Genomic DNA, 57,671 nt, shown 5'->3' with positions numbered 1-57,671 from the left:
AATTGGACCCACTGCGCCGAAACACAACCTTCCGCTCATCACCAGAGAACGTGGGATCTAATTCGTTCTCGACTGTATTGGTCAATTGACGAACCGACCCTGACTTGACATCGAGCAGAAATAAGTCGCCCTGGCGGTCGAATAATCGCTGCGTGTAGGCGCGGTTGTACGTCGATACGGGTGGCGCTGGCAGAGAACGGCGTTCGCCGGGGCTAACTTTTACCGGTTCCGAGGCTGTCAGCGTTTTTTTGCGGGAATCCCGAAGAATGGTCACTTTGTAAAGTGAATCGCCTTTCGCCTGGCTGGGGTTCCAGTTAAAATAGAGCGTCTTGGAATCGTCGGACCAGAAAGGATTTGTGGGTGAGGTGCCGACCCAGATTTTGGGGTCCTGCATGATGGTTTCGACGGTGAGGGTAGGGGTGTTTTTGGGCGAAGACTGTGCCCACAGCGATGTCGCAGGCAACAGAAGTAACCCGTAGAGGAAGCGATTCATTGATGAATGACGTGAGAGATTGGTCAAAAGCCGGAAATTAGGAAGAAAACGGCGAAAGACTTACTTTTCGATATGAAAACGCACATCAATCCGGCTATTGAACCTATCGTTCGAGAGTTTAAAAAGGCCGTGCAGGAGCTTTACGGAGATCGATTGGTCGATGTAGTGCTCTATGGCTCTTACGCACGGGGCGATTACGACGATGAATCAGATATTGATCTCATGGTCGTTTTGACGGATGAAAGTGTCAATACGTACGCTGAGCTGTTTCGATTGAGTGATTTTACAATGGATTTTATTCTTCGGTACGGTAAGGCTATCTCTGTTTTACCAATACCTGCCAAAAGGTATTATAAATCGTTTGGCCCAGTCTATCAAAATGCCCGCCTTGAAGGACTTCGTATATGAATGAACAAATCAGTCGGTTTTTGGAACATGCCGCAGATGCCTTATACGATGCTAATTTTTTACATCAGAATGGACGCATAATGGCATTAGCAAATAGAGCTTATTATTCTATTTTCTACTGTGCTTCTGCTTTATTATTGACAGAAGGAATTACGACAAAAAAGCATGAAGGTGCACGGGTGAAGTTTCACGAATTATTTGTGAAAACGGGTCGGTTTTCCAGAGAAGCTGGTCAAATTCTGGAGCGCAATTTTGCCGCCCGCCAATCCGCAGACTATGATATGGAAGCCGAATTAGGTGAAGAAGAAGCGATTCAGTTACTAAGTGGAGCCAGAACATTCTATACCCTCACTACGGCTTATTTTGATCAAAATCCAGTCCGGTAGCATTGGCTGGCCATCGAAAGGTGGTATCTTGCTTACGGAAACAATCGTTTATTGGATGAAGTACATTGTACACGCTTACGATTATACGGATCTTAGTGCCCTGGACCGGCGTATGGCCGTTCGGCCGGCTCACCTGGCGTATGTCCGTCAACTAAAAGAGAAGGGACAGTTTGTGCTTGGGGGAGCGCTCCTTAATCCCGAACAAACCATGATCGGGTCCATGCTTATCCTTGACCTCGACACGGAAGCCGATCTTCAGAACTATCTGAAAACTGATCCGTATATTACGGAGGGTGTCTGGGAAAAAGTAGACGTGAAACCGTTTCGTCAGGCCGATGTATAACGGACGGTCCGATAAGATGCTACCAGCGATGCGCCCCCAGCGATCACGATTTACCTACGTAATGGGTATCTTCCTCTTCCTCATTTTAGGATCACTCTTGGCCTGTGGGCAGGAGAAAAAACCAAAAACAGCCACGGTTCCTGTCGATACAACCATTGTAGACGATGATACGCTTGAGGTTAATGACGTGCCTAAACCTGAACAAACGGAGCACGCCCGTTGATTAACTACGTATAAAACTAATACCTTACGAATTTTGATAGACGCAGCAATATTTGATATGGATGGGCTGCTGGTGGACTCTGAGCCCCACTGGCGTGCTATGGAGCGGATTGTGTTTGCTACCGTTGGCTTACAGCTAACCGACGATGAATGTAAGCAAACCACCGGAATGCCCATTCTGGAAGTGGTTCGGTACTGGTTTGCCAGGGCTCCCTGGTCGGCAGAAGATGCATCGGGCCAAAGCCTCGAAGATCTGGCCGACGCCATCACCCACGGTGTCCATGACCGCATTGCCAGGCTGGCCGAACCCATGCCGGGTGCCATCGAAACGTTACAGTTTTTTGTTAGTCGGGGTATTCCAACCGCCATTGCTTCGGCCTCGCCCATGAGCCTGATTGAAGTCGTAGTTGATCGACTGGGCATTCGGGATGCGCTGACGCTCTGGCATTCGGCCACGCTGGAAGCTCGCAACAAACCGGCCCCCGATGTGTATCTGGGCACGGCCCGCAAACTGCATGTATCACCCGCAAACTGCGTAACGTTTGAAGATTCGGGTAGTGGTCTGATGTCGGCTTATTCGGCTGGCATGCGTACCGTAGCCGTACCAGCAGCCTTCGAGTATGGTGACCCCAAATTCGATATTGCTGACCTGATTATACCATCGCTGACCGCGTTTACGGACGATGCCTTGAGTCTGTTGCAGACCAAAGATCAATATTCCTAATTTCCTAAACCGTGCCTTGCGCACCCTAGACCGTATGAGAATTTATCAACTGGATGCCTTTACCGACAAGCTGTTTGCTGGCAATCCGGCGGCTGTTGTGCCGCTGGCCGCGTGGCTACCCGATGAGCAGATGCAGCGGATAGCCGCCGAAAATAACCTGGCGGAAACGGCTTTTTATGTAAAGACCGACGAGGAAAATACGTACCATATTCGCTGGTTCACGCCCACGGTGGAAGTCGACCTATGCGGCCATGCAACCCTGGCAACGGGTTATGTCGTATTTTTTCTGGAAAACGATTTACCCACCAACGATCAGATATTTTTTAACTCCCGCAGCGGGTTGTTAAAAGTGTGCCGTGGCGAAAATGGCTGGCTTACACTCGACTTCCCGGCCGATCCGGTACACAAAGCGAACGTACAACCACCCGCCCTGATCGCCAGTATGGGCGAAAAACCAGTTGGCATTTTTAAAGGGAAAACCGATTACATGCTGGTCTACGAAACACAGGCCCAGATCGAAGCCCTGCAACCGGATTTTCGGGAAATGAGCAGCGTGCCGGCCCGGGGAGTGATTGTCACCGCACCGGGGCAAGAGAACCAGGGCGAAACGGTCGATTTTGTGTCGCGGTTTTTCGGTCCCCAGTCGGGTATCGATGAAGATCCTGTGACGGGTTCTGCCCATACGACGCTGGTTCCCTATTGGGCTGAAAGACTCGGCAAAACGGAACTGACGGCCCGTCAGCTCTCCAAACGGGGCGGCTACCTGCATTGCAAATTGAACTACGATGGCGAAAATCCCGCCCGAGTTGATATATCGGGGCAAGTACAACTATACCTGACGGGTGAAATTCATTTGTAATCTATAGCTCTACTCGTGTTGATGCTTCGCCCGGAACTGGGATGGCCTCCGGGTGAGGCATCAATAGCTGATCAATTTGCTAATTTTAATTTGTAATAAATCTAAACAAGATTACCTTTGCTGTCGTAAACGACTTACGTGAATGACTGCCGAGTTCACCTTTTCTGAAAACGCTGGTGCTTCGAGTGATGCCAAACCACTCCTACAGATTAACCCGTTCCTGAGTCAGGAATGTGTGCTGAAAAAATGTTGCAAGAAATATAAGAAAGGGAAACGCTGCAAAAAGTGTCCTGATTGATAGCGGGAATCGCTTTATACTTGGCTGGACTCCGGTCGGGTTCATTCTTTTCTCTCCTTTGTGAACCCATTCCCCGCCTTTGTTGTCATCAGGATAGATGCATCTCTATCTTCATATCCCGTTCTGCAAGCAAGCCTGCCACTACTGCGATTTCCATTTTAGCACCAGTCTGGGACAAAAATCAGCACTGGTTGATGCGCTCTGCGCCGAGATCGCACGACAAAAAAACTACCTGTCCAACCGAACGCTCGAAACCATCTATTTTGGCGGAGGAACGCCCTCGTTGCTTACGGAGAGCGAATTGCAACAGATCTTTACCGTCATACACACGCACTTCACGGTATCTCCCACCGCCGAAATAACACTCGAGGGCAACCCCGACGATCTGAATGGGGAGAAGCTCACGATGCTGCGAGCCTACGTTAATCGCTTAAGCATTGGCATACAGACGTTCGATGAAGCCACCCTCCGCTGGATGAACCGTGCCCACACGGCAACTGAGGCCGAGACCTGTGTTCGGCTGGCTCGGGAAGCGGGTTTTGAAAACATAAGCGTCGATCTGATTTACGGAATTCCAGATAGAGATCCGGCACGTTGGCAGCTCGATTTGCAAAAGGTCCTTGCGCTCGATGTGCCCCATCTTTCGGCCTATGCGCTGACCATTGAACCTGATACCGCTTTTGGTCGCTGGCAGAAAAAGGGCAAACTGCCTCCCGCCGATGAAGACAGTGCCGCCGAGCAATTTGAGGAGTTAACCAAGGCGCTGACTGAAGCAAATTACGATCATTACGAAATCTCCAATTTTGCCAAACCCGATCAGTACGCCCGGCACAACAGCGCCTACTGGCAACGTCGTTCTTACCTGGGTATTGGTCCAAGTGCGCACTCCTATAACGGTCATTCCCGGCAATATAATGTAGCGAATAATAGCCGCTACATAGCTGCTATCAGGCAGGGGGAACTCCCGGCTACGGTCGAAACGCTGACGATTGCCGACCAGGTAAACGAGTATTTATTAACCGGTCTCCGCACCCGATGGGGTTGTTCGCTACACGAACTTAATGCGTTGTTAGCGAGTGACTTTGCTGAAAAACAGGCCCGCGACCTTGCGGCTATGTATGCAACCGGCTGGCTTTCACGCACGGATGATCACTTATTGCTGACCCCAGCGGGCAAGCTTTTTGCCGATCGGGTGGCCGCTACCTTGTTTGTTGAGGAGTAGACGTGACGCTTTTTCATAATTTACCCGTTAATTCGTGAAAAGCTCGGGTTTACAGCCGCCAGCATACTATTTTCGCGGTAAGACCCATCATCTATGAACCCGCAACGTCCGGTAAACACTTTTCGCACGTCTCCTGCGCCAACACCCAGGCCGAAGGCGGCCAATTCGTCTGCCCAACGGACGCAGCCAGCCGGTCGGAAAGCCGCTCTGGAGAAGAGAGCGTCGTCAGGTAAGTGGCAGCAGGCACGTCGATTCATCCGCGAACGGCCACTGTTGGAGCGTGCTTACTGGTTGGCAATTAAAGCCTTCCTTTGGCTGTTTTTTGGTTCATTCGGCTATGTGATTGTCTTGAAATACGTGCCCGTCTGGGTAACACCGCTGATCGTTTCGCGCTGGATAGATACCTTCGGCACCGACGAAAGCAGTCAGGTGTACAAGAAATGGCGCCCCTACGATAAAATCAGTAAAGAGGCCGCACTGGCCGTTGTATCATCGGAGGATCAGGCTTTTCCCACCCATTGGGGGTTTGACTTCGACGAGATTCAGGATGCCATCAAGGAAAACCAGACCCGTAAACGACCGCGGGGGGCCAGCACAATTTCACAGCAGGTAGCCAAAAATGTATTTCTCTGGAATGGGCGCAGCTACCTCCGCAAAGGACTGGAAGTGTATTTTACGGCCCTGATCGAGTTGATCTGGGGTAAAAAACGTATTCTGGAAGTGTACCTGAACGTGGCCGAAACGGGACCGATGACGTTTGGCGTCGAAGCGGCTTCGCAACGTTATTATGGCCACTCGTCGGCCACTCTCTCCCGCGATGAAGCCGCCCGGATTGCGGCCGTTCTGCCCAATCCACGCTTGTTCTCCATCAAAAAGCCATCGGCCTATATTCAGCGCCGAACGCGTCAAATTGCCCGACAGATGCGCTACCTGGGTGGCCAGAAATACATCCGGAATCTGTAAGAAATTTAGCCGCGACAGTCTATAATTACCTGCTTAATAGGATTCATAATCAAACCGTAAGACGTCAATTAGGGCGCCATTGGTTGTCGTAGTGCGACTGTCTGGCAGATTAGCTGCGTTGTAGGTGTAGCTATATACCGTAGTTGTTCCATTGGCGTTGACGGCAGACAGGACATTATTCTGACTCAAATTAAGCGTGTTATCAATGCCGCCGTACAGCACAGAGAAGGGGCCAAAGGCTCCCGAGCCGGCGAATGGAAGAAACACCCCCGACGCAGGAATGATGAACACGCCATAAAACGGATTTGGTTTATCATCGAATGTATACGTGGTGCTGGTTACCCGGCTGTAAACGGGAGGAGCTGTTGGAGACCCACCCGAAGCGTATACGGTAAAGGTCTCGTAGGAAGATGTCAGGTTATGGCCAGTAAAGGTAAATGAACCTCCGCCGGTGGACCGAAGCCCTCCTACACTAATTCCTTTATTATAGCTCGATACCTGATTGGCGGAGTTGTATTGGAGTGATACGCTGAACGTGGACGGCATGTTGGCCAATTCCGATAATTGACCCGCTGCGTTGTACGAAAGGGTGTAAGTCTCCGAGTTTGACCCGCGCCGAACTTCCGCGTGCTGCACCTTAATCAGTCGGTTTTGGCCGTCGTACTCATATATTGTGTTTTCGACCGGTGCCACCGTGCTATCCGGCGACCGATACGCCAGAATGGAACGTAGCTTCCCCTGTCCATCATACGAAAATGTGTTAACCGTATTCATACTAGCCCTGCTGGTAACTTGTTGAGTTATGGTCTTCACGCGTAACCGATAGGCGCCGGGTGTTGCGATAAACAAGTGATCTTTGCAGCCCAGCAACTCAGCCACCATCAACAGACTGATCAATGCTACGTATAAACGGGTAGTAGTCATATAAGGTATGAGTAAACGCACAGGCTGATAACTCACTGTAAAGCATTGACAGTCAGAGAATGTTTGTATATGTAAAACGTTTGAGAAGCAGCGGCATGAAAACGAAAGTATTTGTAAATTTATATTTTTTATAAAAAAATATAGAGTTGCCGGGCGAGTTTAGGTAACGGTCGTATTAAGCCGAATGCCTGTTGTTGGGAGCCCAAAACACAAGCCGGTTACCTTACACGTCCCCGAAAACCAACTGCGTGAAATGTCACGCTGACTCGCCCCTAAGGAGAAGGGTACGCAGTTTCTTATCCAGGCAGACATAGTAAAAATGCCCCATAATGTTCCTTTTACAGAAAGATGAAAAAGGCACGCTTCACACGCATGATTCTACAGTATCTGCTTTTCCTGAACCAATAACAAGAATGCGACAATGAAACCATCAAGACGGAATTTTTTACAGTCGCTGGGACTTGGAGTCGCCAGTGTAGGGGTATCGCAGCAAGCCACGGCGGCTACACCCCTCAAGCCCAAGATGCCGAAGCCATCGGGCGACGAGCAGGTTTTGTTTGTTGGTGACAGCATTGCCATCGCCAATACGGAACACGGTAAAGTCAGAGGCTTTATTCTCCGGGGTATCTACCAGTTTTTAGGTATACCCTACGGAGCCGATACGTCAGGAAAGAACCGATTTATGCCCCCGCAGAAGCCCACACCCTGGACGGATATTCGGCCCGCTCTCTGGTGGGGGAATTCGGCGCCCCAGATCATGGAAAAACGGTACGCCAATCCCTACGCGTCGTTCGTTGACCATTGGAACTACGACGATGTGTCGGAAGACTGTCTGAAACTGAACGTGTGGACGCCTGCTCTGGATAACCAAAAACGGCCCCAGGAACGCCTGCCGGTCGTCGTCTGGCTACACGGGGGGGGCTTCGTGAACGGCAATGCGATTGAACAGGATGGGTATCATGGCGAAAACCTCGCTCGTCTGGGCAATGTCGTTTTCTGTTCGCTCAATCACCGGCTCGGTTCGCTGGGCTATACGCAACTGAGTGCGGCTGGTGGCGGCAACGAATCCGGCAATGTGGGTAATCTGGATATGGTGGCGGCCCTCGAATGGGTAAAACATAACATTGCCAACTTCGGCGGGGACCCTACTAAGGTAACCATCATTGGCCAGTCGGGGGGAGGAGCCAAGGTGACTACCCTGATGAACATGCCATCTGCCAAGGGACTATTTCACCGCGCCGTTGCGCTGAGCGGTAGCTCGCTGGCGGGCACCAATAAAGAGTATGCCGAAAAATTAGGGCTCAAGGTGATGGAGGAGGCTGGCTTAAAACCCGGCGAAATAGCCAAACTGCAACAGATTCCATGGCGTGAATACATTGACATTGCCAACCGAGCGGTCGAGAAAATGGCCGATGAAGCCAAACGGCTTGGTATTCAGCGGGGAGGATTTGCTCCCGTTGCAGATGGCGTGGCCTTGAATGCCGGCGCTTTCTTCAAAGACTCTAACCACTTCTCGGCGGATATTCCCCTGATGATCTGCTCAACGTTTCATGAGCAAAATCCCGACAGGACAGATGCCAGCCTGGAGCGCATTTCGCTGGCCGAAGTAAAAGAAAAAGTTAAACCCCGCTTTGGTGACAAGGCCGGTGAAATTGTGGATGCATACGCGAAGAATTTCCCGAAAGCGCGTCCGATCGAGATTTGGGCCCTGGTTGTTTCCAACCGAAAAAATGCCGTTGCTGCGGCCGACGCGAAAGCTTCGCAACAAAAAGCGCCCGTTTACCTGGCCTGGTTTGGCTGGCAGCCGCCGTTGTTCGACGGGCGAATGCGGGCTTTCCACTGCGATGATATCTGTTTCTGGTTTTATAATACCGATTTGATGCTTACCCATACGGGTGGAGGCAAAAGGCCCCGGGCTTTATCGGAAAAGATGGCGAACTCGTTTATTAATTTTGTGAAAACCGGAAATCCGAACGGGGGCGGGTTGCCCACCTGGAAACCCTACACCAGCCAAAATGGAGAAACCATGATTCTGGATGATATCCCGAGTCTGGCCAATGATCCAGACCGCGATGCCCGAAAAACATTGGTTTAACGAATGAATTAGCCTGGGAGTGGTTACGCGTATTTAAGTTGTTTAGGATTTTAAATTTTGTCAATAAACTAGTTAAGAATGGGTGTGTTTTTGTCATCCCGACGTAGGAGGGATCTTACCGTCGCCTGCGTCCGAAGATCCCTCCTACGTCAGGATGACAAAAACACGTTGTTTAAGTAAATCCTGAACAGCTTCAGTGTAAAACCAAATGAGAAAGCGTACTGTATCGGCCCTTTTCCGGACTAGTCTACCTGTATTCTTTTATTTTTTTTGCGGATCGGTCTTTGCGCAGACTACGCCTACATCGGTTGACGAGTCGGCCCAGACACCGTTCGAGCTCCGGAACGGTGATCGGGTTGTCTTTCTGGGGAATTCATTGTTCGAAGATGATTTTCAGTATGGCTATCTGGAGTTGGCCCTGACAACCCGCTGGCCCGATCGTAATGTTACCTACCGCAACCTTGGCTGGAGTGGAGACAATGTATTCGGCATTGCCCGAAGCACCATTACTAACCCGCCAACTGGCTACGACTTGTTGATGGAGCACATCACAAAAGCCCGGCCGACGGTTGTTTTTATTGGCTATGGCGGCATTGAAGCCCAGGACGGGGAAGCGGGTCTGGCTACGTTCAGGGATGGATTAACGAAACTTATCGACAAAATTGATCAGCTTGGGGCAAGAACAGTGCTGCTATCGCCTATCCCAGTCCTGTCCGCCGACTCTACCCAAAACCTGTCGAAGCGCAATGCCATGCTGCAACGCTACGCAGCCACGATTGCAAAAACGGCTGACGAGCGGGGCAAACGGTTCGTCGATCTGTTCAGGCCGATTCAGGAAGTGAGTAAAACCACCGCGCTGACGGAAGATGGGGTTCACCTGAATGAAGTCGGCTATTATTACCTGGCGACTATTCTCGAAAACGGACTGGGCCTGGCCCCGCGAGCAAAGCCGGTGATGATCACGGTGGCCAAAACGGGTGCGGAGGCAGTAGCTCCGATTAAACTACTGGAAACCAATGCGAAAACAGATCCCCTGACCTTCACCCTTGATGAACCGTACCTACCCCTTCCGCTGCCGGTAAATGCAACCGGCGTAGACGCTGGGGGGCGGCAGGTTCTTAAAATAGCGGGCTTGAAAAAAGGAATCTATATGCTTTCGGCCGATAACGAGGAGATACTAACGGCTCCGGCCAATCAATGGGAAACGGGCGTCGACATCAGGCAGGGGCCCGCCTTCGAGCAGGTTCGTGAACTGCGGCACATGATCTTGAAAAAGAATGAGCTGTTTTTCTTTCAATACCGGCCGCTGAATACGACCTATATCCTCGGTATGCGCGCCTATGAGCAGGGGCGGCATGCCAAAGGGCTGGACGAGCAAAGTCTGATCATTAACTGGTTGGAAGGGCAAATTGCCACGAGTCGCGCTCCCAAGCCACGAGTAATCTATAAACTTACCCTTCTGAAGTAGAATGAACGTCATGAAAACGAGCTGGCCCGTGAAGTTCTTCCGCCGACTCATCCTTATTCCGGCTGCACTACTGCTCATCGCTTCGGCCAATCAGGGCGATCAGAAAGACAATCCCGATCCGGATGTGAAGCGGGAACTGGAGTCGTTTAAGGTTGCCGATGGTTTTGAGGTGACCCTGTTCGCGGCTGAACCGCTGGTAGCCAAGCCGATCCAGATGAACTGGGATGCCGACGGTCGCTTGTGGGTGGTGAGCAGCACGGCTTATCCCCATTTAAAAACGGGCGAGCAGGCGAATGACAAGATTTTCGTACTGGAAGATACGGACAGTGATGGCAGGGCCGATAAATCAACCATTTTTGCTGAAGGCCTGATTACCCCTACTGGAATTCTGCCCGGCGACGGGGGCGTTTATGTGGCCAATTCAACCGAAATCCTGCACTTTGCGGATACCGATGGCGACGGGAAAGCGGATAAAAAACGACGGATTCTAAACGGATTTGGCACGGCCGATACCCATCACCTGATTCACACGTTCCGCTGGGGACCGGAGGGCCTTCTGTATTTCAACCAGTCCATTTACATCTATAGCCACGTTGAAACGCCATCGGGCATCAAACGCCTAGAAGGGGGCGGAGTCTGGCAGCTGAACCCCAAAGACCGCGAACTGGATATTTACGCCAAAGGGCTGGTCAATCCGTGGGGCTTGCAGTTTGATCGCTGGGGGCAAACGTTTCTGACGGATGGGGCCGGTTTCGAAGGAATCAACTATGCGTTTCCGGGAGCCACTTTTCTTACATCGCCCGGTGCCGCCCGAATCCTGCGGGGGCTAAACCCAGGGCAACCCAAACATAGCGGCCTGGAGGTGATATCCGGTCGTCATTTACCCGAGTCCTGGCAAGGGAGTGTTATCACCAACGACTTCCGGGCCAACCGCATCAACCGGTTCAGGCTGGAAGAGCAGGGCAGTGGGTATGCCTCCAAGCAGGTCGAGGATTTATTATGGACAGATCATGTCGCTTTTCGGCCGGTCGACATCTCCGTTGGTCCGGATGGCGCTATCTACGTGGCCGATTGGTATAACCCGATCATCCAGCATGGCGAAGTGGATTTTCATGACCCACGACGGGATCATGAGCATGGCCGTATCTGGCGGATAGTTGCCAAAAACCGACCGCTGGTCAAGAAGCCGCTGTTAAGCAAAGCAAGCGTCAGCGCGTTGCTGGATGACCTGAAGTTGCCCGAAGACTGGACCCGTGCGCAGGCCAAACAGGTGCTGAAAGCCCACGGGGCTACGGAGGTCGTTCCGGCCCTCCAGAAATGGGTTCAGGGGCTTGATAAAACAGATACTGAGTACGAGCATAACCTGCTGGAAGCACTTTGGGTATACCAAACGCTTGAGGTGGTGAATGAGCCACTTCTTTTACAGCTTTTAAATGCCCAAAATCATAGGGCGCGGGCTGCTGCGTTGCGGGCGCTTGAACAATGGTACCCTACGTTACACAATGTGCCCGCTCTGCTGGCCAAAGCGGTAGCGGACAAACACCCCCAGGTTCGACTGGAAGCGGTCATTGCCCTTCGGAAAGTGCATACTGCCGAAGCCGCCCGCACGGCGTTGACAGTACTGGAAAGTCCGATGGATGAGTTTCTGGATTTTGCCTTGTGGCAAACCGTTCGTGAACTGGAACCCCTCTGGATGGCCCAGTTAAAGACCAGCCCCGACTACTTTGGCAATGCCCGAAAAACCACATTTGCGCTCAAGTCGGTGAGTAATTCTGTAGCGATTGCGCGCCTGGCTCAACTGTATCAGCAGGGTCAGATTCCGGAAGAATACCAGAAAGACGTACTCGGTTCGATAGCTAAATTCGGCAGCCCTGCCGATCTGGCTGTTCTTTTTGATCAGGCCGTGCAGGGGAAAGTCCAGACGAAATTCGTGGCTGCTCAACTGAGTGCGCTGGAGGAAGCCGCCCGACGGGGGGGGACGCCGACCGGGAATCTGACCAGGATTACTGGTTTTGTTGACAATGAGGACGAGACGATTTCGACAAGCGCTATCCGACTGATTGGGTTGTGGCATCTGAACGAGCAGAGTGGGACGCTGGGCAACCTGGCCAGGAAGGGAGATAAAAACACGCGCAAAGCGGCCCTTGGCGCCTTGGCTACGCTGCGTAATGACCAGGCTCATACGGCTATCGTCGCCATGACCAGCGGAAATAATCCCGCCGAGTTGAGGCTGGCTGCGGCTGCTCAACTGGTTTCAATGAATGCGCCCGAAGCCGCCCGGATTGGGGCCGACCTTTTACGGACGTTACCGGCACAAACCGATGCTACCGAGCTTGTTCAGGCATTTATTACCAACAAAACGGCCGCACGGCCGCTCGCCGACGAGTTGGCGGCCCGAAAAATTCCCGAGAGCCGGGCAAAGCAGGTGCGGCAGTTTTTGCAGCGTAACCTGCCCGCCAATCGACGTAACGCTGACGATGTGAAATTGCTCACGCAGGCCCTGGAAGCATCTGGCGGGGTTCTATTGCCTGAAAAAATGCCGCAGGAGCTAACGGACCAGGAAATTGCCAACCTGGCTAAAACTGTCAAAGAAACTGCAGATCCTGTTAAAGGTGAGTTAGTCTTTCGACAAAGCAATTTGAGTTGCCTGACCTGCCATGCCATAGGTGGAGCCGGTGGTCGTATTGGGCCGGACCTGAGTAGCCTGGGTACGAGTTCGCCATCCGAAACCATTATCCGGTCCATTCTGTACCCAAATCAATCCATAAAAGAAGGATTCGAGTTACAGCGGGTAGCCAAAAAAGATGGGAGCGAGCTGATGGGGTATCTGGTGAGTAATGGCACGTCTGAAGTGGTGGTGCGCGATGTGAGTGGCCTGGAGGTTTCCATTCCCAAAAGCCAGATCAATTCCATTGAAAAAGTACCCGGCTCGCTGATGCCTCCGGGCCTGACGGCTGGTTTGGATAAAGAAGCCTTCGTCAATCTCGTTGGCTTCCTGTCCAAAATGGGTGAATCGGGAAAATTTCGCGTGCCCACCGCGCGGTTCGTGCGTCGCTGGAGCACCGTTACGGCGACTAAGGAACTGGCCCGGAAAGTCGCAGCGGAAGGGCCCGGCTACATGACAAAGGAAAACGCGAAAGTGTCCTGGCAACCCGCTTACAGCAAGGTTTCCGGCGATCTTCCGGTCGATGAGCTGCCGATTGTTGAGGTTGCTTCCGGTAAGCGGCTTAGTTTTGTCCGGTTCGATATTGACGTAGTTAGCAAAGGAAACGTGAAACTGATCATGAACCCAACAGCCGGGTTAAGCGCCTGGTCCGGGCAGAAGCCGCTCCAGTTGACCGAACACGGAGTGACGGAGGCTTTTTCACCGGGCGTTCATACCCTAACGATAGCCATCGACAGGCGTATGGACAAGAATAACGCCCTGAGCATCCAGCTCGTCGACGCAGAAAACGCACCGGCCCAAACAAGACTGGTCCTCGGGCGATGACGAAACGCAATGGTTTTTTTGTATCGTCTGCAAGCTCAGCTTATTATTTATTTGAGACCTGATACCCCTGTTTTGTTTAAGGTATGGTAACAGCTGCGTCATAGCTAGGCAATGTTGGCTAAGGATATTTGCGGGATTTTTTAACCCCCCAAATAATGGCCAACTTTACAAAGCTTTTTGTTTTATTTCTTCTTTTTTTCGTCCACGTTTCGAATGCCCAAACCAATCTGGCGGGTATTTCCGGACGAGTAACGGCCCAGGATGGGAAACCGCTGGAGATGGCTACAATTCAGGTCAAAAATGAATCGACCGGTTTTAAGGCTAATACTGTTTCCAACGAAAAAGGCGAATTTCGTCTGAAAGAATTACCGCTCGGCTCCCCTTATTCGATCACAGTTCAATTTGTCGGCATGGCGACTCAGTCCCAAACCGGCTTTGCGCTCAACCAGGGCGATCTGTTGCAGGTAGCGTTTAAACTGGCCGAAGCAAGCCAGGAACTGCAAACGGTCGTGATCTCGGCCACTTCATTACGCAACAAGATCGAAAACATCGGAACCGCAACGGCCATCACGTCGAAGGACATCAACCGCCTGCCCGTGAACGGCCGTAATTTTACGACTCTGGCCGACCTTTCGCCCTTGAGTACGGGAACCAGCCTGGGCGGCCAACTGGGATCGGCCACCAATTTCACCATCGACGGTATGGCGGCAAGGGGCACTATCTCCGGTGGACAACCCAGTGGAGCCTATTCGATTACGATGGAAGCTGTGCGCGAGTTTCAGGTGGTGACCAACCAATACGACGTTACCTACGGAAATGCAGGTGGCGGCACGATCAGCACCGTCACCAAATCAGGAACCAACAAGCTGAGTGGCAGTGCCTTTACGTTCCTGAGAACAAACTGGCTATCGAGTCCTTACGGACTGAATGAGCAAAAGAGAGACCTGCCCTTCAATACAGCTCAGTATGGGTTTTCGTTGGGTGGTCCCATCATCAAGGACAAACTACACTTCTTTGTTGCCTGGGATCGTCAGGCCAGTACACAACCGCTGTTGATCGCTCCCATTCAATCGACGGCCGATGTCCTGCGCTACAACGTTACGCAGGCAACCGAAGACAAATTTCTGAGTATTGCCCGCAGTAAATACGGCGTTGGCAACTCCCCGCAGTTCGGTCAGTTCACCCGCTTCAAAAATACACAGGCCCTCTTTGCCCGGATCGATTGGCAGATCAACGCCAAAAACCTGTTGACCATCCGCGACAATTATATCTATGATCTGGATAACCAGTCGGACGGCGACAACACGGCGATCAACATGTACGAGGTGTACAGCACCCGTAAAAGTGCCAATAACAGCTTAATGGCCTCACTGCGGACAACGATCAACCCGAAAGTGACCAATGAACTAAAACTACAGCATTTCTGGGAGTATAATAAACTATATGCCAACCCGCAATTGCCCGAAGCCAACATCCCAAGGGCAACCGTGGCGAATGTCCCTTCCGTTAGTCCGCTGGACTCAACCAAGACGTTGTATACGAGTATTCAGTTAGGCGGTCAGCGCTACGGGGGTGATTACTTCAATAATAACCTGATTCAGTTGGTCGACAACCTGTATGTAAATACCAATAAATTCAACTTCACATTCGGGGCTGGTCTGACGTTCACCAATCAAAATTCCATTTACGGAAGTGAAACGAATGGCCGTTTTTGGTATACCGGCTTAACCGCCTTCGAGAATCTGGCTCCTTATCGGTTCACACGGGACGTTTATCTGAGCAGCAACCCGAATATCAAATTCAATATTCTGGTGCCGAACTTGTACGCTCAGGCACAAACGACGGTTGGTCCGGGTATAAACCTTACCGCCGGCATCCGGGTCGACTATACCGATTACCTGCGCACCGCCAATTTTAACCAGACGGTATACAACACCCTCGGATTGCGAACTGATAACAAACTGGCTACCCTACAGGTGCAGCCTCGTGCGCAGGCAACCTGGGATATTCGTCAGGATGGGAAAGACATCATTCGGGTAGGGGGGGGTATTCTTGGTTCGGCCCTGAACCCATATTCCATGATCAACAACATGTTGTTTGATGGCAGTCACATTGCCAGCATCGACGTAACCGGAAATTTAGTGCCCACGCCAAATTTCCCCGCCTACCGCAATAATCCGGCTTCTGCCCCCGGTGTTGATCTGGTCAACAACGCCAGCGTGCCCAAACTCTATACCATCAACATGAATGGTAAGGACGCCAAAGTGCCTACCGTTTATAAAATCAATGCGTCGTATAGCCACTTCTTCACACCTAATTTCAGAATGAGTATTGCGGGCTACATGTCTTTTGCCCGGAATAACTACACGTACATCGATAAAAACATGGTCGATCAGCCGTATTTTACGCTGTCACGGGAAGGGAACCGGCCCGTTTACGTGCCTGCATCGACCATAAACGTTTCCAATGGCTCACAGGACTGGACACTGGGCCGTAAGACAAACGAGGTTGGTCGCGTGCTGGAACTGGAAAGTCTGGGTAAAGTCAATCAGGCCGCCGTTGTCGTCGATGGTAACTACCGGTATTTCAAGGATGGAGAGATTGCGTTTTCGTACACCTGGAACCAGACGAAGGATAATACTTCCTACAACGGAAACGTAGCCAATACTGCCACTCTGGTTCAGTATACTGCTGGCGATCAGCGCATATTGAACCAAATGAATTATTCGGATAACCACTTTCGGACTAAGATCGTCGTGTACGGTAATACGCCCAGCTTCTACGGCTTCAATTTAGGTTTCCGCTTTTCGGGCTTGAGCGGTACGCGCTATTCGATGATTGTGAACGGCAACATCAACGGCGATTTTGTGGAAACAAACGATCTGGCTTTTGTGTATGATCCCAACAGCGCCGAAACGCCCCAATACCTGAGAGATGGCATCAATGCTATCCTGAACAACCCGAATGTGGAAAAAAGTGCGAAAGACTATATCCGGAATAGCTTCGGGAAGGTGGCCGAGAGAAATGGGGGTGTCAACCCTTTTTACGGAACGGTCGATCTGCGGTTGACCTACAAAATCAAGACGCTCAAGAAACAGTACCTCGAACTGTCTGGCGATTTATTCAACACCGCCAACCTTATCAATAAGTCGTGGGGAGTTAACCATGCATTAGGCGCCACATCGTTGCTGTCCAGATCAGGTTTCGATACCACCACGAACAACTACAAGTACGTTGTCAATACCAACGCGGGCGTGTCTGGCCTGAGTGGCAGTCCCTACCAATTCCAGATTGGTGCCCGGTATGGATTCTAATTGAAGAGCCCGGTTCCGTCAGGAGGAGGGATAGTACTGAAAGGAGGTTTCCCGTAGCGGGCAGCCTCCTTTTTTGGTTTTGCAGGTGTGCGGTCAGATCCTTCTGGCAGCACCAAACGGTGAGTAGGTAGCCAATAAGCGAACGGTCTCCTTCCTGGGTATTCATAAACTAATCTTAAAACTCGCCAGGGCAAAGGGGAGAGTTTTTTGTGAGTCCAATTCTAGGAACCTGCGCCTGGTCGATGTAGGGCAAACGATAACGAGGATGTGTATAGAAAGCCACCCAGTTCCAGAACTGGGCTCCATCTCGTCTAAACGTTCTGTATAATAAGGTATCGGCCGTGTTCGGGTAACAATGTTTAAATCGCTTAAACCGAGCTTCGACTTTGGAAAAAGAGGTATGGCCTTTCCAGGACCAGTTTTCATTTATGTGAAATTCACCGTGCACCGTAGTGTACCCGTAGTAAGAAATATTGTCGTATGGAATCCAGGATAGAAAAACTCGTCGGAATGTTAAGCTATAACTACACAAAACCAAGTAAAGGACAAGGGCTACCGGAGGCCAAATCCATTGTCTGTTTCTCATAGTACGACCTTAATTACACACGTCAGACTGACAAACTTGCTCATAGTTGACCTGGCAACCAGCGGGTTTGTACTGTAAGAATAACATCAAAAAATCATAAATTATACGTTAATTTTGTAAGGTATGTTTATGCATTCATTTTAGGTGAGTCGGCAGGAATTGCGCATGCCTGGGAATGCAGAATCAGTACACACTGGAATAAGATCTTAGCTTAAGCGCATTATATTAACGAAGTGGACGAACTGCAACTTTGGACCGCTTTTCAGTCGGGAGATGAGGATGCGTACACGCAGCTTTATCAACTACACGTTCGGGCGATGTACCGTTATGGTATGAGTCTGGTAGCGGCTTCGGAAGCCTTCGTACTGGATTGTGTGCACGATGTATTTACGGAGATCTGGGTAAAACGAACCCGGCTCGCGATACCGACCAATGTCCGGCACTATTTATTGAAAGCCCTTAAAATTCGAATCCTCCACCTACTCGAACGCAAGGAACATCCGGTTCAGTCATTGACCGAAAGGGATTACGATGCGCTCTGGACGGAGCCTAACGATCTGGAGCTTCTGGAAGAACTGGAGGCCGCCAATTCCCGCAAAGAACGCTTACAGCGACTTATCGATCAGTTGCCGCCCCGCCAGCAGGAAGCGCTTAAACTGCGCTTCGTTGAAAACATGAATTACAACCAGATTGGCGACGTAATGGATGTCAACCACCAGTCGGCCAAAAATCTGGTATTCAGGGCCGTCGAGAAGCTCCGGGGCTGGATTATTCTGCCTTTTTTAACTTTTATAATTTTTTTTATAAATAAGTGAGTACGTTTTCGCATTCTCGTCATCTACTGACAAACCCAGTAGATTTTGCAGCACGATTACGATCACTTTTCATCCGCTGATTTTTTAACCGACGACTTTTTCGTTGAGCATCAACTGGCACCAACACCCCAGTCGACAACATTCTGGGAGGCTTGGTCCAGGGAGCATTCTCAGGAGCAATGGCGGCAGGCGGTGAGTCTGTTAGAGGCTATTCGGCTGGGGCTCGATGCGTATGCCCAGACCCATCTGCCGGAAGAAACGATTCGTCAACTACTCATCCGAATTCAGCAGACGAATGCTCAGTCAATCAAAGCAACGGTTCCTGTGAGTCGGTTTGTCTGGGTCAGGTGGGTGGCGGCAGCCTCGGTTGGTCTGGCAATGGGTATCTGGTGGCTGACCAGGTATACGGCAACACCTTACGAGCAACGATTGGCGACACTGACAAAAACGGTCACCGAAAAAGTCAATACGACCGACCAGCCCCAGCTCGTTCGTTTACCCGATCAATCGGTTGTCTCGCTAAACCCAAACAGCCGCTTAAGTTACACGACTGATTTTGGCCAGAAAAACCGGCTGGTGTATCTGTCCGGCGAAGCCACCTTTGCGGTGACAAAAGACACCCAGAAACCGTTTCTGGTACTGGCGAATGAGTTGGTTACGAAGGTGGTCGGGACGAAGTTTAGTATAAGGGCTTTTTCCCGGGAAGACCAGGTTCGGGTTCAGGTGCTTTCGGGACAGGTGTCGGTTTATCGCGATCACGCCAATTCCGCACGCGTACACCAGAAAGGGGTTCTGCTGCTGCCAAACCAGCAGGTCGTATTTATCCGGAAAACGGACCGGTTCGATAAATCTCTGGTCAGCCAGCCATCCCTTATAAGGCCTCCAAATCGCACCAAGCAATCCGCAGCGTTTGTCTACAATGAAACGCCGATTTCTCAGGTTCTGAAGGACGTAAAAGAAGCCTATGGTATTGACATTCTCTACAATAAAGAAGCGCTTATTGATTGCCAGTTAACCTCATCAATGGATGGTCTGTCCTTTGACCAGAAGTTGCTGATCATTTGTAAAACGGTTGGGGCAACCTACGATATCATTGATGGCCAGGTGGTTATCAATGGTGGGAGTTGCCAGTAAACCATTTTGGATCACCTCGTTCCTCTACCACTTACATGATTATCATCCCTACCGCCTATGGACCAGTAACCAATGCTATGCGTTAACCCGATCTGAAAAAGCCAATGGTGCTTGCTCCACCATTGGCCCAACGGTTCCCTTCCTGCAACAGCCTGCTATGGGCTGAAGGGAATTGCTTTGCCCGCTTTCAAACTGACAAAACCAATCAAAATTATGAAAAAAGTTAACCCTTACTTATTAAGGTGTATGAAAGGTACGTTCTTCCAGCTAATGCTGGCGCTAACCTTCGCCGGTGTGTCGTGGGCCGACGACGCATCGGGTCAGGAAATGCTGGATCGCCGGGTCAGCCTGAGCATTCAGCATGAGTCAATCAAAACTGTTCTGCACAGTATTGAAAAAGCCGCTAACGTTAAGTTTTCCTATAGTCCCCAAATTGTCCGCTCGAAACAACTCGTTTCAATGCGGGTGCAGAACAGTACGTTAAAAGATGTACTGGAGAAACTGCTGGTTCCTTTGCAGGTCAGTTTTAGCATTTCCGGCGATCAGATTATCCTGGCCCGCACGGCGGCCTCTTCCGTTACTATCGAGATGGGTGACCCCAACGGTGGCCTGGAAGCGCCAGCCGATCGAACCATCTCCGGCGTTGTTTCGGACGAAAAAGGCGAAGGGCTGCCCGGCGTAAGTGTGGTTGTCAAGGGAGCCACGCGGGGTTCGGTCACGGATGCGTCAGGTTCCTTTAAACTGACCATTCCCGATGGGCCTCAGACGCTGGTGTTTAGCTTTGTTGGCTTTACGACCCAGGAAGTCCCGATCAGCAATCAGACAACGCTGAACGTACAGTTGAAGCCCGATGTGAAATCCATCAACGAAGTTGTGGTCGTCGGGTACGGATCACTCAGCCGGAAGGAAGTGACCAGCGCGGTTACCCACTTGTCATCCGGCGATCTGCTTCGGGTTGGTAGCAATAGCCCGTTGATGGCGATTCAGGGAAAGGTAGCCGGTTTATCCGTGACCAACACCGCGGCCGGCGATCCTAACTCAACGCCCAACATCCAGTTGCGTGGGGTTTCTTCGCGCAGCGCCGGGCTGGGACCCCTGTTTGTTATCAATGGTGTACCGGGGGGTAATCTGGATAATATCAACCAGAATGAAATCGAATCCATCGACGTTCTGAAGGGTGGGGCGGCCTCTGCCATTTACGGAACCCGGGGTAGTAACGGGGTCATTGTGGTGACGACGAAAAAAGGATCGTCGGAGTCCCGCATTTTTTATGATGGCTACAGCTCATTCGATTACGTTACCAACAAACTGTCGGTCCTTTCCCACGATGCGTTTCTGGCTAACAAACGGGGGGTAGATCTGGGAGGCAATACCGACTGGACGAAAGCGGTTAGCCGTAGTCCGGCTTTTTCGCAAAAACATACGTTGCAGTTTTCCGGCGGCAATGGAAAGACGAACTATTTTACGTCGCTGGATTATCGGAATGCGAAGGGGATTGACCTACGCTCCGCCAAGCAGGAATATGGTGGCCGGGTAAACATCAACCATACGTCGACCAATAATTTATACGCCATTACCTTCAGTGCAGCGCCCCGCTATGCCAAAACCAGCGGAGCCGATTATGGCGGATTTAACTACGCCCTGACGCTCAACCCCACGCAGCCTCTGTACGACAACACGGGTAAATACGCGTACATCAACAATGGCTTTTTTGCCAACAATCCGGTTGAGGCCGCCAAGAATGTTTTGTCAGGGCAGGAGATAAAATACCTGGATCTAAACACGTCGTTCAAACTGAATCTGCTCGATAACTTATCGACAGTCGTGACGCTGGGCGAAGTAAGTTCATCCTTCCGGAATGAGAATTTCAGCCCCTCAACGCTGACGACGGTGATTAATGGGACGAAGCGCAACACGGCTTCTCAATCCCTGGATGAGAACGATCAGAAGAGTTTCGAATGGATAGGCAACTACGCCCTGGAGACCGGTAAACATTCCTTTAAGCTGCTGGGCGGGTATTCGTACCAGGCGTTCATGTCATCGGGCTTTAATGCCTCTAACGAAAACTTGCCTTCGGATGTTCTGACGTACAACAACTTGGGGTCTGGTCTGTGGAACCTGGAAAAGGGCATCAACAACGTAGGGTCCTACCGGAACAGCTCTAAGCTGGCGGCCTTTTTTGGTCGGATAAACTACGATTATGATCAGAAATACTACTTCTCGGCCAGTCTTCGCCGGGAGGGGTCGTCCAAATTCGGGTACGATAACAAATGGGGCTATTTCCCGGCAGCATCGGTCGGCTGGCGCATTACCCAGGAGAAATTCGGACAGGGAATCGGTTGGCTGAACGAGTTGAAACTACGGGCGGATTATGGGGTGACCGGTAATCAGGACTTTGGAAATTACTTGTCGCTGGATACCTATGGTGGGTACGGCTATTACCTGTACAACAATACATCGTACCAGGTGTGGGGACCAAGCCAGAACACGAACTACGACCTGCGCTGGGAAAAAGCGATCAACGTCAACGTTGGTCTTGACTTCGACCTCTTCAAAAACAGCCGGCTAACCGGTAGTTTGAATTATTACGTTCGTACGAACAAGGATTTGCTGGGCTCGTATAATGTGCCCAACCCGCCCAACGTGCAGGGGTCTACCTTCGCGAACGTAGGGACGATGCAGAACTCGGGCCTGGAAATCCAGTTGAGTGCGGCCGTTGTCAGCCAAAAAGACTTTACCTACAATCTGGCCTTTACCGGAGCGACCAACAGCAACAAGTTTGTCAATTTCTCCAACGATGCCTACAAAGGACAAAACTACATCGACGTGTTGGGGATGCCCGCACCGGGTAGTCCGGGGAACATCCAGCGCCTGCAGGAAAACACCCGGATCGGCAGTTTTTATATGTTGAAGTCGGCCGGGGTAGATGAGACGGGTGCGTTACTGGTTTATAACAAGGCGGGCGACGTGATCATGGCCAACAAAGCGACCAATGACGATAAGCAATTTGTCGGCAATGGCTTGCCCCAGTTTACGGCGGGCCTGACCAACAGCTTCAAGTATAAGAAGTGGGATTTGACCGTTTTTCTGCGGGGGGCGTTTGGCTACAAATTATTCAACACCTACGCCTTTTACTTGGGAACACCAGCCACCCAGCAGAATGCCAATACGCTGACCTCGGCCTATGACGGCGGCAAGTACTCGAAACTGACCAATGCCGCTACGTATTCTTCTTTGTCGGATTACTTCCTGGAGTCGGGTAGTTTCGTCAAAATTGACAATGTGATGCTGAGCTATACCCAGCCGCTGACGGTTAAGTTTCTGCGCTCGGTACGGGTTTACGCCACCACCCGCAACCTGAAGACCTTCACCAAATTTACGGGCGGAGATCCTGACTTAATTCAGACCAACGGCTTGTATCCGGGGGTTAATCAGCGTGTCGATAGTAATGGAAATACCGTCGGGACGATCAATTATTTCCCATCAACGACGCAACTCCTGCTGGGCCTGCAACTCACGTTTTAACCTTACTACGACATAACCAATGAAAGGGAATCATATTTTTACTAGTTTTCTGGTCAGGGTTTCGGCCTCCTTTATTCTGCTGATGGCGGTGGGGTGTACCAACCTGGATGAAGTCCTGTACGACAAAATCACTTCCGAGAATTTCCTGCAGACCAAGAACGATGTCATTCGGGATTTTCTGCGGCCATTTGAGCACAGCTACTGGACCATTCAGGGCGGCTCAACCTTCATGCTTCAGGAAAATAGTACCGACGAGCTGATGACGGCTAACCGCCAGGGGGACTGGTTCGATGGGGGGCAATACCAGCGGGTTCATAACCACACCTGGACCCCCAACGATGGCTATACCACCGATGCCTGGAATGCCCTTTATGGGGGTGTTACCCTGGCAACGAATACGCTGGAGGATTTGCAGGGCATTACAGATCCCGGCAAATTCGATATGAGTCAGGCCGAACTCGACGACATGATCGCTGAAGTGCGGACCCTCAGAGCGTGGCTTAACCTGCGACTGCTGGATTTCTACCGGAACATCGTTCTGGTGAAAAAAGTAAAAGGCGAATCGGCAGGCGGTCCACAGGTTTCACCGCAGGAAGCGTTTTCGTACATCGAACAGGAATTGAAGGAGTCTCTGCCCAAGCTACCGACCCGCCAAAGCCTGGGTGACAATGCCATTGGGCGCTGGACCCAGGGTGGGGCGGCCGCCTTGCTGGTTCGTCTGTACCTGAACGCCAAAGTGTATACGGGAACCGACCATTTTGCTGATTGTGCCGCTGTTTGTCAGGACATCATTGCTGGTAAGTATGGCACTTACGGGCTGGAAAAACGGTGGGATGCCCCCTTCGATTACACCAATCCGACCTCCGCAGAGGTAGTTTTTGGTTTTCCCGGCAGCTTTGGGCTAACCCACTGGCAGTACGATGGCGGTATGTATTTCTTCATGATGCCGGTCAACGCGCCCTATTATTTCGGATTCACGGACTTTGGTACGTCCAATCCTAAATATGCCTTACAGCCCGGCCGGGATGTCGATAGTACGGAGTATTCTTTTGCCCTGGGTAAACCGTATCTGAAGTTTAAAAAATACGCGGATGATTACCGGTTGAAAACCTACAGGAACCTGGGTAACAGCACCCGGGAAGGTATGTTTCTGTCGGGCTATCTGCCTTACATCAACACGAATGGCAAAGTCGATACCGTGCGTTCGACCAAAGGACCATACGCGCTGTTTCTTCGGGACCAGGTGGGTATGTTCTTGGACGCCAAGCCCGGCACTAAAATCGCCGATAAGGTGTCGAATATGAACCATGCCGACCAAAATTCGGGCCTTGTTCCGGTAAAGTATCCGTACTATCCGAGCAGTGATCCTAACAAAATTTCGTCGGCTTACGCTGAAATTCGACTGGCTGAAATTTATTATTCCCTGGCCGAATGCAAATACCGGGCGGGCGATAAAGCATCCGCGGCTACATTGCTGAATACGGTTCGGGCGCGTAACTACCCGGCGGGTTCACCTAGTCTGTACAAGCCCGACGGCAGTCAGTTGACCGATCAGGAGATGATCGATGAGTGGGGGCGTGAATTTTTGGTCGAAAGCCGTCGTCGCACGGATTTGATCCGGTGGGGCGTATTCAACTCGGGCACCTGGTGGGACAAGCAACCCGATGCTGATAACCACACCGCCATTTTTCCCATTGGACAGAATGTGCTGAACGTTTCGACACAATTGAAGCAAAACCCTGGATACTAACCGGAAAGGTTGTTGCTTACCCGAACGAAAAACGGCCGCCCCTGCTAGGGGCGGCCGTTTTTCGTTCGACAGAGAACGGATTTTATTTTTTTGCCGAAGCGATCAGGTCGTTGGCCATTTTTACGTAATCCGCATTTTTGGCTTCGCTCGCTAACGCAACCGTTTTTTCAGCGCTGGCAATCGCACTGGCTTTTTCTTTCAATTTCAGCTCAATCCGGGCTTTCAGCAACATCACCCAGAATGCTTTTGGATTTTGTTCCGTGGCTTTGGTTACCCAGCCAAGCGCTTGTTTCAAATCCCGGTTTGTGTCGTAATAATAGCTGGCAGCCTCGAAATAAGCCGGTTTATCCGATGCCATGGAAGCTTCGATGTTCTTCACGATCGTTTGATCGATATCGGCGGTGATGGTAACCGGAACGCGGGTTTTATCCCACATGATTTCCAGGACGGCCGAATTAGGCAGAATATCGGCGATGTTGATGGTAAACGTTTCTACTTTGTTCGCCAGCGTAGTCGGTTTCACCTGAACCCGTACGACTTCGTTTTCCTTTTTGTAGTCGCCCACGTTGGCACCCAGCGCCAGATCTTTGGAAAGCATAACTTCCCAGCTGTTTTTTCCGGGAATCGTGAACAGTCCGTAGGTGCCCGCTTTTACTTCTTTACCTTCCAGCTTCACATCCGATGAAAACGTGATTTTAGTGGTTGCATTGGCACCCGTCCGCCATACTTTATCGTAGGGCACCAGATCGCCAAAAATGGTTCGGCCTTTAACCGCTGGCCGGGAGTAGTCGAGCGTAATGTCGCCCAAGGCAAAACTCTGTTTGGTGGTCTGGGAAGGGCTGGCTGCGGGTACTTTAAGTTGAGCCTGAGCAACTGAGAGTGAACAAAGTGTGAGAAGAACAGCTACGGCAAGGGGTGTAAAACTTAGTCTCTTCATAATTGAGAAATGATGAATGTAATGCGTGTACGTTTGTTTTTTTGACGCCCAAAGGTACAGATTATTGAGCCTATTATGATTCGCAGGCTGTCAAGGAAGCGTAATTTTTGACTAGTCTATCGACTGAAGAAGTTAAGGCAACCCAGTTGGCTTGGACGGACCCGGAAATTTTTAACGCTGGCGTATAAACGTTTCTTTGCCTGTCATTTTTTGGAGCCTGTTTTGGTCGATGAGTAGGCCTGACCGACGCATGGGAGGTTTCAGTTAGCTAAACCAGTCCTGATGAGCATGTTGTAGACTCCGCTTTTTGTAAAGAAACGGTCATAAACAGGTACGCGGCAAGCGAATGATAGCGGTTGTCGCTTGGAAAGAATCAGAAAAGTCCCTGGCCCAGGAAATGCGGCAACGAAAGAGGCTTATTGTTCAGGATAAGAAAATAAACCAATCCTGCTAGTACTAAATAGCTGAACGCCAGCCACTTTTTCTTTTGCGCAAACTCCGCCGGGTGGTGGTAGTAATCATAAATCATGGAGGCCGATAAGCCCATGACCATCAGAAAGAACGAGAACACGCCAAAATCTGTTCGATAGAGACTCACCGACTGCATGAACTTTGCGCCCGACAGAATGTAAAGCAACCAGGCACCGAACCCTGCCCGATACAGGTAGACGCTCAACCGCCGGTCGTTTTTAAGGTCAAAAAGGTCGTCAGTGAATTTTTCAGACATGGCCGGTCTTTACGTTTGGCTGGTGAAAATACAAACTCTTTCCATTAAACGCAAAAACACAATGCTTGATTCACAACCGGTTGACACCGTTCAGGAATTTAAGACAATGCAGGTCGAGTTGGTTCGCGTCGACAATGCCTTTCATTTTGAAGCGCTTGGTGCCTCTGGCGTAGCCCAGCATATGGATGCCGCCACCGACATTGGTGGCCATAACGCGGGAGCCCGCCCGATGGAGATGTTGCTGATGGGCCTGGCTGGCTGCTCGGCTATCGACGTTGTCCTTATCCTGCAGAAACAGAAACAGGTGATCGACGACTTCCGGATGAAAGTTGACGGGTTACGGGAAAAAGACGCAACGCCATCGCCCTTCAAAAAGATTCACATTACGTACCTGCTCAAGGGACAGTTGGACGAAGTAAAGGTGAAACGCGCCATCGACCTTTCGATGGACAAATACTGTTCCGCGACTGCGCAGTTTCGCCCGTCCGCCGATATTACGTATTCGTTTGAGATTCAGGCCTGAGCAAACGTCTACTTACGTTACAGTGCACTGAACCCCTCCGCCTTTCGGGCGAGGGGTTTTATTTTTGTCGTAAAGTTTGCCTTACCCCTCGCGACTTACGACTTTTGTTTATGCAACAATACCACGATCTCCTACGCCATATTCTTGCCAATGGTTCGCGCAAAACAGACCGTACCGGCACTGGCACTATAAGTGTTTTTGGTTATCAAATGCGCTTCAACCTGCAGGATGGTTTCCCGCTGCTTACGACGAAGAAAGTACATACGAAGTCGATCATCCATGAATTGTTGTGGTTTATCAAGGGCGATACCAATATCAAGTACCTGAAAGACAATGGCGTGTCGATCTGGGATGAGTGGGCGGACGAGCATGGCGATTTAGGCCCCGTGTACGGCAAACAGTGGCGAAGCTGGCAGTCGAACGGACAGACGATCGACCAGTTGAGCGATGTGTTGAAACAGCTTAAAAACACGCCGGATTCGCGCCGGATGATCATTTCGGCCTGGAATCCCGCCGATGTACCCAGTATGGCTCTGCCCCCCTGTCATCTGTTGATGCAGTTTTATGTAGCGCCCCCGGACCCCGAAAAAGGAGAGACGTTAAACAAACTCTCCTGCCAGCTTTACCAACGCAGTGCCGACGTGTTTTTGGGCGTACCCTTCAACATTGCCAGCTACGCCTTACTGACAATGATGATTGCCCAGGAATGCGGCTACACAGCCCACGAATTCATCTGGACAGGCGGTGACACTCATTTATACCTGAACCACCTGGAACAGGTGGAAACCCAGCTCGCCCGCGACATCCGCCCACTGCCGACCATGCGGCTGAACCCGGCGGTGAAGTCCGTCTTCGACTTTACGTACGACGATTTCTCGCTCGACAATTACAATCCGCACCCGGCTATCAAAGCGCCGGTAGCTGTATAGCGTAGTGTGAAACGTGAAGCATACGGGGTATACGCTCTAGTCTTCACGTTTCATATTATTGAATCACCAGCTTCTGGTACTCTTTTTCAATCATGTTCTGTTCACTGCCTCTGTGGTATACGCTGGCGTAGTGGGACAATAAGCCAATGCCCCAGCCGATCATCGGAAAAATAGGCCAGGGAAAAAGAAGACCCGCGTGGTTTGTTGACCGAACGGCGAATGTGGTGAAGGCCCAAATGAGCCATAGCCCGGCATTACTAATCAGAAAAGAGTGCAGGTGAATACGAAAACCGACGCGGGCTTTCGCTTGTTTCCATAAAGAAGGGTCGCGTTGAGGAGCGGAATGGATCGGTGCCATGATCTTGATTTTTAGACAGGGTTAATAAACAGGTTTGTCTGTTTTGATGAAGCAAATATCCAGGTGCCCGGCGCTCGTTTTCTTTAAAATCTGACCAATTGCCAAACTGGCGGAGTGAATTAACCCATTATCATGACCAATTCCGAAATCGTCGACCTGCTTGAACTGACTGGCCGGTTGATGGAGCTTCACGACCGTGACGCCTTCAAGACACGTACTTTCCAGAGTGCCGCCTTTAACCTGGACAAATCCACGGCCGACCTGAGTAATCTGCCCGTTGACGAACTGGTTAAACTGCCCGGCGTTGGTAAATCCATAGCACAAAAAATCCGGGAGATAGCCGACACCGGACACTTGACAGACCTCGACGAGTTACTCGCCCAAACGCCCGAAGGTGTTCTGGACATGTTCCGTATAAAGGGATTGGGCATAAAAAAAGTCCGTACGCTCTGGCATGAGTTAGGCATTACCAACCTTCGGGATCTACAACTGGCGGGAGAGAGTGGCCAGATTGCCAAAATAAAAGGATTTGGGGCCAGTACGCAGGATAAAATCCTGGCGGCACTGGAGTTTTTGCAGGAGCAGCAGGGCAAGGTTCGGATGGATAAAGCCGCGATGATGGCTAACCTGCTCCACGACGAATTGGCAACGCATTTTGAGCGCGTTGAAATAAGCGGCCAGGTACGCCGGAAAGCGCAGGAGGTCGATGCCGTACAGCTGCTTATCCAAACCAGCGATCCGGTTTCGGCAATGGGTGTTCTGAACACGTTGCCGAATCTAACGCAGCACGAGGCCGAGTCGTCGCCGTTTGTCTGGCGGGGCCGACTGACTGGGTTCGATGTTCAGGTAGAATTGTTGTTTTATCCGGCCGAACAAATGAATCGGCAACTCTTCATTCATACCGCTGCCGACCCCCATTTGCTCCAGGCCGGAGCGGGCGGTATTCCGTTACTGCAGGTTGCTTACGCCAGTACACTGTCGGAGGTAGCGCATTCAGAAGACGTAACGGAAACGGAACGAGCCATTTACCAGCGGGCGGGCTTGCCCTATATCGTGCCCGAAATGCGGGAAGATGATTTTGCCTTTCGCTGGGCCAGTCGCCATACCAGCGAAGAACTGGTTACCTGGGACGATCTTCGGGGAACGCTTCATAACCACAGTACCTGGTCGGACGGGAAGCAGTCCGTGGCCGGTATGGCTGCGTACTGCCGGGAGCTTGGCCTGAGTTACTTCGGCATTGCCGACCACTCTAAGACAGCCTCTTATGCCGGTGGGCTAGACGCTGAACGGGTTCGTCAGCAACAGCTTGAGATTGACGAGCTGAACAAAGGGTTCGGGTTAGACTTCCGAATTTTCAAGGGTATCGAATCTGATATTCTGGGTGACGGTTCGCTCGATTACGATGACGCTACGCTGGCGACCTTCGACTACGTTGTGGCGTCGGTTCACCAGACGCTGACGATGACGCAGGAGAAAGCCACCACGCGCTTATTACGGGCCATTGAAAATCCTTATACAACGATCCTGGGCCATCCAACCGGCCGGTTACTGCTCGCCCGCGAAGGGTACCCGATTGATCATCGGGCCATTATCGACGCCTGTGCTGAACACAAAGTCATTATCGAAATCAATGCCAGTCCTTACCGGCTTGACATTGACTGGCACTGGATCGATTACGCCATGCAACAGGGCGTTATGCTAAGTATCAACCCCGACGCGCACGACCTGGTTGGATTACTGGACATGCATTATGGGGTAGCCGTTGGCCGGAAAGGCGGATTAACCAAAGCCATGACGTTCAATGCCCTGACACTGAACGAAATGAGTAGTTATTTCCAGGAAAGGCGGACTAAAAAGTAATTCTAGACAAATAAATAGCTAAATGTGAGAAAATTTCTCACATTTAGCTATTTATTTGTCTAGAATATAAGCGGTGATTCTCCATTTTATTAAAGTTGTCATGTTGATTGAATTTAGTCTCGCCAATTTTCTATCTATAAAGGACCGACAAACGTTACGCTTAGATGCGTCATCTATAAGTGAACATCGTGAACAGTTAATTAATGCTGGGCGCTATCAACTGATTCGAAGCGCGGTCGTGTATGGCGCTAATGCTAGTGGTAAGTCGAACGTGTTGAAAGCAATGGAGGTAATGAATCGGATTGTAACCACATCGGCAGCCCGTTCATCAACAGCCGAAATCGAGATCGAACCGTTTCAACTTAGTACCGAAACTGAGGGGAAACCAAGCTATTTTGAGATATTGTTTTTACTCGATAATTTACGCTATCGGTATGGCTTTGAAGTTGACCGGAAATCAGTAAAAGCCGAATGGTTATTTGTAGCTCGCAAAGAAAGGGAGAAGCCCTTATTTCTACGAGAAGCAGATAAAATTGAAGTATTTAAAGATTTTAAAGAAGGAAAAGGTTTAGAGGAAAGAACTCGTGATAATGCTTTGTTTCTAGCTATATGTGATCAATTTAATGGAATAGTAGCGAAGCAGATAATGATTTGGTTTAATCGGTGGTTGGTCGTTTCAGGTTTGGGACATGAAAGCTACCGAAAAATTCTTTTTCGTTTATTAGATGCACCAACAATACGGGAGCGTTTACTTAACCTGATGAGTCTGCTTAATTTAGGCTTTTCAGATATAATACTTCAAAAGGAAGAAATAGATGTTGAGAATGAATACTTGTCAAGATTTTCTGAAGAAAGCCAGCGAAAGATATTTGATTTAGTTAAAGGAGAATTTACGACAGGTATTAAGACTATTCATCAAAAGTATGATGACCGCAACAACTCAGTTGGAAATGTGATCTTTGATTTAGATACGAATGAGTCAGCAGGCACTAATAAGTTTTTTGATTTACTTGTCCCAATTTACTTAGTCTTATACGATGGGGGTATCATCATAGTCGATGAACTAGATGCTAAACTGCATCCGCTAATGACTCAGGCAATTATTCGTCTTTTCAATCAGCCTGAGCTAAATCCGAAAAATGCCCAGTTAATTTTTGCCACACATGATACTAACTTGCTGTCCGCTAAGCTGTTCCGGCGAGATCAAGTCTATTTTACTGAGAAAGATCAATATGGAGCGACATCCCTATACTCATTAGTTGAGTATCAGGAAGAAGATGGCACGAAAATACGTAAAGACCGTTCGTTTGAGGAGGATTATATTCAGGGACGCTATGGGGCCATTCCGTTCATCGGTGATTTATCGAAAATTGCGTCATAATGGCCCGGAAAGTAAAAATAGACAATGCTTTACGAAGCCGTTTCGACCGTCAGGAAAGTAGTCGTAAACAGAATAATAGAGTTAAGCGACGTTTCTTCCTAATTGTGTGTGAAGGTGCTAAAACGGAGCCTAATTATTTCAAAGGACTGGAAAAGAATCTGCCGCCCGGTGTTGTCAATACTATAGAACTAGCTATTGAAGGAGAGGGGCATAACACGTTAACCGTTATACAGGACGCGGTTGATGCTAAGGCGAGAATTGAAAAGCAGGGGCGAATTATTGATGAAGTTTGGGCCGTATTTGATAGAGATAGTTTTCCAGAAGCAAATTTTAATAATGCTATTTTTAAGAGTAAAGCTCTTAATGTCCATTGTGCCTGGACAAACGAGGCTTTTGAACTATGGTATCTACTCCATTTTCAGTTTTTCCAACATGGGATGTCTCGCACTGATTATAAAGGTGTTATTGAACGTGAATTGTCAAAGAAATTAAACCGGTCTTACAAATATCAGAAGAATAGTGAGGAAATGTTTTTACTCCTTCAACAGCATGGTGATATGAAGCAGGCCATAATTTGGGCAAAAAAGTTGGAAACTGTGTTCGCTGGCCGCACCGATTATGCAAATCATAACCCATGTACGAAGGTGCATGAATTAATTGAGAAATTATTATTTCCAGAAACAATAAGTATAAAGAATAAATAAGTAATTATATTTATAACTACTGGATAATATACTTAAGTAAATAATATCCTTTTGTCGCGTATGAATTAATAATCCGTTAAGGGGAGTCAGAAATAGGGTATATCGACCAGTTTACGCCTTTAGTCCATTAAGTATCAGCTTAATGGACTTTTTGCTTTTACGCCTTCTAACCACCAGCCTATGCGATTTTTACGTTTACTGTTGCTTTTCTCATCGTTGCTTAATGGGGCAATGGCCCAGCAAAAAAACAACTTAACAGGGGCCGCATCTATGTTTTCGGCAACGGGCTACGTTCGGGATGCGAAAACCGGTAAACCAATTCAGGGGGCCAATATTGTCGTACTGAACGTATCGAAAGGGTATGTGACTGCAAAGGATGGGTTCTATATTGTGCAACTGCCGCCCGGCAACTACATATTACGCTTCTCGCACGTGGGCTACCGCTCCAAACAGGATACGATTTCGCTGCAGAAAACGCTTTTCCGGGAAGTGACGATGGAAGACGATGCCAAAGATCTGGAAGAGGTCGTCGTAACGAGTGAGACACCCGACCGAAATGTTCGTAAAGTTGAAATAGGTGTCTCGCAACTCACCATTCGCAGTATCCGCCGGATTCCGCCCCTGATGGGCGAGGTTGACATTGTGCGTAGCCTGTTGCTGCTGCCGGGCGTAACAACGGTTGGCGAGGGCGCGCCGGGTTTCAACGTCCGGGGGGGGAGTGCCGACCAGAACCTCATTCTGTTCGATGAGGCTCCGGTGTTCAATTCAAGCCACTTGATGGGGTTCTTCTCCGTGTTCAATCCGGATGTCGTTCGTGACGTAACCCTGAATCGGGGCGGGGTAGCGGCTGCCTACGGGGGAAGGGCGTCGTCCGTGCTGGATGTGAAGATCAAAGAACCGGATGCTACCAAATGGAGCGTTAATGGCGGTATTGGTATCATCTCCAGTCGCTTAGGCGTCGAGGGGCCCATCATCAAAAACAAACTGTCCTTTCTGGCAGGGGCGCGGGCCTCGTTCAATGATTTTCTGTTTAAACTGGCTCCCCCAAATCTGAAAGGGACACAGGCCAATTTTTATGACCTGACGGCCAAACTCAAGTACCAGCCCAACGAAACGAATACGATCACGTTGACGGGCTACCTGGGTAAAGACATCTTTAAACTGGCTTCCGACTCCCTCTCCGGGCAGGAAATCAATGCCTCCTCAACCCGGTTCAACTACCAGACTGCGAACGCCGTACTGCGCTGGAATTACTTCATGAGCAAGCAGGTAAATCTGGCTACATCCGTCATCCTGAGCCGTTATCAGGCCGATCTGTCGTCTTCTGATTCATCAAACGCCTTTCAGTTAAAGTCGGGTGTCTGGCATCGTCAGCTAAAGTCAGACCTGACCTACACTCCCAATGAAACCCACCAGTGGCAGACAGGCGTCAGTGCGATTGCTTATCAGATTCAGCCCAATACCCGAATTCCGGGACCGTATTCCAACGTGCTGCCGGTTGACCTTGCCCGCGAGCAGGCCTATGAACTCGCAGCCTATGTTCAGGATGAGTGGAAGGTGAATTCGGCGGTGGCGATCATTGCCGGTCTGCGCTATTCCGAATTACTAAACCGGGGGCCCGCTACGGTACGTACTTACCAGGAAAATGGCCCCCGGGAGGATGAAACAGTTGCTTCGCGGCAAACGTACGGATCGGGGGAAACTTATCACACAACGGGTGGACTGGAACCCCGGCTGGCGGTACGCTGGTCGGTCAGTGAGGGAAAGGCCATCAAAGCGGGCTATAGCCGACTACGGCAGTACATTCAGCAGGTCACCAATACTACAGCCGCCCTGCCTACGTCGCGCTGGCACCTGAGCGATAGGTATACCAAACCCGTCATCGCCGACCAGTGGTCACTCGGCTATTTCAGTAATACCGCCGACAACGCCATTGAAGCATCGGGCGAAGTGTATTACAAGACGCTGACCAACGCCATCGATTACCGGGACGGAGCTGAATTACAACTGGCCGAAGCAGTTGAAACGCAGATTGTGCAGGGGAGTGGCCGGGCTTACGGATTTGAAGGGTTACTGCGGAAAAATAAAGGGCGCTGGACGGGTTTCATGAGCTATACCTACGCGCGTACCTTCCTGACCATGAACAGCCCCTACGCAAGCGAACGGGTCAACAGCGGGAATCCGTATCCGGCCAACTACGACAAGCCTCATACACTTAACGTCCTGGCTACGCACCGGCCAACGCCCTGGTTCAGTATGTCGTTGAACTTTACGTATAGCACGGGGCGCCCCACAACGCAGCCAGCGGCCGTTGCCCGGGTGGCTGGAATAGTCATCCCGATCTACCTGGACCGTAACCAGCAGCGCGTGCCGGATTATCACCGACTTGATTTTTCAATGACGTTCGAACAGAATCCGCTCAAGCACAAGAAAAACCAGAGCAGTTGGGTATTTTCGATATACAACGTGTATGCCCACAAAAATGCCTATTCCATCTTCTACAAGCTAAGCCCGGCCTCGTTTTCGGATGCTTATAAGCTGTCTATTTTCGGAACGGCTTTCCCATCACTGACCTACAACTTCAAATTCTGATGCGACGTTCTGTTTCCGTACTGGCTCAACTCGTGCTGTGTGTTCTCCTCCTGGTTTCGTGCGTAACAGAATTCCAGCCTGATCCGGTCAGCATTCCCCCATCCCTGATCATTGAAGGGCAGGTTACCGATCAACCCGGTCCGTATACGATCAAGCTCACCCGAACGGCCGACTACTCATACAAAAGCCTCAACCTGCTGGAAGCTGGCGCCACGGTCGTCATCGCCGACAACCTGGGGAATCAGGAAACCCTGCAGGAAATGTCGCCCGGTGGCACCTATCAGACCAGTGCAACGGGGATGCGGGGCGTGCCGGGGCGACGTTATACGCTCACGATTCAGACCCGATCCGGCAAACGGTATGTGTCGACACCGGAGGTTTTGCCCGCTGTGCCACCCATTAAAAAACTGTATTACGAATCCAGATATACGCCCACGACGACCGTCGCCGATGCCGAACAGACCTGGTCTGTTTATGTAGATTCGGACGATCCGGATACGCTGGGTAACTATTACAAATGGAGCTGGACGCATTATGAAATGGTGGCTGCATGCCGGAAAACATTCATACCTGCCCAAAATATCTACACGGGTATTTCATGCTGTTCGGAATGCTGGGATATTACCCGATGTTATAATTGCCTTACGCTTAACTCCGACGCCAATATTAACGGAAAGGCCATCAGCCGGCAATTTATTACCGATGTACCCTTTACGTCATTCAGTCGATACTACATAGAGGTTGAACAACAGGCCCTTAGCCGGAATGCCTATCAGTTCTGGAAGAGTGTGCGGCAGTTGACCAGCAATACGGGTGGCCTGTTCGATGCCGCTCCGTCGAGTGTGCAGGGGAATGTAACCTGCATCAGCGATCCCGGCGAACGGGTCTATGGGTATTTTGGGGCTGTTGGCGTTTCTGCAGGCTATTTATATGTAGACCGGAGCCAGGGCCAGGGCGGCCCCAAACTGGATTTCCCGACGGTGATACCCTACCCGACAACCCCACCCTGTATCGTGTGCGAAAATAACTTGTACCGCACACCCGTCAAGCCGCGCTGGTGGAGTTATTAATTGGTTTGGTGCGGTGTTGTAAATAGAATAGATTTGTGAAGCAATTACACTATGGCCTCCCCGGTAAACGTACTGATTCTGCAATTTGCCTCCATTGGCGATGTCGTTTTGACGTCGCCCGTTGTGCGTTGCCTGAAACAGCAACTGCCCAACGCCACCATTCATTTCTGCACCAGACAGGCGTATGCGCCCATCGTTGCCTACAATCCGTATATCACGCAGTCGTACTATTTACAGGATAGTTTGTATGCCCTGATCCGGCAACTCGGGGCTCAGCGGTTCGATTACGTCATTGATCTGCAAAACACGTTTGCCACCCGCCTGATCAAAGCCGCGCTGGGTTCGCGTTCCTATAGTGTTGAGAAACAGTTGTTTCGTACCTGGCTTTATGTCGGCTGGAAAATCAATGCGCTCCCTGATCAGCATGTTGTGGATCGCTATATGGCCACGGTGCTGCCCCTGGGGATCGAAAACGATGGGCGAGGGCTGGATTATTTCATTCCGTATAAAGATGAGGTTGAAGCCAGCTGGTTGCCAGAAACGCATCAGAATGACTACGTTGCCTATGCGATTGGTGGCAAGCACATGACCTGTCGATTGCCGCTGCTGCGGATGATTGAGTTATGCCTTAAAATCAATTACCCCATTGTCTTGCTGGGTGATAAGGAGGATCGTCAGGTCGGCGACGAAATAGTAAGAGCCATTGGGCATCAGCAGATTTATAACGCCTGTGGCCTGTTTAACCTCAACCAATCCGCTTCATTTTTACAACGGGCCCGGGTCGTTTTCAGTCACGATACAGGACTGATGCATATAGCCGCTGCCCTTAGAAAGAAAGTTTATTCTATTTGGGGGAGCACGACACCTCAGTTCGGCTTCTATCCCTATAAAACGGCCCACGTCCGGCTCGAAACACCGGGTTTGGGTTGCCGTCCCTGTTCTGCCACGGGCCTCGGTAACTGCCCGATGAAGCACTTCAAGTGCATGAATGATCTCTCGTTCGATTTTGACGTGAAAGAGTTGCGAACGAAAAAAAAGAACTTTGAGTGAGGTCTTGGTCGCTTGGAGCCCGTAAGCCAATACTAACGAGAAAAAGTTAATTTCGGCTGGCCATATACACTACTAATTGGTTAAGGGATACAGGTTGTGTTTACCGCGCAACCTGCCCGATGGTTGAGTATCGATGTAATAACCGCCCGATTAGATGGAAAAGTCTCCCAATAGCGAATCCCGGCCAAGCAATCCGGCCGAACAGGATATAAATAATACACCCAAAAGTGGTGAACGCCCCACCCAGGGCACCGAAAAAACCAACGACCACTACGACCCGTTGGGTAAGCCCGATGCCGACAAACGCATTTTCCCCGCCCCTAATAATGTGGATGCCAAACATAAAAATCCTATACTAGCTCAACCGCCCGAAGCCTTTACCGGGCTCAAATTAGGCAAACCGGCCACGGTAGCCGCCGGGGTTACCGCTGTACTGAAATCCATGGAATTTTCATGGGGAGAAGCGGGGGTTAGCCGGGGTACACACGCGTTGCTGAAACTGAATCAGAAAGATGGTTTCGACTGCTCATCGTGTGCCTGGCCGGATCCCGACGATCATCGTTCGGTAGCGGAATTCTGCGAAAATGGTGCGAAAGCAACCGCGTCAGATGCCGATCACCAGCGCGTTGATCCGGAGTTCTTTGCCAAACATAGTCTGGTGGAGTTGTCGCACATGACCGACCGCGACCTGAACAACGCCGGTCGGTTGACGCATCCCGTTGTACGACGGCCCGGCGCGACGCATTATACCCGGATTTCGTGGCCCGATGCGTTTCAACTCGTGGCTGATGAACTCAATGCGTTGACATCGCCCAATGAAGCTATCTTCTATACGTCGGGGAAAGTGCCCAATGAACCGGCCTATCTTTACCAGCTTTTTGTCCGGCAATTTGGTACCAATAACCTGCCCGATTGTTCCAACATGTGCCACGAAAGCAGCGGCTCGGGCCTGAGTCCGACGCTGGGACTGGGCAAAGGGTCGGTAACGCTGAATGATGTTCACGAGGCTGAAGTCATTCTGATCATCGGCCAGAATCCCGGCACCAATCACCCCCGAATGCTGACGGCACTGCAAATTGCCAAGCGAAATGGGGCCAAGATTATTGCCGTTAATCCCTTGCACGAAGCGGGCCTGAGTCACTTCAAGAATCCGCAGGATTTCATGAATCCGATCAAGGCGGTGGGTACGTTGCTCGGTGCCGGTACACCCATTGCCGACCTGCATTTACAGGTCAAGGTCAATGGGGATATGGCTGTCTTGCAGGGCATTATGAAGCACCTCCTGCGCGCCGAAGAACTAAACCCCGGCGAAGTTATCGACCATGCGTTTATTAAACAGTACACCGCTCATTACGATGAATTTCTGGCTAATCTCAGAAACACCAGTTGGGAGGATATTGAAGAGATTAGCGGGCTGTCGCAGGGCCAATTGCTGGAAGCTGCGAATCTGATTGCCCCAAAGCAGAAGATTATTACGTGCTGGGCTATGGGCATTACGCAGCAGAAAAACGGCGTGATGAGCGTGCAGGAGATTGTCAACCTGCACCTGATGAAAGGGGCGATCGGTAAGCCGGGGGCCGGAACCTGTCCTGTGCGGGGGCATTCCAACGTGCAGGGCGACCGAACGATGGGGATTTGGGAACGACCTCACAAAGAGTTCCTGGACGCACTGGCCGAAGAGTATGGTTTTGAACCACCCCGCGAACATGGCTACGATGCGGTGGAGTCGATCAAGGCGATGTACGAAGGAAAAACGAAGGTGTTCATGAGCCTGGGAGGAAATTTCCTGTCGGCAGCGCCTGACACGGAGTTTGTTGCCGAGGCCCTTCGCAAACAGCGGCTTACTGTTTTTGTCAGCACAAAACTCAACCGGGGACATCTCGTAACCGGTGAAACATCGCTGATTTTGCCCTGCCTGACCCACGTGGATATCGATAGGCAGCGGTCAGGTCATCAGTTCACGTCCTGCGAAAATTCAATGGGCGTGGTTAGCCAGAATAAAGGGGTGCTGGAACCGCTATCCAGTGAAATGCTCAGTGAAGTAGCCATTCTGTCGGGGATTGCCATTGCGACGCTGGGTGATCGCTCGACCGTTGACTGGGTCGGGTATACGGAAAACTACGATACCATTCGGGACGCGATTGCCCGGGTGATTCCGGGATTCGATAAGTTCAACGAGAAAATTCGTAAGCCCGGTGGCTTTTATCTGCCCAACGGCCCCCGCGAACGAAGTTTCACAACGGAGAACGGAAAGGCTAATTTTACCGTGGCGGAAATGCCGAAACACCACCTGGAGCCTGATCAATTGGTCCTGATGTCGATCCGTAGTCACGACCAGTTCAACACGACGATCTACGACTACAATGACCGGTACCGTGGGGTGTATGGCGAACGCCGGGTGATTTTTATGAACCCGCAGGATATGAGTGATCGGCACATTCGCGAGCGTCAGCTTGTGACGATTACCAGCCATTTTGAAGGCCAGCAGCGGACACTGGAGAAATTTATCGCTATCCCCTACAACATCCCGAGGGGCAATACCGCAGCTTATTACCCGGAGATGAATCCATTGGTCCCCATCGCCAGTGTGGCGTATATCAGCAACCAACCGACCTCCAAATATGTGGTCGTTACGGTAGAGCCAATGCCTGAATGGCTACCCGAAGGGAGTACGTCAGCCAGCCCCATGACGGTAGCGGCTTAACGTTTTTCGGCAGAAAAAGAGCGGCACCCTTACTGTAGTAAGGGTGCCGCTCTTTTTCTGCCGAGTGGATTTAGTGGAGCATGATTGGGTCGTTTAAAGGCTCAGCCAGTTTAGCTGACTTGTTCCGGATGGTCTTACGGCCCACAAGTAAAATAAACAGCGCGAGGAGGGACGTAGCCGTCATAATGCTCACCATGGGGATGGCCGTATGGTTGTTAAGAACACTCACGCAGAGGGAGGCCAAAGCTCCCAGACCCATTTGGGTGGCCCCCATCAGGGCCGAAGCACTGCCTGCATTTTTGGTGAACGGCGCCAGAGCCAGGGCTCCATTGTTGGGGTTGCTGATGCCCAGGCAGGCCAGAAAAGCAAACAGGAGAACCAGTGTGCCGACGAGCCCAATCCAGCCCAGGCTGGTCAGGAGCAGAAAAATCAGGGTGATGGTTACCTGGCAACAGAGAGCGGCAAATACAAGTTGCTCACTCCGGTAATGCCGTAGCAGAAAACTATTTAGCTGGCTGGCCCCAATCAAGCCTACGGACAATCCGGCGAATATCCAGCCATAGACTTGTCCGCTCACCTTAAAAATGTCCATGAAGACCAGTGGCGAGTCGGCCACGTAGGCGAACAGGCCTGCGAAGGACATGCCGCCCGCAAACGCGTAGGTAGAAAACTGGGGCTCCCGGAGTACCATCAGAAAGTTGGCTAAAATAGGCCGGGGCTTCAGGGATAAGGAGGTGTCGGGTTGGTAACCATCCGGCAATCCGTAACGCGTAGCCAGCAGGAGCAGAACGCCCATGACCGCCAGAATGATAAAAACAGACTGCCAGCCAAAGGCAGCCGTGACATACCCACCGATGGTGGGGGCTAACAACGGCGACAGGCCCAGTACCAGCATCAGCAAAGCAAATACCTTCGCATTTTCTTCCACCGGAAACAGGTCCCGAACCATCGCCACGGCGGCCACACCAGCGACGCAACTGCCAATTGCCTGCAAAAAGCGAAGAGCAATCAGCGCGTCGATATTTTGCGCGGTCATGCAGCCGATGGACGTTAGTATGAACAGGCTCATGCCTGCGTACAGTGGTTTTTTCCGGCCGAACCGATCCAGCAGGGGGCCATACAGCAGTTGCCCCGCCGAGATACCAATGAAGAAGGTAGACAGGGAAAGGGCTACCTGAGGTACCGTTGTTTGCAGATCGCGGGCAATGGCCGGAAAGCCCGGCAAGTACATATCAATGGAAAACGGAGATAGTGCCGTCATTGAACCCAGAATCAGAATTATAGACGAGCGTTGGCGTTGAGTCATAAAATAAGTTGTTGCTTGTTAGTTACTGGCGAAGCATCTGCTGCACCCTGGCCGAGACCGCTTCGACCGATATGTCGTTCAGACAGGCCAGATCGCCCCGCCAGCAGGGCTTGTTGCCAAATACGGAACAGGGGCGGCAGGGGAGGACATCCGGTGAAATCTGGAGAATGGCCTCATCGCCCTGGCCCCAGGGCCCAAAACCTGCGTCGGGATGTGTGGCTCCCCAAATCGACAGCACCGGCACGCCACTCAGGGAAGCCAGATGCATATTGCCCGAATCCATGCACAGCATCCCGCTAAGTCGGCTAATGAGCAACAGCTCGGCGGCCATGGAAAGTTTTCCGGCCACCAAGATTGCCTGTGGGAATTTTTGTTGCAGCGCTTCAAGCTGGCTGATCTCGGCCGCTCCTCCACCGAACAGAAAAATCGTAAGGGGCCGACCCGTATATAATTGGTCCAACAACGGGGCGAACCGGTCGAAGGGCCACATTTTTTGCGTGTGCTGGGCGAAGGGCGCAATGCCGAGCCAGGGTGTATGCCTGGTAACCGACAGGCTGTTCAGCAAGGCATCCAGTTCGGCCTCAGCCGTCGTAAACGTTGGAAAGTGAAACGGATTGGCGGGCTGGACGGCCAACCCGGCGGCTTCGAATACGCGGGCGTACCGATCTACACTGTGCAGTAACGGACGCCGGATTTTGTTTGTCTTTCGGGTTAAAGCACTTTTTTCAGTACGCCCTTTATCAATCGTAAACGACGGAACCCCTGCCAGACGAAACAAACGTTTCAGGACTGCCGAGCGCATATTCTGGTGGGCATCCAGCAGAACGTCGAACGAGGCCATCTGCCGCAACTCGTTGAACAGGTGAATCAGGCCCATCAGCCCCTTGTGGCGCCCATCGAAATCGGCGCCAATAACACGAACGTTAGGGAACTGCTCAAAAAAAACGGCAAACTTCGCCCGTGTCACCAGGGTGATGCGGGTATCGGGATAACGCTGCGTAAACGCCTGAACAACGGGAGCCAGCAGGGCTACATCGCCCATGGCTGAAAACCGAAGAAGAAGCACTTGCTTCATATAGGTAGTGAAGGTGGAGAAACAACTCCAATGCTTATTTTGCCTCGCTATAGAGAACCGGGTTCAGCGTGGGATCATTGTACATTTTCATTTGCCGATACACCTTCATGTACCGATCACCGTTGCGGATATCGGCCAGTAGCTCATCGAAGCAGTGGGCCAGATCCTGTTCCTGTTCGAGGAGTACGGCAAGTTTTTGCTGCGCTTTCCAGCGGTGTTCATCCGATACCGACGGGCGGTCAACCTGTTCCTGAAAATGGTATATTTTGAGCTGTAAAATCGACATTCTGTCGAGGAGCCAGGCGGGTGTCTCGGAATTCAGCCGGGCGTTGGGCTTGGTATCAATACCCCGAAACTGCTCGAAAAACCAGCCGTCCATCTGCTCCACGGTGTCGGTCCGGTCCTGATTCGACTGATCGATCCGGCGCTTGATCGCTACCAGCTCGTCGGGGCGAATGGTCGGGCTGCGAATAATGTCTTCGAGGTGCCATTGCACCGTATCGATCCAGTTTTTCTGGTATAACAGGAAAGCAATAGCATCAGCCGGAAACGGGTTGTTGATCGGGATGTCGACGTTGTCCGTCAGGTGATAGTCCTGAATACTCTGGCGGAATAGATCGTTGGCGAAAGTGGCGTTCATAAGCGGTTAATCAGCTGCAAAGATACGATTTTCGCCGGGAATGCGGTCAGGCAGGTTTCGGAGGGTTGCGGACTGGATGGCCCAAAATGTCCGCTGATTGGCCTTTGTCGGATAAAATTACCCTGTACTTTTACACCCTAATGAAAAGGGTTGATGTCTGCTTCCTCGCAACTGATTTTTGTTGTACCGCCCTGCGTACACGTTCTGGATCTGACCGGGCCGGTGCAGGTCTTTTACGAAGCTGCCGAGTATGGAGCGCCTTATCGGCTGGCGTATTGTTCGCTCGGAGCGCCTGTTACCAGCTCGTCAGGGCTGAATTTTGGCCCTATGTCGCCCTTTTTCGATATGGAAACCCAGCCCGGCGATTATATTTTTTTGCCCGGTATGGACATGGCCTATCTTCGGTCGAGTGCCTTCAAGCAGGAAACGGCTTTCTTTGGCTGGCTTCGGCAACAGCACCAAAAAGGCGTTTATCTAGGCTCAGTTTGTACCGGCGCTTTTCTGTTGGCGCAGGCGGGGTTGCTCGATGGCCGGAAATGTACAACGCACTGGAAACGGATCGACGAACTACAATCCACCTATCCGCGGGTGGTGGTTCAGCACGACAGACTGTTTATCAAAGACGCTGGCATTTATACCAGTGCGGGTATTACCGCGGGTATCGATCTGGCGTTAGCCATCGTAGAGGAGCATCAGGGGCCGTTGTTCGCTACCAAAATAGCCCGCGAATTGGTCGTCTATTTTCGTCGGGGCGAAGGGCATTCGCAGAAAAGTGTTTACCTGGATTACCGGAACCACATGAATGTGGCCATTCACCACATGCAGGACTGGCTGATTGCTAATCTGGACGCGAAGGCAAGCCTGGAAGAGTTAGCCGACCTGGTGGGCATGAGCCCCCGAAACCTGACGCGTACCTTTCGAAAAGAAACCGGCACTACGATCAAGGCTTACACAACGCTGCTGCGGCTCGAACTGGCCCATACGCTGCTGCATAATCCCGGCATGACGATGGATGCGATTGCCGCTAAGTGCGGCTTTCGGGACGCGCGCCAACTCCGCCGAATCTGGAAAAAACCGGATACTGTTTCACCAATAAACGAATCATTTTCCTCCCGGAAATCACGTCTATGAACTCAATCAAATCTGTTGTACACTGTCTTATGCTCATCGGTTTATGGGCCGCTTCTTTTACGCCGGTTCACGCTCAGAAAACGGGCCCGAAACCAGACTTACTGGCTTATTATTGTGAACCTTGCGGCAGTGCGTGCGATGCGGAACGGCATGAAGAGCCCGGTACTTGTCTGCATTGCGGTATGCCACTTATCAGGCGAAGTGTGGCATCGGTGAACACGGCTGCTGATCGGCAGCCAAAAGCGAAGACGCGCAACGTAGCCATTTTTATTCATAATGGCGTCGAGATACTGGATTTTTCTGGTCCCAGCGAGGTTTTCGCGTCAACAGAGGGGTTCAATGTCTACACCGTTTCGCTTAGTAAGGAACCGATCGTTAGCCAGGGCTTCATCCGGATTATACCCAACTACAGCCTGGAAGATTGTCCAGCGCCAGATATCGTTGTACTGCCCGGTGGCCAGACCGGTCCATTCATTGAAAATAAAACCCTGATCAACTGGATAAAAAACTCCGCTGAACATGCCGAAATAATGCTGTCCGTTTGCACAGGAGCCGGGCTGCTGGCCAAAGCGGGGCTTCTGGATGGCAAGCAGGCAACGACCTTTCACAGCTACATCGACCCGTTGCAAAAGGCGACACCCAAAGCCAAAATCCTGCGAAACACCCGGTTCGTCGACAACGGACAGGTTATCACGACGGCGGGCGTATCCGCCGGGATTGACGGAGCCCTGCACGTCGTTGCCCGACTCAAAGGGGTTGAGGTAGCCCGCCAAACGGCTTTTTACATGGAATACGATAAATGGAAGCCCAGTGAAGGGCTGATTGTCGGGCAGAAAAATAAAACGGCCCCAACCGAATAAATCACCTCTCAGGCGCGGGTTGGCCATACCGGAAAAGCTTCACCAGCACCAAATTCCGAACGTTCGGCGGGGAGTTCCATGAAAGCATCGGCCGCCAGTAGGTTCGCAAAATCAGCTGAACCGGAGCCGGGTAGCGGGTGCGCCAGCATACGACCATCCGGTTCGGAGGTTAGGCGAACGGGCAGAAAGTAGGTAATGGCCGGTTTAAATACGACGGGTGCTCCCAGTTGCGCATACCGTGCTGGGGAAGGCGGTAGCCCCATCGATGTTCGCAGATAGGGCAGCACATACCGATAGGCGCAGAGTACCGTAGATACCGGATTGCCGGGTAATGCAAAGACCGTTTTGGTAGGTCCGGTCTGAGTCATCACGGTGCCAAACCAAAGCGGTTTGCCGGGGCGCTGGTCTATTTTATGGAAATGTTTCTGCACGCCCAACCGGGCCAGCACCGAGGGCACAAAGTCAGCTTTCCCGGCCGAAACGCCCCCGCTCAGAATCAAAACGTCGTTGTCGGCAAGCAGGGTTTTTAACTGATTTTCCAGAGCCGCTTCATCGTCAATGATATGGTGCAGGGTGGCGGCAATGCCCAGGGGCGCCAGCGCTGTTTGGAGCATGTAGGTATTGGACCGGCGAATCTGGTAGGGCAGGGGTGTGTCGCCAACGTCGACCAGTTCATCGCCTGTTGAGATAAGCGCCACCCGGGGAAGCGCCGTCACCGTTAACGTTGTTTGGCCAACCGAAGCCGCTACGGCCAGTTCCGATGGGCCGAGCCACATACCACTCGACAAAAGGTCGTCGCCAGCCCGGCGATCCGTTGCCTGCGGATGAATATGCTGTCCCGCTTGCACATCCTCAAGCGTAAGGGTCGCCTGCGAATCGGCGATGCTTACATCTTCGTACCGAATCACCGTGTCGGCCCCACTGGGCAGCATCGCTCCGGTCATAATTTCCAGACAGGTATTGGCATCGCTCAGCGTTTGCTGCGGCTGACCAGCGAACTGCGTACCTACAATCTGGAAGGTGCGTTGACCGGCCGCATAATCGGCAAATCGAATGGCGATTCCGTCCATGGCCACCCGGTTGAAGGGTGGGAAATCCCGGTCGGCACGAACTCCTTCGCGAAGTACCCGACCAGCGGCATGGGCAAGCGAAACCGATTCGGTCGGCAGGTTCAGTTTATGTTGTTGAGTAAGAGCGAAAGCGTCGGCAACGGTAAGCATGACGTAAATGATGAATGATATGGTATAAATGATGAATTTTGCTCAAGAACTGCAAGCTATTCATCATTCTTGATTCATAATTCATCCTTTACTAAAATGGACTCTTTTTCTCATCTCAACGCAGACGGTAATCCGGCCATGGTCGATGTGGGTGCCAAGACGGTGACGCGTCGAACGGCCCGCGCCCGGAGTGTTGTAGCCCTTGGCCCTGACATTATGCAGCACTTAATCCTATCTGGAACGGGAGGAAGTGATATTGCGACCAAAAAAGGCCCCGTGTTTCAGACGGCGATCATTGCCGGAACCATGGCTGCCAAACGCACCGATGACCTGATTCCCCTTTGTCATTCGCTCGGTCTGGACAACTGTCAGATTACTATCACCACGGAGGGCACCGACGCCATCATCGACTGTCTGGTGTCGACGGAAGGAAAAACGGGCGTAGAGATGGAAGCGCTGGTGGGTGCGTCGGTGGCGGCACTGACCATTTACGATATGTGCAAAGCCCTGTCGCACGACATCATTATCCGGGAAACGAAACTAATGGAGAAAACGGGTGGAAAGCGGGATTTTCGACGGGCCTAAGTTAAACGGCCTGGTGCTGACGGGCGGGCGAAGCACGCGAATGGGGCGCGATAAATCGCAGCTGATGTATCATGGAAAACCCCAGCGTGAACACCTCGCCGAGTTGCTCGCCCCCTACTGCGAGGCCGTTTTCTGGTCGGTGAATGCTGAGCAGGCCGTTGCGTTGAGGGCAACCGATTCTCCGGTTGTCATTGACGCGTTCGACTTTCCGGGGCCGCTCAATGGCATCCTGTCGGCATTTGCCCACGATGCTTCGGTGGCCTGGCTCGTGGTGGCCTGCGATATGCCGCTGCTGACGACCCTGTCGCTCGATGCGCTGCTTCGCGGGCGAAATCCCGCTAAACCGGCTACCGTTTTCTATGATTCGGATGGCCGGTTTCCCGAGCCGCTGCTGGGTATTTACGAGCCAGCTTTTTACCCGATTCTACAGCAGGCAATGGTCGACGGCTACTACTCTCCGCGTCAGGCCCTGCAGCAACAGGATGTGCAGCTGTTAACGGTACCAGACATTCGTGAACTGGCGAATGTGAATGATCCGGCAACCAAGGCTGGTCTGGGCTTATAAACATCGCTCTGCAAACAGCGGTTTATCTCCAAAATCAGCGCTTATGACATTCTTTCGAAAACTCTTTTTAACGGCTGGTTCCGTGCTACTTGGCAGCGCGGTCGTGGGGCAGCGTGTGACGCCCCCCGCCGAATTGCGCGATTTCAGTGAGCAGCGCATCCGGCATCAGAAAACCCTTGGCCTGACCCTCGGTAGCTTTGCGTTGGCCAACATCGCGGTCGGGGCTGTAGCCGCCGGGCAAACATCGGGCGAAACGCAGTACTTCCACAAGATGAACGTGTACTGGAATCTGGTCAACCTGGGCCTTGCCGGAGCTGGGTTGCTGGGGGGGCGGAAAAAGCAGGTCGATGCTGAAACACTCGCGGATGCTGTCAGGCGGCACGAAAACATGAAGCAGATTTTGTTGGTCAACGCCGGGCTGGATGTGGCTTATGTACTCGGTGGGGCTTACCTGCGCGAACGGGCGGTATCGCGCCCCGTCAACGCCGATCAGTTGCGTGGTTACGGAGCATCCATTATGGCTCAGGGTGGTTTTTTGCTGGCTTTTGATCTAGTCAACTATTTTATCGCCAAAAACAGGGGAGATAAGCAGGAGCGGCTGTTGCTTTCCGCCAGCTCAACGGGACTGGGTGTTGTGCTGCCCATCCGGTAAAGGTGTTGAACAAATCGAAATACGCGGTCGTTCTGCAGTAATTTACTCATCTCAACTGAGCATGTCGTCTTCTCTACAACCGTTTCAATCATTTATCGACAAGGCCGTTCTGGTCTGTCAGCAAGACCCCGAAGCCATTGGGTTAGCTGCGGGAGGCTCGTGGATATCGGGCGAGGTCGACGCGTATTCCGACCTTGATCTGGTGCTGGTCACGTCCCGGCAGATCGCGCCTGATGTCAGCCACATGCGCGATTACGCGTCCCGGTTCGGAACGATGCTGGCTTCCTTTCGTGGCGATCACGTGGGTGAACCCCGCTTGCTGATTTCGTTGTATGAGTCGCCGTTACTGCACGTGGACATTAAGTTTCTAACGCCCGTCGAGTTTTATGAGCGGGTGGAGAACCCGGTTGTGCTGTGGGAGCGGGAACGGCTACTAACTACCATTATTCAGCACTCGACGGCGTCGTACCCGCCCGTCGATTTCCAGGCAACTGAAGATCGGTTCTGGATCTGGATACACTATGCCGCCTTAAAAGTCGGCCGGGGCGAATATATTGAAGCCACCGATTTTCTGGCCTTCGTGCGCAATGCCGTGCTGGGTCCGCTGTTACACCTGAAAAACGGCGGTTTGCCACGAGGAGTGCGCCGGGCCGAGACGGTATTCGATGCGGTTGACTTGATGCGATTGCGGAAAACCGTCGCGACGCCTGATCGGGATGCGCTTCTCCTAAGTTTAACCGAAGCGATGAATCTATACGAAGACTTACGCGATGCACTGGCACCCGCTTCATTGAGTAAAAATAGAGCGGCACAACGGGCCGTTACACAGTACCTGAACACGAATCAACAGTCAACAGCTTTTATACAGTAGTCTATATATGACGAATCAGGACGATTTTTTTCTGCGCGAGGCCATTCAACTGGCCCGTGAGGGCATGACAAGCGGACAAGGTGGCCCGTTTGGTTCGGTTATCGTGCGTGATGGTGTGATCGTAGGGAAGGGGTACAATAAAGTTACGTCCACCAATGACCCGACGGCCCACGCAGAGGTCGTTGCCATTCGGGATGCCTGCCAGAATCTCGGTACGTTTCAACTGGATGGCTGTACCCTCTATGCCTCCTGTGAGCCTTGCCCAATGTGTCTGGGCGCTATCTACTGGGCGCGTCCCAGCCGGATCGTGTATGCAGCTTTTCATACCGATGCTGCCGGCGCCGGTTTCGACGATCAGTTTATTTACGAAGAGATCGACAAACCTCGCGAAGAACGGCATATTCCTATGCATCAGCTCCTTCGCGATGAAGCCAACACTGTTTTTGAGGAGTGGGTAACCCTGGGAAAACGGATACACTATTAACGAATAGGCGTTTCCCGAAAACCATGTATTCGTTCTCGGGCGAAAACCTGTACTTTTGCAGTTAACTGGTCGCCAGGTAAATCAACTTTCTGAAGCGGCCCTCTAAACGGATTACGTCATGCCAGGAATGGAATTTTTCGGAGCCGCTGAGCGCACAGAAATCAACGATGTGCTCGAAACCGGCATCCTGTTTCGGTATAATCACGAAGCACAACGCAATAATATTTACAAAGCCCGCGAGTTTGAGGCTGAGGTTGCCAAACTCGTTGGAGCCAAATACGCCCATGCCGTATCGAGCGGATCGACCGCCGTTTTGTGCGCCCTGGCTGCGGCTGGTATTGGTGCCGGCGACGAGGTTATCGTGCCGCCCTTCACCTATATCGCTACCGTCGAAGCCGTGCTCATGGTGGGGGCTCTCCCCGTTTTTGCCGACATCGACGAGACCATTTGCCTAAGTGCCGACGGCATTCGCAAAGCCTTAACGCCCAAGACAAAAGCCATTTGCCTGGTCCATATGTGCGGTCAAATGGCGGATATGGATGCCATCATGGACGTGGTGAAGGAACACAATCTGGTACTGGTCGAAGATGCCGGACAGGCAATGGGTGCCAGCTATAAAGGCGTTTCAACGGGTCTTTGGGGTAAAACCGGTGCGTATTCGTTCGACTTCTTCAAGATTGCAACGGCGGGTGAAGGCGGCATTATGGTTACCAACGATGAGACTGCCTATAAACATGCCGATTCCTACTCCGATCACGGCCATGACCACGTTGGGAGCAACCGCGGTATGGAGCAGCACCCGGTTCTTGGCTTCAACTACCGGATCAGCGAATTGCATGCGGCTGTAGGACTGGTTCAAACGCGCCGGGTACCCGAAATTATCAGGAACAACAACGCGCACAAAAGCCAGTTGATGGCCGCTTTAGGCCAGGTGCCGGGCGTATCGTTTGCCCGCATTCCCGACCCCAATGGAGATTCCGCAACCTTCCTGAATCTGCTGATGCCCGATACAGAGACGGCGCAACGGGTGGTTTCGGAAATGAATGCGGCTGGAATTGGCGGTTTCAACTATTGGTTCACGAACATGTACCACTTCATCAACCAGTGGGATCATATCAAACAGATGCGGACCGCAGCGGCTCTGCCGATTGAAAAATTTGGTGCACCGCAGGATTATAACAACCTCGATATTCCAAACGCGCAGACCACCATTGGTCGGCTGATTTCGTTTGGTATCCGGGCCACCTGGACATCGGACGAGGTCGCCACGCTGGCCACCACTATCGAAGCGGCCATTCGCAAAGCAACTCTGGTAGAAGCGTAAATTTTTCTTTGCTACAAACGGATGTCAACAACTGCCCTATTGACTGAGATAACAGCCCTTCCTCCTGCACTACGCCGGGAAGTTGAAGACTTCGATGCGTTTTTACGTACTAAAACGCATCGAGGGACAAGTCTTACGGAGCGGGAGTTTGGCTATGCCAAAGGGAAAGTTAAATTGTCGGACGATTTTGATGCTCCACTAGACGAATTTAATGTGTATACGTAATGCGGCTTTTACTTGATTCGCACACATTACTTTGGTTCTACGGAGGTGATGAAGCCTTGCCGACTAGTCTTAAAGACTTGATCAGAAACCCGGCAAACAATTGCCCTATCACCATAGGGACCCATTTGATCGGTTGATTATCGCGCAGGCAAAAGCGGAAAATTTACCGATTGCTACAAAAGATCAATTTTTCAGCCATTATGGCTTGACGATACTATGGTAGTTACACCAACACAAACCACGCATAAGAATTTTAAGGGCGTCGAGAAAACGGTTTTCGGACGGGGAAGCTTCTCGCAACTCGACGAGATTCTGGCTCCGCACCGGGTCGAGAACGAAGGCTACTTCGTTTTTCTGGTCGACAATTATTTCAAAGGCAAACCCCTGGAAGGGCAGGTTCCGGCCCATACTGTGGACTTGACCTATTACATCAGTGTGGAAGAGCACGAACCCACGACGGATCAGATTGACCAGCTACGCGATGAAATTCTCGCCAAGAAAGGTCTTCCATCGGGCGTAGTCGGCATCGGGGGCGGCAGCATCATGGACATTGCTAAAGCGCTGTCGCTGATGCTTACCAACGAAGGGTCTTCGACGCTTTATCAGGGTCTTAACCTGATCAAAAAGCCGGGCGTTTACCACGTTGGCGTACCGACCATTTCGGGTACCGGTGCCGAAGTGTCCATGACGGCCGTTTTGACCGGTCCGGTGAAAAAGCTGGGCCTCAAGTGCGAATGGACGGTTTTTAATCAGATCGTGCTCGATCCTGAACTGATTGCCAGCGTGCCGCGCAACTGGTGGTTCTACACGGGTATGGACACCTACATCCACTGCGTCGAATCGGAGAATGGCCGCCTGAACAACGCGTATTCGCACGCTTACGCCGAGCAGTCGATGAAGCTTTGCCGGGAGGTGTATTTAGGCCCTGACTCAGGCCAGACGCCCGAAAATGATGACAAGCTCATGGTGGCGTCAATGATGGGTGGATTAAGCCTGACCTACTCCGAAGTAGGCGTCTGCCATGCGCTCAGTTATGGGTTGTCCAAGATCCTGGGAACTCGTCATTGTTATGCCAACTGTCTGATCATGAATCACCTCGCCGACTATTACCCCGAAGGCGTGGCTGAGTTCAAGGAGATGGTGGCGTATCACCAGATCGATTTGCCGCAGGGCTTGTCCAACGACTGGAGCGACGACACCATTACCCAAATGGCACATGTCTCTTATAACCTGCCCCATATGTGGCTGCACGCCATCGGCGATAACTGGCAGGAGGTGATCACCATCGAGGTGCTGAAGGATTTGTTCCGACGGCTGTAAATTACTATCAACTACCGACTATTATGTCTCAGAAAATTGTTCGCGTTGGCGACATCGAATGTGGGTCCGATGAGTTATTCCTCATCTCGGGACCGTGTGTTATTGAAGACGAAAAAATTATGATGAATGTGGCTGAGCAACTCCGTGAAATTCAGGAGCGGCTCGGTATCAAAATCATCTATAAATCATCCTTCCAGAAAGACAACCGTTCCAGCCTGAACTATTACAACGGGCCGGGCCTCGACAAAGGCATTAAAATTCTGGCAAAGGTGAAAGAGCAGTTCGGCTTCCCACTCCTCACCGATGTGCATTACCCCGACCAGTGTGCACCGGCGGCCGAAGTGGTCGATGTGCTGCAGATTCCGGCCTACCTCTGCATGCAAACCATGCTGGTGGTGGCGGCCGCCCAAACGGGTAAAGTCGTCAATGTGAAACACGGCCAGTTTCTGGCACCGGAGAACATGAAACACCCCGTCAAGAAAATTGAAGATTCGGGCAATGATCAGATCATCCTGACCGAGCGGGGTTACACCTTCGGCTATAATGACCTGGTGGTCGATCCGCGTAGTTTCTACCACATGGCCCGCACCAATTACCCGGTCGTGTTCGACGTGACCCATGCCATTCGGAAGTACGGTATCCCATCGGCCGATGCCAAAGGGGGCGCTCGCGAGTACCTGCCCGTACTGGCCCGTGCCGGTGTGGCCTCGGGTGTGGATGGCTTATTTATCGAAGCGCATACCTGCCCTTCAGAAGCGCTCTGCGATGCGGCCAGCCAACTCGACATTCGCTACCTGGAAGAGTTTATGAAACCCCTTATCGAGCTCCACGCGGTAGAAGTAAAGTACCGCAATACACTGCCCGAACTAGCGTAAATGAAGGAAGAAGGATGAGTGAATGGTGGAAACAAGGGGAGTGCCCGAATCGTATTCTTCACCATTCACTTATCCTTTTTCACTCCCTCTAAATGGTTGACATCGAACAAAATTTCACCGCGCTTGGTGGCCAATTTGTAAGCCCTGCTAGTGTCCTGATCGAGAAGCTAAAAGCCATACGGGCTGTTGTGTTCGACTGGGATGGCGTGTTCAACGACGGTATCAAAACGGAAGCGGGTAGCAGCTCCTTCAGTGAGGTCGATTCGATGGGTACCAATCTGCTGCGGTTTGGTTTCTGGCTGCATCACGGTGGACAACTACCAGCCGCTGCCGTTATAACCGGCGTAACGAATGGGCTGGCCGATGCGCTCGTGCGTCGGGAGCACTTTCATGCCTGTTACTCGCAGGCTAAGCACAAGATCGATGTGCTGAGCCATTTTCTGGCAGAGCACAACCTGCAACCCCACGAAGTCGCCTTTTTCTTCGATGACGCCCTCGATTTGTCCGTTGCCGAAGTGGCCGGAGTCCGGATTATGGTTCGTCGAAATGCCAATCCACTCTTCACGAATTACGTCGTTCAGAACGGCCTCGCCGATTACGTAACGGGTAGCCAAAGCGGCCAGTTTGCCGTGCGGGAAGGCTGTGAACTAATGCTGGGCTTACTAGGCCAGTTCGACACGGTGATGAATGAGCGACTGCGGTATAAACCGGTTTACGATCAATATTACCAGCAACGGCAGGCGGTTGAGCCCAGTTACTGGACCGTGGGGATAAATGGCCCTGAACCTAAAATTAGTTAAGCCGAAACAGTACTAACATGATCATCGGAATAATACCCGCTCGTTACGGCTCGTCCCGTTTTCCTGGTAAACCTCTGGCCGATATTGGCGGGAAAAGTATGATTCAGCGGGTGCTGGAACAGGCCAGCCAGGCAACATCCTTATCGAAGGTGGTTGTGGCCACAGATGATGAACGCATTGCCGATGCCGTGCGCCGGATTGGTTTCGAAGCCATTATGACCCGCACCGATCATCCCAGTGGAACCGACCGGTGTTGGGAAGCCTATGACCGGTTAAAAGCGGATGGCCTGATTACCGGAAATCCATCGGATTATATTCTCAACATTCAGGGGGATGAACCCTTTATCGACCCCAACCAGATTGACGAGTTAGCGTCTGTCCTGGATGGTACCATCGAACTGGCAACCCAGATGGCAACGGTCGATTCGGCTGCGATGCTGCACGACCCAAAGGAAGCTAAGATCGTCATTAATGAGCAAAACGAAGCGTTGTATTTCAGTCGGTCGGCGGTGCCGTATTTGTGGGGCGTAGAACCAGATCACTGGCACGAACAGTTTACCTATCACCGGCACGTCGGGCTGTACGCATACCGGGCGGATGTACTTGAAAAAATCACCCAGTTGCCACCGTCACCACTCGAACGGTTGGAGTCACTGGAGCAACTGCGCTGGCTGGAAGCAGGCTACCGGATCAAGCTTGTCTCGACAACCTATCAGACGCCAAGCGTGGATAGTCCGGGCGATATCGAGAAAATCCTCCAAAGCGGTCTGTAACTACGGGTATGTCGTCACACCACATCGTTCGGGAAAAACAGGAACCCGCTTTGCTGATTGCCAATGGGGAAGCCTGTTCGGCCGAACTGATGGGCCAGCTTTTGGAGTGGAGCCCAACTGTTGTGGTGCTTGATAGTGCCATCTGGCGGGTGTTTGACCTGGGAATCAAAGTCGATGTCCTGCTCGGCGACTTTGACCACGATCTTGACCTCGACAGCATTCGGGCGCAGCAGTACCCGCTCGCTATTGTGCACGCGCCCGATCAGAACAAAACCGATCTGGACAAGGGTATCGAATACCTGATCGAACAGGGTTATCCCGCTGTCAACATCATTTGGGCGACGGGCCGCCGGGCGGATCATACGCTGACGAACATGACCAACCTGGTTCGGTATAAAGACCAGATTCGGATTGTGATGATCGATGATCACTCCAAAATTTTTCCGTTGGTTGGGCGGTTTGAGAAGTGGTACGAAGCGGGAACGCCTATTTCCCTGATACCCGTTGGCACAGTGACGGGTTTTACCTCAGAAGGGCTAAAGTACAATCTTCAGGAGGCTACGTTGAAACTGGGTTATTTCACGAGTAGTAGCAATGAAGCTGCTGCAGATGGCTTTGTCCGTATCGAAGCAAAATCGGGGGATTTGCTGATTATGGAATGCTGGGATTAACGAACCGCTTGTTATTCTCGGGCTCGTAGCCATCGGTGCAGTGGCTTCTCAATAAAGATATAAAGTCCGTGAGCAATCAAGGCCAGCAGGCCGAATAACAGGCCGTAATTGGCAACACCTGCTCTTTGTAGTCCATGTGCCACCACACCAACATGAATCAGGTAGAAGGCGTAGGAACTGCGGCCTAATAACTGGACTATCGAATGAGAAAGTACCCGGCGAAGGCCAGAGTTCGACCCCAATAATCCCAGAAGAAACAGGCAGATGCCAACGGGCAGAACAAAATTGTAAGCCACTACTTCGCTACCGGCCAACAGCATTGGACGGGCTATTCGTTGAGATGCGCTGCTTTGCCAGAGAACGCAGCCGCTCATAAGCAATAGCCCCATTTTCGTGGTGTGTGGCACGGTAGGCAATTGGTTTTGGCGGTACTGGAGCGCCAGCCACATCCCGGCCACAAACTCAAACGAACGGCCGAAAAACGTATAAAAGAACAGGAAAGGCAACCACCTCGCTGCCCCTCTTCCAATGTCAGCATCGCCAAAAAACAGGTTGGTGGTCCAGATTAACAGACCGAAGCCGATAAGCAAAGCTGTCAGGGGCAAAGGGCCCCATCGGTTTAAACCCATGAAGAGAAAAGGAGCGGCCAGATAAAAGCATAATTCGACGGTTAAACTCCAGCTCTGGGCAATGCCACTGAACAGGTAAGTTTCCGAAAACCCTTTTAATAGCGTGAGGTTGAGCGCAAATTCGAATAAACGCATTGGGTGCCCCATCAACTCGTTGACACAGACCGTTATCAGCAGCAGCAGAACATAGAGCGGAAAAATCCGGGCAAAACGATTCTGCAGGTACCTTCGCCATGACCAGTTGACGCGGTCCAGATAATGATCGGCATACCGATGATGGATCAGAAAGCCACTCAGTATAAAAAACACCGACACGCCTATATATCCCTGCTGGAAAAGTCGGTTCGCGAATGTACCGACCGGGGCGGGATTATAATGGTGCAGGAAAACCAGGTAAGCCGCCAGGGCCCGTAGCCCGGTTAGAACCGGTATATAGGGCGTAGATTGCCCGCTTTGTTTTAGGGCCGCAGTCGGTGTAGGCATCGTCGGTATCAGCGATTCAGAATAAGCCGACCGGTTAGCCTTCCCGACACAGGATCGGCCACTGGCCAGTCAACTCCATCAGTAGTAATGGTCAGCCTGTAGAGATAGACCCCGGCTGGTAGCCGCCTGCCCAGGTCATCCCGACCGTCCCAGACCCACTCGTTCAGACCCATGCGGGCCGACCGGACGACTTGCCGAACCGGGTGCCCGGAAAGGTTAGTGATGGTGAGTGCTGCGTTTGCCGGAGACTGATCACCCGTTAGCTGAAAGCTGAAAAGAACCTGATCGTGGAACGGGTTCGGGTAGATGGCGAATTGAGTAAGTTTTCGGTCATTCACTACCTGAAAGCTTACCTGATAGGGCACGGCCTTATTCCCGAGACGGTCGCTGGCTGTCACGAGAAGATGGTAAATGCCTTCGCTCAAGGTGGGCGATGGGTAACGCAAGCGGAATATATTGTCGGGAGCTGTGGGCTGGCTGTTGGAATTACGCCAGCTTAGCCGTTCAAAGGGCGTGTTCGTTCCGGGCCGTTGCAGGTATAAATCCAGCCCTGCTGTATCCCGACGGATCAGGGCGCGGTTGTCGTCGGCCACGAGAATGTCGATCAGGGGCCGGGCTGATACAAGGGCACCGTCGGTGATACGGACTCCATCCATGGCCACTTCAAGGACTGGCCCTAGCCGGTCGGGTTGAACGGGAAGGGAAAGATCGAGGGTATTGTTCAGAAACGAATATTCGGGCTGAAGGCGTGGGTTAACCGTCAGGGAAATCCGATTGATGCCGGGTAGTTTCTCCGTATCGATGGACGTGATCAGTTGGAGCGTATCGCCGGTTCTTGGACTTTTCACTGTCCACATTTTGGCTTGTGCCGTCGGTAGGCCAGCCGCGTAAATCACCTGCCTGACCACCAGCGAATCGGCAAACGGGACTGGGCTCAGGTTGATGAACCGGGCCAGGATTGGAATCGTATCACCTTGCCGGACATCGACCGGTAGGGGAGTCTCCAGCCAAAGCTGGCCTTCCGGTAAGCCGGTGGCCGGGTTGGCGGGATCATACACAAAAGAGCCGGTTACCCAGGCGTTTGAGCTATCGGCCTCGTCGGCTAATCGAACGCGCCAGTAATACGTCGTATTGGGTCGGGTGGGTAAAACGGTCGGATAGCTGATGAAGCGGGTGGCCGTTATCCGTTGTCGACGCGTAAACGAACTAGTGAAGTGTTCCGTGCTATCGAGTTCAATGTCGAACACGTGCGGACCTTCGGCCAGGTACTGGGCGGTCAACCGGATGGCCGTTTGCCTGACCCGGCCAGTTGGTGCGGGATAAATCAG

51 protein-coding genes (2 of these 51 running past the window's edge) are annotated in these 57,671 nt (G+C 51.6%); 40 read left to right on the top strand and 11 right to left on the bottom strand.

Features of this window, described 5'->3' with window-relative positions; genetic code table 11:
- Positions 1–493: the 5' portion of a prolyl oligopeptidase family serine peptidase gene (locus ACYU8Y_RS18450; RefSeq protein ID WP_460939533.1), read on the bottom strand. Its footprint begins 1,967 nt before the window's first position; 493 of the gene's 2,460 nt are visible here — the first part of the coding sequence; its start codon is at positions 491–493; the stop codon falls past the left edge of the window.
- A gap of 72 nt (positions 494–565) precedes the next feature.
- Between ACYU8Y_RS18450 and ACYU8Y_RS18445 the strand changes: the two genes are divergently transcribed.
- The 8 genes from ACYU8Y_RS18445 to mtgA all read left to right on the top strand — a co-directional run bounded on the left by ACYU8Y_RS18445 (position 566) and on the right by mtgA (position 5,918).
- Complete coding sequence (locus ACYU8Y_RS18445; protein ID WP_460939532.1) at positions 566–901, top strand: nucleotidyltransferase domain-containing protein; 336 nt, start codon at positions 566–568, stop codon at positions 899–901.
- Positions 898–1,287 carry a HEPN domain-containing protein gene (locus ACYU8Y_RS18440; RefSeq protein ID WP_460939531.1) on the top strand — a complete coding sequence of 130 codons (390 nt, stop codon included), beginning with the start codon at positions 898–900 and terminating at the stop codon, positions 1,285–1,287. The genes ACYU8Y_RS18445 and ACYU8Y_RS18440 overlap by 4 nt, the downstream gene beginning before the upstream one ends.
- A 55-nt stretch (positions 1,288–1,342) precedes the next feature.
- A complete protein-coding gene (locus tag ACYU8Y_RS18435; protein ID WP_460939530.1) occupies positions 1,343–1,630 on the top strand; it encodes a YciI family protein in 288 nt (95 codons plus the stop codon).
- 61 nt (positions 1,631–1,691) lie between these two features.
- Entirely contained in the window at positions 1,692–1,853 is a 162-nt protein-coding gene (locus ACYU8Y_RS18430) for a hypothetical protein (protein ID WP_460939529.1), read from the top strand.
- A 33-nt stretch (positions 1,854–1,886) separates the two neighbouring features.
- Entirely contained in the window at positions 1,887–2,576 is a 690-nt protein-coding gene (hxpB, locus tag ACYU8Y_RS18425; RefSeq protein WP_460939528.1) for a hexitol phosphatase HxpB, read from the top strand.
- A gap of 34 nt (positions 2,577–2,610) precedes the next feature.
- Positions 2,611–3,435 (top strand): PhzF family phenazine biosynthesis protein, encoded by an 825-nt coding sequence (locus ACYU8Y_RS18420; protein ID WP_460939527.1) that lies wholly within the window; start codon positions 2,611–2,613, stop codon positions 3,433–3,435.
- 395 nt (positions 3,436–3,830) lie between these two features.
- Entirely contained in the window at positions 3,831–4,955 is a 1,125-nt protein-coding gene (hemW, locus tag ACYU8Y_RS18415; RefSeq protein ID WP_460939526.1) for a radical SAM family heme chaperone HemW, read from the top strand.
- A gap of 93 nt (positions 4,956–5,048) precedes the next feature.
- Positions 5,049–5,918, top strand: coding sequence for a monofunctional biosynthetic peptidoglycan transglycosylase (mtgA, locus tag ACYU8Y_RS18410; RefSeq protein WP_460939525.1), 870 nt, complete (start codon positions 5,049–5,051; stop codon positions 5,916–5,918).
- Between the two features lie 33 nt (positions 5,919–5,951).
- Here the strand turns inward: mtgA and ACYU8Y_RS18405 are convergent, their stop codons facing one another.
- The gene (locus ACYU8Y_RS18405) at positions 5,952–6,842 is read right to left on the bottom strand and encodes a hypothetical protein (protein ID WP_460939524.1); all 891 of its coding nucleotides are present in this window, start codon (positions 6,840–6,842) and stop codon (positions 5,952–5,954) included.
- Between the two features lie 421 nt (positions 6,843–7,263).
- On the opposite strand from ACYU8Y_RS18405, the gene ACYU8Y_RS18400 reads away from it, so the two are divergent.
- The 8 genes from ACYU8Y_RS18400 (at position 7,264) to ACYU8Y_RS18365 (ending at position 25,019) form a co-directional block, all read left to right on the top strand.
- A complete protein-coding gene (locus tag ACYU8Y_RS18400) occupies positions 7,264–8,937 on the top strand; it encodes a carboxylesterase/lipase family protein (protein ID WP_460939523.1) in 1,674 nt (557 codons plus the stop codon).
- 208 nt (positions 8,938–9,145) lie between these two features.
- Positions 9,146–10,405, top strand: coding sequence for an SGNH/GDSL hydrolase family protein (locus tag ACYU8Y_RS18395; RefSeq protein WP_460939522.1), 1,260 nt, complete (start codon positions 9,146–9,148; stop codon positions 10,403–10,405).
- Between the two features lie 10 nt (positions 10,406–10,415).
- On the top strand, positions 10,416–13,895 hold the full coding sequence (locus ACYU8Y_RS18390) for a PVC-type heme-binding CxxCH protein (protein WP_460939521.1): 3,480 nt from the start codon (positions 10,416–10,418) through the stop codon (positions 13,893–13,895).
- A 155-nt stretch (positions 13,896–14,050) separates the two neighbouring features.
- A complete protein-coding gene (locus tag ACYU8Y_RS18385) occupies positions 14,051–17,209 on the top strand; it encodes a TonB-dependent receptor (protein WP_460939520.1) in 3,159 nt (1,052 codons plus the stop codon).
- Positions 17,210–18,028: 819 nt separating this feature from the next.
- Positions 18,029–18,610, top strand: coding sequence for an RNA polymerase sigma factor (locus tag ACYU8Y_RS18380; RefSeq protein WP_460939519.1), 582 nt, complete (start codon positions 18,029–18,031; stop codon positions 18,608–18,610).
- A gap of 45 nt (positions 18,611–18,655) precedes the next feature.
- A complete protein-coding gene (locus ACYU8Y_RS18375) occupies positions 18,656–19,744 on the top strand; it encodes a FecR family protein (RefSeq protein WP_460939518.1) in 1,089 nt (362 codons plus the stop codon).
- A gap of 246 nt (positions 19,745–19,990) precedes the next feature.
- Positions 19,991–23,269, top strand: a complete 3,279-nt coding sequence (locus tag ACYU8Y_RS18370) for a SusC/RagA family TonB-linked outer membrane protein (protein ID WP_460939517.1) — start codon at positions 19,991–19,993, stop codon at positions 23,267–23,269.
- Positions 23,270–23,288: 19 nt separating this feature from the next.
- Positions 23,289–25,019: a RagB/SusD family nutrient uptake outer membrane protein gene (locus ACYU8Y_RS18365; protein ID WP_460939516.1), complete on the top strand. Its 1,731-nt coding sequence runs from the start codon at positions 23,289–23,291 to the stop codon at positions 25,017–25,019.
- Positions 25,020–25,101: 82 nt separating this feature from the next.
- Here the strand turns inward: ACYU8Y_RS18365 and ACYU8Y_RS18360 are convergent, their stop codons facing one another.
- Positions 25,102–25,956 (bottom strand): DUF2911 domain-containing protein, encoded by an 855-nt coding sequence (locus tag ACYU8Y_RS18360; RefSeq protein WP_460939515.1) that lies wholly within the window; start codon positions 25,954–25,956, stop codon positions 25,102–25,104.
- Between the two features lie 373 nt (positions 25,957–26,329).
- Positions 26,330–26,683 (bottom strand): hypothetical protein, encoded by a 354-nt coding sequence (locus ACYU8Y_RS18355; protein ID WP_460939514.1) that lies wholly within the window; start codon positions 26,681–26,683, stop codon positions 26,330–26,332.
- 61 nt (positions 26,684–26,744) lie between these two features.
- Between ACYU8Y_RS18355 and ACYU8Y_RS18350 the strand changes: the two genes are divergently transcribed.
- Positions 26,745–27,206 carry an OsmC family protein gene (locus tag ACYU8Y_RS18350; protein ID WP_460939513.1) on the top strand — a complete coding sequence of 154 codons (462 nt, stop codon included), beginning with the start codon at positions 26,745–26,747 and terminating at the stop codon, positions 27,204–27,206.
- Between the two features lie 110 nt (positions 27,207–27,316).
- A complete protein-coding gene (locus tag ACYU8Y_RS18345; RefSeq protein ID WP_460939512.1) occupies positions 27,317–28,135 on the top strand; it encodes a thymidylate synthase in 819 nt (272 codons plus the stop codon).
- 55 nt (positions 28,136–28,190) lie between these two features.
- On the opposite strand, the gene ACYU8Y_RS18340 is transcribed toward ACYU8Y_RS18345, so the two are convergent.
- Positions 28,191–28,493: a 2TM domain-containing protein gene (locus tag ACYU8Y_RS18340; protein ID WP_460939511.1), complete on the bottom strand. Its 303-nt coding sequence runs from the start codon at positions 28,491–28,493 to the stop codon at positions 28,191–28,193.
- A 132-nt stretch (positions 28,494–28,625) separates the two neighbouring features.
- Between ACYU8Y_RS18340 and ACYU8Y_RS18335 the strand changes: the two genes are divergently transcribed.
- The 7 genes from ACYU8Y_RS18335 (at position 28,626) to ACYU8Y_RS18305 (ending at position 39,854) form a co-directional block, all read left to right on the top strand.
- Positions 28,626–30,353, top strand: coding sequence for a helix-hairpin-helix domain-containing protein (locus ACYU8Y_RS18335; RefSeq protein ID WP_460939510.1), 1,728 nt, complete (start codon positions 28,626–28,628; stop codon positions 30,351–30,353).
- Positions 30,354–30,453: 100 nt separating this feature from the next.
- Positions 30,454–31,734, top strand: coding sequence for an AAA family ATPase (locus ACYU8Y_RS18330; protein WP_460939509.1), 1,281 nt, complete (start codon positions 30,454–30,456; stop codon positions 31,732–31,734).
- On the top strand, positions 31,734–32,438 hold the full coding sequence (locus tag ACYU8Y_RS18325) for an RloB family protein (protein WP_460939508.1): 705 nt from the start codon (positions 31,734–31,736) through the stop codon (positions 32,436–32,438). The genes ACYU8Y_RS18330 and ACYU8Y_RS18325 overlap by 1 nt, the downstream gene beginning before the upstream one ends.
- Positions 32,439–32,618: 180 nt before the next feature.
- Complete coding sequence (locus ACYU8Y_RS18320) at positions 32,619–35,030, top strand: TonB-dependent receptor (RefSeq protein WP_460939507.1); 2,412 nt, start codon at positions 32,619–32,621, stop codon at positions 35,028–35,030.
- A complete protein-coding gene (locus ACYU8Y_RS18315; protein WP_460939506.1) occupies positions 35,030–36,100 on the top strand; it encodes a DUF4249 domain-containing protein in 1,071 nt (356 codons plus the stop codon). The genes ACYU8Y_RS18320 and ACYU8Y_RS18315 overlap by 1 nt, the downstream gene beginning before the upstream one ends.
- 51 nt (positions 36,101–36,151) lie before the next feature.
- Positions 36,152–37,150: a glycosyltransferase family 9 protein gene (locus ACYU8Y_RS18310; protein ID WP_460939505.1), complete on the top strand. Its 999-nt coding sequence runs from the start codon at positions 36,152–36,154 to the stop codon at positions 37,148–37,150.
- Positions 37,151–37,304: 154 nt separating this feature from the next.
- A complete protein-coding gene (locus ACYU8Y_RS18305; RefSeq protein WP_460939504.1) occupies positions 37,305–39,854 on the top strand; it encodes an FdhF/YdeP family oxidoreductase in 2,550 nt (849 codons plus the stop codon).
- Between the two features lie 70 nt (positions 39,855–39,924).
- On the opposite strand, the gene ACYU8Y_RS18300 is transcribed toward ACYU8Y_RS18305, so the two are convergent.
- From ACYU8Y_RS18300 to ACYU8Y_RS18290, 3 genes are read right to left on the bottom strand one after another with little or no spacing between them, the layout of a single operon-like run.
- Positions 39,925–41,160 carry a multidrug effflux MFS transporter gene (locus ACYU8Y_RS18300; protein ID WP_460939503.1) on the bottom strand — a complete coding sequence of 412 codons (1,236 nt, stop codon included), beginning with the start codon at positions 41,158–41,160 and terminating at the stop codon, positions 39,925–39,927.
- A gap of 22 nt (positions 41,161–41,182) precedes the next feature.
- Positions 41,183–42,235 carry a glycosyltransferase family 9 protein gene (locus ACYU8Y_RS18295; RefSeq protein ID WP_460939502.1) on the bottom strand — a complete coding sequence of 351 codons (1,053 nt, stop codon included), beginning with the start codon at positions 42,233–42,235 and terminating at the stop codon, positions 41,183–41,185.
- A 34-nt stretch (positions 42,236–42,269) separates the two neighbouring features.
- Positions 42,270–42,875 carry a DUF4254 domain-containing protein gene (locus ACYU8Y_RS18290; RefSeq protein ID WP_460939501.1) on the bottom strand — a complete coding sequence of 202 codons (606 nt, stop codon included), beginning with the start codon at positions 42,873–42,875 and terminating at the stop codon, positions 42,270–42,272.
- Positions 42,876–43,028: 153 nt separating this feature from the next.
- Between ACYU8Y_RS18290 and ACYU8Y_RS18285 the strand changes: the two genes are divergently transcribed.
- Positions 43,029–44,006, top strand: coding sequence for a GlxA family transcriptional regulator (locus ACYU8Y_RS18285; protein ID WP_460939500.1), 978 nt, complete (start codon positions 43,029–43,031; stop codon positions 44,004–44,006).
- Between the two features lie 29 nt (positions 44,007–44,035).
- Positions 44,036–44,866, top strand: coding sequence for a DJ-1/PfpI family protein (locus ACYU8Y_RS18280; protein WP_460939499.1), 831 nt, complete (start codon positions 44,036–44,038; stop codon positions 44,864–44,866).
- Between the two features lie 8 nt (positions 44,867–44,874).
- On the opposite strand, the gene ACYU8Y_RS18275 is transcribed toward ACYU8Y_RS18280, so the two are convergent.
- Complete coding sequence (locus ACYU8Y_RS18275; RefSeq protein ID WP_460939498.1) at positions 44,875–46,086, bottom strand: molybdopterin molybdotransferase MoeA; 1,212 nt, start codon at positions 46,084–46,086, stop codon at positions 44,875–44,877.
- 96 nt (positions 46,087–46,182) lie between these two features.
- On the opposite strand from ACYU8Y_RS18275, the gene moaC reads away from it, so the two are divergent.
- The 13 genes from moaC (at position 46,183) to ACYU8Y_RS18210 (ending at position 55,231) form a co-directional block, all read left to right on the top strand.
- Entirely contained in the window at positions 46,183–46,671 is a 489-nt protein-coding gene (gene moaC / locus ACYU8Y_RS18270; protein WP_460939497.1) for a cyclic pyranopterin monophosphate synthase MoaC, read from the top strand.
- On the top strand, positions 46,643–47,236 hold the full coding sequence (gene mobA, locus ACYU8Y_RS18265; RefSeq protein ID WP_460939496.1) for a molybdenum cofactor guanylyltransferase: 594 nt from the start codon (positions 46,643–46,645) through the stop codon (positions 47,234–47,236). The genes moaC and mobA overlap by 29 nt, the downstream gene beginning before the upstream one ends.
- Before the next feature lie 43 nt (positions 47,237–47,279).
- Positions 47,280–47,888 carry a DUF6992 family protein gene (locus ACYU8Y_RS18260; protein WP_460939495.1) on the top strand — a complete coding sequence of 203 codons (609 nt, stop codon included), beginning with the start codon at positions 47,280–47,282 and terminating at the stop codon, positions 47,886–47,888.
- A gap of 61 nt (positions 47,889–47,949) precedes the next feature.
- Positions 47,950–48,759: a nucleotidyltransferase domain-containing protein gene (locus tag ACYU8Y_RS18255; protein ID WP_460939494.1), complete on the top strand. Its 810-nt coding sequence runs from the start codon at positions 47,950–47,952 to the stop codon at positions 48,757–48,759.
- Between the two features lie 7 nt (positions 48,760–48,766).
- Positions 48,767–49,243: a nucleoside deaminase gene (locus tag ACYU8Y_RS18250; RefSeq protein WP_460939493.1), complete on the top strand. Its 477-nt coding sequence runs from the start codon at positions 48,767–48,769 to the stop codon at positions 49,241–49,243.
- A 118-nt stretch (positions 49,244–49,361) separates the two neighbouring features.
- Positions 49,362–50,567, top strand: a complete 1,206-nt coding sequence (locus ACYU8Y_RS18245; RefSeq protein ID WP_460939492.1) for a DegT/DnrJ/EryC1/StrS family aminotransferase — start codon at positions 49,362–49,364, stop codon at positions 50,565–50,567.
- A 21-nt stretch (positions 50,568–50,588) separates the two neighbouring features.
- Positions 50,589–50,792, top strand: coding sequence for a type II toxin-antitoxin system VapB family antitoxin (gene vapB / locus ACYU8Y_RS18240; RefSeq protein WP_460939491.1), 204 nt, complete (start codon positions 50,589–50,591; stop codon positions 50,790–50,792).
- A 100-nt stretch (positions 50,793–50,892) separates the two neighbouring features.
- On the top strand, positions 50,893–51,015 hold the full coding sequence (locus tag ACYU8Y_RS18235; protein WP_460939490.1) for a PIN domain-containing protein: 123 nt from the start codon (positions 50,893–50,895) through the stop codon (positions 51,013–51,015).
- Entirely contained in the window at positions 51,009–52,112 is a 1,104-nt protein-coding gene (locus ACYU8Y_RS18230) for an iron-containing alcohol dehydrogenase family protein (protein WP_460939488.1), read from the top strand. The genes ACYU8Y_RS18235 and ACYU8Y_RS18230 overlap by 7 nt, the downstream gene beginning before the upstream one ends.
- 23 nt (positions 52,113–52,135) lie before the next feature.
- Positions 52,136–52,987: a 3-deoxy-8-phosphooctulonate synthase gene (gene kdsA / locus ACYU8Y_RS18225; protein WP_460939487.1), complete on the top strand. Its 852-nt coding sequence runs from the start codon at positions 52,136–52,138 to the stop codon at positions 52,985–52,987.
- A 92-nt stretch (positions 52,988–53,079) separates the two neighbouring features.
- Positions 53,080–53,787 carry a phosphatase gene (locus ACYU8Y_RS18220; protein ID WP_460939486.1) on the top strand — a complete coding sequence of 236 codons (708 nt, stop codon included), beginning with the start codon at positions 53,080–53,082 and terminating at the stop codon, positions 53,785–53,787.
- 17 nt (positions 53,788–53,804) lie between these two features.
- Complete coding sequence (gene kdsB / locus ACYU8Y_RS18215; protein ID WP_460939485.1) at positions 53,805–54,560, top strand: 3-deoxy-manno-octulosonate cytidylyltransferase; 756 nt, start codon at positions 53,805–53,807, stop codon at positions 54,558–54,560.
- Between the two features lie 8 nt (positions 54,561–54,568).
- The gene (locus ACYU8Y_RS18210) at positions 54,569–55,231 is read left to right on the top strand and encodes a thiamine diphosphokinase (protein ID WP_460939484.1); all 663 of its coding nucleotides are present in this window, start codon (positions 54,569–54,571) and stop codon (positions 55,229–55,231) included.
- 11 nt (positions 55,232–55,242) lie between these two features.
- Here the strand turns inward: ACYU8Y_RS18210 and ACYU8Y_RS18205 are convergent, their stop codons facing one another.
- Entirely contained in the window at positions 55,243–56,343 is a 1,101-nt protein-coding gene (locus tag ACYU8Y_RS18205; RefSeq protein WP_460939483.1) for an acyltransferase family protein, read from the bottom strand.
- 8 nt (positions 56,344–56,351) lie between these two features.
- On the bottom strand, positions 56,352–57,671 hold the end of the coding sequence (porU2, locus tag ACYU8Y_RS18200; RefSeq protein WP_460939481.1) for a putative type IX secretion system sortase PorU2. It continues 2,700 nt past the right edge of the window; only the last 1,320 of its 4,020 coding nucleotides appear in the window; its start codon lies beyond the right edge, outside the window — the gene reads right to left on this strand; it ends in the stop codon at positions 56,352–56,354.

Source organism: Spirosoma humi (assembly GCF_054776575.1).
This window is presented reverse-complemented; position numbering and strand designations above follow the sequence as displayed.

What these genes read in the sequence shown, in the direction of transcription:
- ACYU8Y_RS18445 (WP_460939532.1), top strand. Translation starts at nt 566, where the DNA reads ATGAAAACGCACATCAATCCGGCTATTGAACCTATCGTTCGAGAGTTT.
- ACYU8Y_RS18440 (WP_460939531.1), top strand. Translation starts at nt 898, where the DNA reads ATGAATGAACAAATCAGTCGGTTTTTGGAACATGCCGCAGATGCCTTA.
- ACYU8Y_RS18435 (WP_460939530.1), top strand. Translation starts at nt 1,343, where the DNA reads ATGAAGTACATTGTACACGCTTACGATTATACGGATCTTAGTGCCCTG.
- ACYU8Y_RS18430 (WP_460939529.1), top strand. Translation starts at nt 1,692, where the DNA reads ATGGGTATCTTCCTCTTCCTCATTTTAGGATCACTCTTGGCCTGTGGG.
- ACYU8Y_RS18420 (WP_460939527.1), top strand. Translation starts at nt 2,611, where the DNA reads ATGAGAATTTATCAACTGGATGCCTTTACCGACAAGCTGTTTGCTGGC.
- hemW (WP_460939526.1), top strand. Translation starts at nt 3,831, where the DNA reads ATGCATCTCTATCTTCATATCCCGTTCTGCAAGCAAGCCTGCCACTAC.
- mtgA (WP_460939525.1), top strand. Translation starts at nt 5,049, where the DNA reads ATGAACCCGCAACGTCCGGTAAACACTTTTCGCACGTCTCCTGCGCCA.
- ACYU8Y_RS18405 (WP_460939524.1), bottom strand. Translation starts at nt 6,842, where the DNA reads ATGACTACTACCCGTTTATACGTAGCATTGATCAGTCTGTTGATGGTG.
- ACYU8Y_RS18400 (WP_460939523.1), top strand. Translation starts at nt 7,264, where the DNA reads ATGAAACCATCAAGACGGAATTTTTTACAGTCGCTGGGACTTGGAGTC.
- ACYU8Y_RS18395 (WP_460939522.1), top strand. Translation starts at nt 9,146, where the DNA reads ATGAGAAAGCGTACTGTATCGGCCCTTTTCCGGACTAGTCTACCTGTA.
- ACYU8Y_RS18390 (WP_460939521.1), top strand. Translation starts at nt 10,416, where the DNA reads ATGAAAACGAGCTGGCCCGTGAAGTTCTTCCGCCGACTCATCCTTATT.
- ACYU8Y_RS18385 (WP_460939520.1), top strand. Translation starts at nt 14,051, where the DNA reads ATGGCCAACTTTACAAAGCTTTTTGTTTTATTTCTTCTTTTTTTCGTC.
- ACYU8Y_RS18370 (WP_460939517.1), top strand. Translation starts at nt 19,991, where the DNA reads ATGAAAGGTACGTTCTTCCAGCTAATGCTGGCGCTAACCTTCGCCGGT.
- ACYU8Y_RS18365 (WP_460939516.1), top strand. Translation starts at nt 23,289, where the DNA reads ATGAAAGGGAATCATATTTTTACTAGTTTTCTGGTCAGGGTTTCGGCC.
- ACYU8Y_RS18360 (WP_460939515.1), bottom strand. Translation starts at nt 25,956, where the DNA reads ATGAAGAGACTAAGTTTTACACCCCTTGCCGTAGCTGTTCTTCTCACA.
- ACYU8Y_RS18355 (WP_460939514.1), bottom strand. Translation starts at nt 26,683, where the DNA reads ATGTCTGAAAAATTCACTGACGACCTTTTTGACCTTAAAAACGACCGG.
- ACYU8Y_RS18350 (WP_460939513.1), top strand. Translation starts at nt 26,745, where the DNA reads ATGCTTGATTCACAACCGGTTGACACCGTTCAGGAATTTAAGACAATG.
- ACYU8Y_RS18345 (WP_460939512.1), top strand. Translation starts at nt 27,317, where the DNA reads ATGCAACAATACCACGATCTCCTACGCCATATTCTTGCCAATGGTTCG.
- ACYU8Y_RS18340 (WP_460939511.1), bottom strand. Translation starts at nt 28,493, where the DNA reads ATGGCACCGATCCATTCCGCTCCTCAACGCGACCCTTCTTTATGGAAA.
- ACYU8Y_RS18335 (WP_460939510.1), top strand. Translation starts at nt 28,626, where the DNA reads ATGACCAATTCCGAAATCGTCGACCTGCTTGAACTGACTGGCCGGTTG.
- ACYU8Y_RS18330 (WP_460939509.1), top strand. Translation starts at nt 30,454, where the DNA reads ATGTTGATTGAATTTAGTCTCGCCAATTTTCTATCTATAAAGGACCGA.
- ACYU8Y_RS18325 (WP_460939508.1), top strand. Translation starts at nt 31,734, where the DNA reads ATGGCCCGGAAAGTAAAAATAGACAATGCTTTACGAAGCCGTTTCGAC.
- ACYU8Y_RS18320 (WP_460939507.1), top strand. Translation starts at nt 32,619, where the DNA reads ATGCGATTTTTACGTTTACTGTTGCTTTTCTCATCGTTGCTTAATGGG.
- ACYU8Y_RS18315 (WP_460939506.1), top strand. Translation starts at nt 35,030, where the DNA reads ATGCGACGTTCTGTTTCCGTACTGGCTCAACTCGTGCTGTGTGTTCTC.
- ACYU8Y_RS18310 (WP_460939505.1), top strand. Translation starts at nt 36,152, where the DNA reads ATGGCCTCCCCGGTAAACGTACTGATTCTGCAATTTGCCTCCATTGGC.
- ACYU8Y_RS18305 (WP_460939504.1), top strand. Translation starts at nt 37,305, where the DNA reads ATGGAAAAGTCTCCCAATAGCGAATCCCGGCCAAGCAATCCGGCCGAA.
- ACYU8Y_RS18300 (WP_460939503.1), bottom strand. Translation starts at nt 41,160, where the DNA reads ATGACTCAACGCCAACGCTCGTCTATAATTCTGATTCTGGGTTCAATG.
- ACYU8Y_RS18295 (WP_460939502.1), bottom strand. Translation starts at nt 42,235, where the DNA reads ATGAAGCAAGTGCTTCTTCTTCGGTTTTCAGCCATGGGCGATGTAGCC.
- ACYU8Y_RS18290 (WP_460939501.1), bottom strand. Translation starts at nt 42,875, where the DNA reads ATGAACGCCACTTTCGCCAACGATCTATTCCGCCAGAGTATTCAGGAC.
- ACYU8Y_RS18285 (WP_460939500.1), top strand. Translation starts at nt 43,029, where the DNA reads ATGTCTGCTTCCTCGCAACTGATTTTTGTTGTACCGCCCTGCGTACAC.
- ACYU8Y_RS18280 (WP_460939499.1), top strand. Translation starts at nt 44,036, where the DNA reads ATGCTCATCGGTTTATGGGCCGCTTCTTTTACGCCGGTTCACGCTCAG.
- ACYU8Y_RS18275 (WP_460939498.1), bottom strand. Translation starts at nt 46,086, where the DNA reads ATGCTTACCGTTGCCGACGCTTTCGCTCTTACTCAACAACATAAACTG.
- moaC (WP_460939497.1), top strand. Translation starts at nt 46,183, where the DNA reads ATGGACTCTTTTTCTCATCTCAACGCAGACGGTAATCCGGCCATGGTC.
- ACYU8Y_RS18260 (WP_460939495.1), top strand. Translation starts at nt 47,280, where the DNA reads ATGACATTCTTTCGAAAACTCTTTTTAACGGCTGGTTCCGTGCTACTT.
- ACYU8Y_RS18255 (WP_460939494.1), top strand. Translation starts at nt 47,950, where the DNA reads ATGTCGTCTTCTCTACAACCGTTTCAATCATTTATCGACAAGGCCGTT.
- ACYU8Y_RS18250 (WP_460939493.1), top strand. Translation starts at nt 48,767, where the DNA reads ATGACGAATCAGGACGATTTTTTTCTGCGCGAGGCCATTCAACTGGCC.
- ACYU8Y_RS18245 (WP_460939492.1), top strand. Translation starts at nt 49,362, where the DNA reads ATGCCAGGAATGGAATTTTTCGGAGCCGCTGAGCGCACAGAAATCAAC.
- vapB (WP_460939491.1), top strand. Translation starts at nt 50,589, where the DNA reads ATGTCAACAACTGCCCTATTGACTGAGATAACAGCCCTTCCTCCTGCA.
- ACYU8Y_RS18230 (WP_460939488.1), top strand. Translation starts at nt 51,009, where the DNA reads ATGGTAGTTACACCAACACAAACCACGCATAAGAATTTTAAGGGCGTC.
- kdsA (WP_460939487.1), top strand. Translation starts at nt 52,136, where the DNA reads ATGTCTCAGAAAATTGTTCGCGTTGGCGACATCGAATGTGGGTCCGAT.
- ACYU8Y_RS18220 (WP_460939486.1), top strand. Translation starts at nt 53,080, where the DNA reads ATGGTTGACATCGAACAAAATTTCACCGCGCTTGGTGGCCAATTTGTA.
- kdsB (WP_460939485.1), top strand. Translation starts at nt 53,805, where the DNA reads ATGATCATCGGAATAATACCCGCTCGTTACGGCTCGTCCCGTTTTCCT.
- ACYU8Y_RS18210 (WP_460939484.1), top strand. Translation starts at nt 54,569, where the DNA reads ATGTCGTCACACCACATCGTTCGGGAAAAACAGGAACCCGCTTTGCTG.
- ACYU8Y_RS18205 (WP_460939483.1), bottom strand. Translation starts at nt 56,343, where the DNA reads ATGCCTACACCGACTGCGGCCCTAAAACAAAGCGGGCAATCTACGCCC.